Here is a 55409-nt window from a genome sequence, read left to right on the forward strand (position 1 = left end):
ATCAACATCTCGTCGGTTGCGGCAACCTATCCGTATACGGGTGGTAATGTGTACGGCGGCACCAAGGCGTTCGTCGAACAATTCTCGCTCGGGCTCCGATCCGATCTCCATGGCAAGGGCGTGCGCGTCACATCGATCGAGCCAGGCATGATCGAAACCGAATTCACGCTCGTCCGCACCGCCGGCGACCAGGCCGCCTCGGACACGCTGTATGGCGGTGCCGATCCGATGACCGGAGGCGACCTTGCCGCAACGCTGTTGTGGATCGCCGAACTGCCGCCGCATCTGAACATCAACCGGCTCGAGATCATGCCGGTGAGCCAGTCGTTTGCAGGGTTTCAGGTGGCGCGAAATAGCTGAGGGACAGCGCCCCTCGTCGAACGCCGCGAGCTATGAGCTTTTTACAATCGCTGGCGTGCAGCGCTGAGAGATCGCCGCCCATCGCGTTGGGATCATTGGGCTTTTGAGGTAGGTGTCGATCACGATACGCGATCGATCGACGACGCGAACTATCACTTAACCATGCCGCCCGTATGCAGCGTCATGACCCACCGCCCTACCTCCGCGACAGATAGACCTCAAAATGGATCTATTCCGACCGGGCCTGAGCGATCGTCGGACGGCGTGCCATCCGCACTCGCGATCCTGGACATGCTGCCGGGGCTGGTCGCGTATTTCGATCGGGACCTGACCTATCGCTACGCCAACGCGACCTACGCAGCGTGGCGCGGGATCGCGCCCGACCAGATCGTTGGACGGCATTGTCGCGAGATCGTCGGCGAGGGTAACTTTCCGACCGTGCTGCCGCGGTTGACCGAAGCATTGGCCGGCACACCCGTGACGTACGAATATACGCTGTTCGATGGGGGCGACGCGCGCCGCGTCCAGGGAAGTTACGTCCCCGATGTCGATGCCGATGGGGTCATCCGTGGTGTCGTCGTGCTGGTGACCGATATCAGCGTCCGGCGCGATCTCGAGGCCCGCATCGCCGAGAAGGAGATCATGTTCAACGATGCGTTCGAGCATGCCCCTGTCGGCATGGCGGTCACCAATGCCGATGGGCGGATGGAACGCGTAAACGCTGCGTTCGCCGCCATGCTCGGGCTAACGGTCGTCCAGCTTGCGGGTCTCGATTTCCGGACGATCACGCATCCCGACGATCAGGAGGCCGACGCGCGGCTGTTCGCCGAGGTCGTGGCAGGCGGGCGGGACGACTACACGCTCGAAAAGCGCTATATTCACAAGAACGGCGAACCGGTCCATGCGTCGCTCGCGGTATCGGCCGTCCGCGCGCCCGACGGCGCGCTGATCCGGGTAATCGCGCATATCCAGGACGTCACCGAGCGACGGCGCGCCGATCGCGCGCTCCAAGAGATCAACGCGCGGATGACGCTGGCCATGGAGGCGGTACGCGGCGGCTTCTGGCACATCGATGTGGAAACCAAACGGTTCGAAACCTCCCCGAGTTTCTCGCGCTTCGTGCGTGGACCGGAAAGGTCAGGGCCGATCGATCTCGATACGTATGGCGACTATATCGCGCCTGCCAACCGCGATGCGGCGTCGGTCCAGACCTTGCTCGACGGTGAGATCGACAACGCCTCCGTCGAATATGAATTGTCGACGATCAATGGCCCGCGCTGGATGCGGTGCGATCGCAAGCTGCTTCGGGCCGCCGATGGCAGTCCGTTGCGGATCGTCGGCGTGACGATCGACATCTCCGAAGATCGGGAACGCCAGTTGCGCGCGGTCGTCGCCGCGGAAACGGACCCGTTGACGGGATTGCTCAATCGCCGCGGTCTCGATCAGCGCCTCGCGCAGACCAGTCCCGGCGTGGCGGTCGGCATCATCGCGATCGACCTGGACCGGTTCAAGGCGATCAACGATCGCTTTGGGCATAGTGTCGGCGATACGGTTCTGGTCGAGGTTGCGAGGCGTCTGCGCAGGGCCGTCCGCGCCAGCGACCATCTCGCGCGTCTGGGGGGCGACGAGTTTGCCGTCCTGTTGCCCGACGCCGACGACGCCCGGCTGTCCGTCGTCGCCAATCGTATCGAACGCGCATTGTGCGAGCGGATGACCAGCGACGGCATCACGCTTCCGGTCGGAGGCAGTGTCGGGGCGGTGCTTATGGATGGCTCGACGACAAGCTCCGCCGTGCAGAACTTCGCTGCAGCCTGGGGACGCGCCGATGCGGCGCTATACGCAGCAAAACGTGATCGCACCGCGCGCAGTATTCGTCTGGTCTAACTTATGTTATGCGCATGGTGACTAATATTCACATTCACTTAAGTCATATTTGACAGAGTGTTGCCATGACTAAACCGGTAAACGAAGCGGCGCGGCTCGATGCTCTCAGGCAGCTCGATATCCTCGACAGCCCTCCCAGCGAGAGTTTCGACCGTATCACGCGGATGGCGAGTCAGATTTTCGGGCTGCCCGTCTCCGCGATCTCGTTGACCGACGACGATCGCCAGTGGTTCAAATCCCGGGTCGGCGTCGAGCACACCGAACTCAGTCGCGACCGTGCACCGTGCGCAGAGGTCGCCGAGACCACCAAGCCTCTCGTCATCCCCGATTTACTCGATCATCCTTTCTATGCCTCGAGCCAGCTCGCTAGCTCGGGCACCCGGTTCTACGCCGGGGCGCCCCTCACGACTCGCGATGGCTATGGTTTGGGCTCGTTGTGCGTGCTCGGCTCGGAACCGCGGACCGCAACCACCGCCGAGATGGGAGCGCTGCGCGATCTTGCGGCGATGGCGATGGCGCAGATCGAGCTGCAACATGCATTTGGCCGGATCGATCCGATCAGCGGGTTGCCGAACCGCCAGCAGTTTCTCGACGATCTCGCCGACCTGACGCGCGATCACTGCGGCGAGCGCCGCCTGCTGGTGATGCTCGATCTGGCGAGGACCGATCAGATCGACAACATGACCCGCGTGCTCGGCTCCGAGCATGTCGTTGAAATGGTCAAGACCGCCGCGCTGCAACTCCGCGACGCATTGTCTGCAAATCGTCGCGCGTACCATGTCGCCGCGACGCAGTTCGTGTTCTTCGCCGAACCCGATGTCGATGATGCCGCCTATGTCACGCTGCTGACGGACAAGGTCGCGGAGTGCAGCGTGAAATCGTCGCTGCGTTTTGCCACCACCGCCGCGGTGGGCGTTGCGCCGATCACGCTCGGCATGGTCGAACCGACCGACGTCCTGCGGTTCGCGCACGGTGCCGCGCAGGATGCGCGGGCACAGGAAGCCACCGTGTGCTTCTTCTCGTCGGCGAACGACACCGCGCATCGCCGTCGCTACGAACTGCTGCGCGATTTCGAGGCGGCGTTGGCGAGCGAGGATCAGCTGAGCCTGGTCTATCAACCGCGGGTCGACCTGCTGTCCCGCCAATGCCTTGGTGCCGAAGTGCTGTTGCGCTGGACGCATCCGGTACTGGGCGACGTGTCGCCCGCCGAGTTCATCCCGTTGATCGAACAGACCTGGAACGCCAAACCGCTGACTCACTGGGTCGTCGATCGGGCGCTGGAACAACTCGGTCGCTGGATTGCCGAAGGCTTTACCGGTAATTTGTCGATCAATCTGTCGGCGAACAATCTCGAGGAACCCGATTTCGCTGCGCGGGTCCAGCTGCTGCTGCTCAAGCACCGGATCCGTGCCGAGCGGATCGAACTCGAGGTTACCGAAAGCGCGATCATGCGGAACGTCGCGCAGGCCCGCGAACAGCTCGCCGCCCTCCGGGACGCCGGGGTGCGCCTGGCGATCGACGATTTCGGCACCGGCTACAGCAGTCTCGCCTATCTTCAGCGATTGCCCGTCGACGTCGTCAAGATCGACCAGAGCTTCATGCGCGATCTCGATGCGACCATCAGCGGCGGCGACGAACAGACGCTCGTCCGAACGATGATCCGGTTATCGCACGAACTCGGCTACCGCGTGGTTGCCGAAGGCGTCGAGACCGAGGGCGTCGCGGCCTGCCTCTCGACGATGGAGTGCGACGAGGCGCAAGGGTTCCTGTTCGCGCGACCGATGCCGGCAGCGCCGTTCCGCGCATGGTGCATCGCGCATCCGGGGGATCCGGCGACAACGCCCCGCGCCGCAGCCTGAGTCTCGCAGCCGGCCGATACCCTGGTCAAGCGCCGCTGACGTCGGCGATGAACAGATAGCCCTTCCCGCGGACCGTACGGATGATCTCGGTCCGGTCGAAGGCCGCCAATTTGCGGCGGAGGCGGCTGATGTTGACGTCAATCGTGCGATCCTTCGACGACGTATCGGCACGCCCCGACAGCGCGATCATGTCTTCGCGCGTGTGGACCGCATGGGGATGCGTGACAAAGGCATCCATCATCTGGAACTCGCCCTCGGTCAGCGACACGATCTCGCCGCCAGGCGCCTGCAACGACCGCATCCGGCAATTGAGCGTCCAGCCTGCAAACCGATAGGTCGTGTGGAATCGCGGTGCGTCACCCGCCTCGACCATGCCACCGATGTCCGCACCGAGAGGCACCGTCCGATTGCGCCGCCGCAGCACCGATCGGATCCGCGCGAGAATTTCGCGCGGGGTCGATGGCTTCGTCACGTAATCGTCCGCGCCCATCTCCAGGGCGACCACGCGGTCGACCTCGCTCGACAAGGCCGACAGCATGATGACCCCGGGCGGATCGTCGGACTGGGCAAGCCCGCGCAGGACGGACAGGCCATCCTCGCCAGGCATCATCATGTCGAGGATAACGAGATCGCAGGGCCGCTGAACGAGACGGGCGCGCAACGCCGCCCCGCTCGACACCGCCTCGACGCCCAACCCATTATCGACGAGGAACTCGGTGAGAAGCTCGCGAAGACCGGGGTCGTCGTCAACGATGATCACCCGGGCCGACTGGTAGCCGGCATCGTCCGCGGGCTCGTGGATCGCGTCGTCCTGCCACGCGGCGATGTGCGGCGGGCGGGCGGATACGGGTTCGTAATGTTGGGAAACGTTCATCGCCGGCGACTTTCGGGGAGAGGGAGACGGTGAGCCATGCGTCCTGCCCTGCACCCGGTGTTTGTCCGGGATGTTTCCCGATGTGACACCGCCCGCCCCGCTTTGAAACACTGGAGGGCTGGCGTTATCCTAACCTATGTTGCTGCAACGAAAAGATGCGGGACGACGCGCTTTGGCGCATGCAGAAATATCGCGAACACACGCGCTCGCTAGGATCGCCGCATGATGCCGAACCCTGCCCCCGAATCGCTCGCCCCGGCCCCTGGCGGCGTGGTGCCGAAGCCGACGCTGCTGGTGGTCGACGACGATCACATGATCCGCACGCTGCTGGCGCAAAGCCTCGGCATGCATGGCTATAACGTCGAGACCGCGACGAGCGCGCAGGAGATGGACAGCGTGCTGGCGCGCCAGTCGGTATCGCTGATCCTGCTCGACGTGATGATGCCCGGCGAGGACGGCCTGTCGGTCTGCCGTCGCCTGGCGCGTGCGGCCGGGCCGCCGGTGGTGATGCTGAGCGCGCTGGGCGCGGAGCCCGACCGTATCCTGGGGCTCGAGATCGGCGCCAGCCACTATCTCACCAAGCCGTGCAGCCCGCGCGAAATCCTCGCGACGGTCCGCGCGGCGTTGCGCGCGCGCGAAATCCAGGACGCCAGCGAGGGGCGTTCCTATGGTTTCCTCGGGTGGCGCGTCGATTTCGCCGCACACGAACTGTTCGATGCGGAAAATACGCTGATCGATCTTACGGATGGTGAGTTTGCGGTGCTGCGTGCGTTTGTCGAGCGGCCCCGCCGCGTTCTGGCGCGCGACGCACTGCTGGAGGCGGCGCGCGGGCCCGATACCGATGCCTTCGACCGCGCGATCGACGTCCAGGTCAGCCGCCTGCGCCGCAAGCTCCGCTCCCGCGGTGACGACATCATCCGGACGATCCGCAACGAAGGGTATTTCTTCGTGCCACGCGTGGTCCGGCTGTGAACCAAGCCGTGGACGCTCCCCGAAAGCCGATCGGCAACGATACCGGCAGGGACGCCGTGCCCGCGCGCAATCTGCAACGATCCTGGCCGCTGTTCCTGCGTATCTTCGCGCTCATGCTGATCACCGTGCTGCTGGTCCAGGTGCTGAACTTCGCCACGCTGCTGTTGATGCCGCCGCCGACGCCGATCATCTTCACCACTACCCGGATCGCGGCGTTCGCCCGCACCGGCGTCGACCCCGCCAAGCTGCTGAAGACCGAGATCGCGACCCGCGCGCCCAACCCGACCGACAGTCCGCGCGACCGACGGCTGGGCGCGATCATCGCCACCGATCTCGGCCTGCCCGCGACCGCGGTCGTCGTCGAGGCGGAGCGGTCCGGACGCCCGATGTTCGCGGATGCGCTGCGCCCGCCGATACCGATGGGACCGCCGATCGGACCCCGTCGGCATCATAACTTCGCCGCGCTGGAGAATGCCCTGTTCGGTCCGTTCGTCGTCTCGATCGACGTCGGCGGTGGCAGATGGCGCGTAATCCGCCCGACCAGCGCGATCATGGGCCCGTGGCGAATCCGCATCATCCTGTGGTTTCTGGTCGCGCTGGCCGTCGTTGCACCGATCGCCTGGGCGCTTGCCCGACGCGTGGTCAAGCCGATCGGCCAATTCACGGCAGCGGTCGAACGCCTCGGCCGCGATCCGCGCGCGGAACCGCTGACTTTGATCGGCCCGCCCGAGATCGCCGAGGCGGCAATCGCCTTCAACGTGATGCAGGAGCGGCTCAATCGCTACGTCGAGGATCGCACGACGCTGATCGCCGCGGTCGCGCATGACTTGCGAACGCCGTTGATGCGGCTCTCGTTGCGGCTCGAAAAGGCGCCGGAGGACATCCGCATCGCCACCGAGGACGACATTCAGGAAATGAGCCACCGGATCGGTGCGGCGATGGCGTTCGTCCGGGACATGACACGGCATGTTCGTCGGCAACGCCTGGATCTGCGATCGCTGGCGGAAAGCGTCACCGACGAGTTCGCGGACCGCGGCGACGACGTCGTGCTCCAGATCGGCGATCCCCTGACGATCGAAGGCGATGCCCCCTCGCTGAAGGCGTTGATCGGCAACCTGGTCGGCAATGCGATCAAATACGCCGGTCATGCCGAGGTGCTGCTGTACCGCGACCGCGACACGGTGGTCATCGAAGTGCAGGACCGCGGCCCCGGCATGCAGCCCGACGACTTGATCCGTGCATTCGAACCGTTCTTCCGCGCCGAACAATCGCGCAACCGCGATACCGGCGGGATCGGACTGGGTCTCGCCAGCGTCCGCGCGGTGGCACGTGCGCATGGCGGCGATGCGACACTCGATATGCGCCCCGAAGGCGGGTTGCGAGCCCGCATCACGCTACCAGGCTAACCGTTTTTGTCCGGCGACATGCAAGGAGTTCCTATGCGACGCGTAATCCTCATCGGGCTGGCGGGCGCGCTGGCAGGCGCGCTGGCAGGCTGTGCCGCCGACCTCCCGCGCCCCGGCGATCCGTCCGAGCGTGGCCGCGGCCAATTGTTCGTCAGCCCGATGGGCGAGCCATTTCGCACGATCCTTCGCCCCGGCGCCGCGCAAACCCTTTGGTTCGCTGGGGCGGATGCGGATGGCGACGGACGCCTTACGCTGACGGAGTTCCAGCACGACGCGATGCGCTTTTTCGCGGTGCTCGATCGCGGCAAGGACGGGGAAATCGACCCGGACGACATCGCATTTTACGAAAACGTCCTCGTCCCCGAGATCCGCGTCGTCGGCGGCCGCCGCATGGCCGAAGGAGGCGGGCGGCGTGGCGATGACGGGGGCGGTCGAAACGGCGGCGGTCAAAACGGGGGCGGCGGCGGCGGTGACGGCATGCGCTTTGGCAATGGTGGTTCCAGCAAGACTGCCGTGCCCCGCGAACGCCAGGGTGCGGCGCGGTTCGGGTTCTTCGACTTTCCCGAGCCGGTCATCACCGCCGACCGCGACGGCAACCGCGGGGTCGACGCCAGCGAATTCACGAGTACCGCGACGGTTCGTTTCGCGGCATTGGACCGCAACCACGATGGCGCGATAACGCGCGGGGAATTGCCGCGCGCCGGGGCCGAGACATGGCGCAACGGATCCGATGCGCCGGTCGAACCCGACCGCGACAGGGACCCCGAAAAACCCTGATAACGAAGGTTCATCGAGGTCCCGTCAGTTGAGCATCGTCCTACTGGTCGCTGCCCGGGCCCTTTGGCAGTTGCTGTGACGAACCTGCGTGCGACGGCACGCCGCCAGCCGCTGGGCCGTCGAGGAATGGGCCACCGTCGGGATCGCGCATCGGGCCACCCGGCATGGCCCTCATCATCGGCGGTCCCATCGTGGAGGGGCCCATCATCGGGGGTCTCATCATGGGAGGGCCCATCATCGCGGGGCCGTGACGTAGACGCATCAACGCCTCGAACGCGGCGCGCTGTTTCGTATCCAGGCCATCATAGAAGCTTCGCGCCGCGGCGATGCGCCGGGTGTCATCGGCCGCGCGCTGTGCCGTCATCTCCGTCATGCGTTGCAAATGCTGCTCGAAACCGTCCGACGGCATCGCCTCACGCATCTTGTCCCCGTGCGGCATTGCCGGCGGCGGTGCGAATGACTGCAGAAATGCGTCGAGTGCCGGACGTTGCGCCGCCCGCAGCTGCAGCAGAAGCGCCATGTCGTCCGCCTCGCGCCGTTGCAGCGTCACGACGTCGATCCTTGGTGGCCCTGCCCGCTGCGTCTGCGCACTGGCAATACCCGGCATTCCCATCAGCAGTGCAAGCATCGGCACTATCCTTGGCGTCATGTCTTTCCCCTTTTGATAATGAATTCGGGCATCTCACCCGAGCAGTCCGGAGATGACCCAGCGTCGGCTGACCGCCGATTTGACGATCGTCGCACCGCACCGGCGACAGGCGGATCGCTGGATCGGTTCGCTCAGGACATCCCGATGACGCGAACGCGGCGCATGACGCCCGATCGCGCATTCGGGCGACGATATTGACTGGTGCTGCATGAAACTGCCCTCCGAGATCCCCAGATGCAGTTTTGCGCGCCAATCTTGTCCGCAGTATTTCGAGCACATACCGACGCTACGCCGGTCGAGGGCACCATTCGAAACGCGGGACAATTGATCGCGCGTGAAGGATCGTAGCCTGCGCCGCGCGCGCACGAACGCGTGGCGTCAGGCTGGTTCGGCCGAAATCTCCAGGCGCTTGCCGACGAAATCTTGTGCTGCGACCGTGTCGATCTGGCGCTCGATTCCCCGCGTCAATGCGGCCGGAACGCGTACCGCAAAACCGCGATCGACCAGACCTTCGACAGCCCACCGGACGCAATAGTCCGCAGCGACGCCGATGACCGTGACGTCAGTAATCCGTTGCGCGGCAAGGCGATCGAAGAACTCTTCGCGGGGAATCGTCCGGCTCGCATCGCGTGCGTCTTCGATCGCGAGCCCCGGTTCGGCCCACATGTCGAACACCCCCTTCTCGATCCGCCATGCCGGGATCGCCGGATCGAGCAACGCCACATCGAGCATGTTCTCCCACCCTCGCGTCCCCCGGACGCAGTGGATCGGGAACATCGCCGCCTCGGGCGACGCGGCGTAAGTTTCGCGGAAATGCGTGTCGAAGGTGAAGAGGACGCCTGAGGTTTCACCGGGCTGCAAAGCCGACAGCCAAACCTGCATCGGCCCGACCAACGCCGCCGCGCCCGCGACGCTCAGCGCGCCGCCCTCCGCCATGAAATCCCACTGCGTATCCACCACGACCACAAACCGCGCCATCGCCCGTCTCCTTCGCCCGCTGCTTGACACACTCGCGTCATCTCGGACACCCGCAACCCCCAAGCAACGCAGGAGCCCGCGCGCATGGCCGTGACCGATATCGCCACCCGGACGTACAATCACAATTTCCGGCTCGATCCGATCGTGCGCAGCCTGCTCGACACCGATTTCTACAAGCTGCTGATGTTGCAGATGATCCGGCAGGTCTATCCGGACGTGCATGCCACCTTCGCACTGATCAACCGGACCAAGACGGTGCGGCTGGCGGAGATCGTTGATGAGGCCGAACTGCGCGCGCAGCTCGATCACGCGCGGACGCTGCGGTTCGCGAAGAAGGAGCTGATCTGGCTCGCGGGCAACAGCTTCTACGGCAAGCAGAAGATGTTCGGACCCGAGTTCCTCGCCTGGCTCGCCGAGTTCCAGCTGCCCGCCTATGATCTGCGGAAGGTCGATGGCCAGTACGAGCTCCATTTCGACGGCCCGTGGACGCACACGACGATGTGGGAGATTCCCGCGCTGACGATCATCAACGAGTTGAAATCGCGTGCGGCCCTGCGCGATCGCGGCCGGTTCGCACTCGATATCGTTTACGCGCGTGCGAAGGCAAAGCTGTGGGAGAAGGTCGAGCGGTTGCGCGAGCTGCCCGACCTCGTCCTGTCGGATTTCGGCACGCGTCGGAGGCATGGATTCCTGTGGCAGCGCTGGTGCGTCGAGGCGCTCAAGGAAGGGCTTGGCGACCGGTTCATCGGCACCTCGAACGTGCTGCTGGCGATGGATGCGGATCTGGATGCGATCGGTACCAACGCGCACGAACTACCGATGGTGACCGCCGCACTGGCCGAGAGCGATGCCGAGCTGGCCGACGCGCCGTACCGCGTGCTCGAGCATTGGCGGCAGCATTATAACGGCAACCTCCTGATCGCGCTGCCCGATGCGTTCGGGACGACCACGTTCCTGCGCAACGCGCCGCACTGGCTGGCGGAGTGGACCGGGTTCCGCCCCGACAGCGCGCCGCCGATCGCGGGTGGCGAGCAGATCATCCGCTGGTGGGAGCAACAGGGCGTCGATCCGAAGACCAAGCTGCTGATCTTCTCCGACGGGATGGACATCGACACGATCGAGCAGGTGTATGGCCATTTCCATGGGCGCGTGCGGATGAGCTTTGGCTGGGGGACCAACCTGACCAACGACTTCCGCGGCTGCGATCCCGATGGCGCGGCGGCGCTGGAGCCGATCTCGCTGGTCTGCAAGGTGATCGAGGCGAACGGGCGCCCTGCGGTGAAGCTGTCGGATAATCCCGCCAAGGCGACCGGCGAACCCTCCGAAATCGCCCGTTATTTGCGCGTATTCGGCGAAGCCGACCGGGCGAGCGCACCGGTGCTCGTCTAACTCGCCAAACGTGGCATCTGCGCAACACACCAGCCACATTTCGCAACAAAATTGTTACACACGGCGATATTACCTTGCTTCGTTACGCCCCTGAGCCATCATTCGTATACAAAATATAAGAGCGGATGCGGTGCGGAAACACGAACAGGGGGATGGTTCATGCGTGCAGTGAAGACGTTCAGATATCCGGGCAGACATTCGGGCAAATATGCCAGCGTCGGTAGTTTGGCCCTGGCGACGATGCTAGCGGCGGCGCCGGTCCAGGCGCAAACCGTCACGACACCCGCGGCGGAGGCCACAGCACCCGTCGATCAGACCAGCGGGGAAGAGATCGTCGTCACCGGATCGCGTATCCGTCGCGATCCGCTGTCGCAGCCTTCGCCGGTCATCACGGTCGATGCGGAATCGATCCAGCGGACCGGGCTGTCGTCGGTTGCCGACGTGCTCCAGCGGCTGCCAAGCGCGGCCGGCGGGCTCAATTCGAAGGCCAATAATTCGGGGAACATCGGCAATCCGCCTGATGGCGGCGGCGTGGGCGCAGGGTCGGCCGAGATCGACCTGCGCTATCTCACCGCCAAGCGGACGCTGGTGCTGGTCGACGGCCTGCGCTTCGTCAACGGCGCGTCGGCGAGCGGGATTCCCTCGACGGTCGATCTCAACACGATCCAGGTCGGCTCGATCGAGCGGATCGAGATCCTCCAGTCGGGCCAGTCGCCACTCTATGGCTCGGACGCGCTGGCCGGCGTCGTCAACATCATCACCAAGTCGCAGCAGAAAGGGCTCAAGGCCTCCGCGCAGTTCGGTACGTTCCGTCAGGGCGACGGGCATACGCAGGACTATAACGTCAGCTACGGGATCCAGGCGCCGCGGACGAGCGTGGTGTTCGGCGGGAGTTACGTGAAGCAGGAAGCGGTCCGCACCGGCGACCGCGCGATCTCGCAATTCCCCAACCCTGGCCAGACGAGCTGCACCGATCCGATCGGCGGTTGTTCGAGCGCGACGGTGAACGGCTATGTCCAGCTCACCGGCGCGGCGCTTACGCTAAAGTCGGCACCGATCCTCGGCCGGCCGCGCTACGACGCGGCGAACCCCACAGGCGCGAACAGCGACTACCGTCTGCTCACGACCTCGGACCGCTTCAACTTCGCACCCTTCAACTATTTCCTGACGCCATCGGAGCGCTACGGCTTCTTCGTCAGCGCCAAGCAGGAGTTGACCGACAGCGTGAACCTGCGCGTGAAGATGAACTACACGCGGCGCAATTCGCAGAATCAGGCGGCGTTCCTGCCGCTGTTCGTCGGGCCCGATGCGGGCAACGGCAATCTGCTCGATACCATCTCGATCGATGCGACCAACCCGTACAACCCGTTCGGCTATACGCTGTCGGCGGGCGGCGCGGGCAATGCGCCGGCGAATTACTCGACGGTGCGTCGTCGTCTCGTCGAAGCGGGGCAGCGCACCTATACGCAGACCGTCGACACGATGTCGGCGACCGCGACGCTCGATGGCTCGTTCATGGTCGGCAGCCGTAAATTCTACTGGGATGCCAACGCTGTCCTGGGCTTCAACGATGCCAAGCAGCTGTTCACCGGCAACATCAATGCGGCGTTGCTGCAACAGGCGCTCGGCCCGGTCGCGAATTGCACCGGCGCATGCGTCCCGTTCAACATCTTCGGCGGGGCCGGCTCGGTGACGCCGGCGATGCTCGCCTATATCGCATTCGACGAGCGCGCGCGCAGTTCGCAGAGCCTGGAGGATTATACTGCCAACATCTCCGGCGACCTGTTCAACCTGCCCGCCGGCCCGGTCGGTATCGCCGCAGGGTATGAGCACCGCGTTCAATATGGCAGCTTCACGCCCGACCCGCTGATCACCGCAGGGCTTGGCGCGGACATTCCGGCGCAGCCCGCGCGCGGCCATTTCAACTCGGACGAGGTCTATGCCGAGCTGCGCGTGCCGCTGATCCACGACACCCCGTTGATCCACTCGCTCGAAGTCGGCGGCGCGGTGCGGCATTCGAACTATTCGACGAGTGGCAGCAACACGACCTATACCGGCAGCGGCCTGTGGAAGCCGGTCAGCGACCTGCTGTTCCGTGCCTCCTATGCGCAGGGGTTCCGCGCCCCGAGCATCGGCGAGTTGTTCGGGGCGGAATCGCGGTCGGATGCGCCGATCGACGATCCCTGCACCAACGTCGCCGGGTCGCCGTATCAGAGCTCGGCCACGGTGCGGGCGAACTGCACCGCGAACGGCGTACCCGCGAACGGCAGTTACCAGGAGCCCAATGGCGGCCAGCTGGGCGTGCTGACCGGCGGCAACAGCGCGTTGAAGCCGGAAACCTCGCGGACCTGGCTGTTCGGCGGCGTCTATGCGCCGAACTGGGCTCGAACCAGCGGCTTTGCGAGCCAGCTGAGCCTCGAGGGCAATTACTACGACATCAAGGTGAGCGACGCGATCGCACCGGTCGCGGCACAGCTAACGCTGAGCCGGTGCGCGGAAACCGGCGATGCGCTGAGTTGCGCGGCGATCACCCGGACCTCGAACGGATTGATCTCGCGGATCAATGCGCAGTTGCAGAATATCGGCGGGATCCGCACGCGCGGTGTCGACGTGACCGCGATCTATCGCTCGCCACGCACCTCGGCGGGGACGTTCGGGCTGTCGCTCAACGGCAACATCCTGTTGAAATACACCGAGACGTTCCCGGCGGCGACGGGCTTCACCACCACCGACTACCGCGGCACGACGCGCGGCTTCCCCGACCAGTCCTACCCGAAGTTCAAGGGCAATGCGGTAGTCGACTGGGATATCGGCGCGGCGCGCGCGTCGTTCACCGGGCGCTACATCAACAGCGTGAAGGAAGCCGATGGTAAAAAGCTCGACAGCACCTTCTACGGCGACGTCCAGCTAACGTTGGCGCCGGGCTGGCTGGAGAACCGGTTGGGCCTGACGATCGGCGTCAACAACGTGTTCAACCAAGACCCGCCGGCCTGCTTCAGCTGCACCGGGCCGAACTATGATCCAACCACGTATGATGTGCCGGGGCAGTTCGGGTATATCCGTCTGTCGTGGGGGCTTTGATCCCGCGGGCGTGATCTAGTGGGGAAGGCAGTCCGCCGATGGCGGGCGGACCGCCTCCCGTCATCCTGATGAAAATCACATTCAGAGTAACGCGCGACGTCCTTTGTAACTCTGGATCCTGACTTTCGTCAGGATGACGGGAACTCAGTCCTCGACGAGCTTCATGAAGCGGCGTTCTACCGGGGCCAGCACCGGGCCAAGCTCATGGCCGCGCTTCACTACCGCGCCGCCCTCGCCGATCAGAGCCCACATGCCCTGTTTGTTGCGCAACGACGGGCGTTTCTCGATCCTGAATTCAGGCCGCTCGGCGGCGCGACGGAAGGCGGCGAAAACGGCGGCGTCCTTGCCGAGATCGATCGCGTAATCTCGCCAATGCCCCGCTGCGACCATCCGGCCGTAGAGGTCGAGGATCCGGTTGAGTTCGAGGCGTTCGAAGCCGACCTGCGTCGCTTTGGACGGTATCGGAAAGGGTACGACGCCCATCAATTATCCACCATCATGCGCGGTCGCGTCGATCCTCGGGAAGACCATCGGCGAGCAACGCGTCGAGCCGCTTGCGCATCGTCTCGAGCTCGCAACGCATGATCTCCATCTTCTGCGTCGCGGGATCGAACGACTCGCTGCACGGCGTACCATAGGGCACGAACCGCGGCATCTCGGGTGCGTTGCCACCCTCGATCGTGGTCGCGCGGGCGGGGATGCCGACGACCGTCGTCCCCGCCGGCACGTCGCGCGTAACGACCGCGTTGGCGCCGACGCGCGAGCGCTTGCCGAGCGTGATCGGCCCCAGCACCTGCGCGCCCGAGCCGATGATTGCGCCGTCGGAAATGGTCGGATGGCGCTTGCCCTGCACGCCGTTGTCGGGGCTGGTACCGCCAAGCGTGACGCATTGGTAGATCGTGACGTCGTCGCCGATTTCCGCGGTCTCGCCGATCACGACGAAGCCGTGGTCGATAAAGAAATTGCGGCCGATCGTCGCGCCGGGATGAATGTCGATCGCGGTCGTGAAGCGCGACCAGTGATTGACGCAGCGCGCGAGGAAATAGAGTTTCGCCTTGTACAGACGGTGCGCGATACGATGATAACCAAGCGCCCAGACGCCGGGGTACAGCATGATTTCAGCGCGCGAATGCGGGGCGGGATCGCGGGCGCGGATCGAATCCAGATAGGCCAGTAATCCGCTCGACATCCGCAGTCCCCTTCGCGATTTCCGTATCTAGGGTATCGAACCGCCGATTTCCAGAACCGGGCGCAAGGGCCGCCTCAGGCCGCCACATCGGACTGCCGGGATCGGGGTAAAGCCTATCTTTGTTGTGGGATAAGCCCGCGCTGTGCAGTTTAGGCGCCATATTGAGGGGATGCCGATGTTCGACCTGACGACCTTGAGTTTCGAGACGCTCCTGCCCTTCATCCTGGTCGGGTTCGCCGCGCAGATCGTCGATGGCGCGCTGGGGATGGCGTTCGGGGTGATTTCGAACACGCTGCTGCTGTGGGTCGGCGTGCCGCCGGCAGCGGCCTCGGCGGGCGTCCATACCGTCGAGACCTTCACCACCGCGGTGTCGGGGATCAGCCATGTGCTGCACAAGAACGTCAACTGGACGCTGTTCCTGCGGTTGATGATCCCGGGCGTGATCGGCGGCGTGCTGGGGGCGTACGTGCTGTCGAACATCGATGCGAGCACGGCGAAACCGTTCATCCTCGCCTATCTGACGTCGATCGGCGTGTACCTGCTGTACCGCGGGCTTCGCTATCCGCCGAAGCAGAAGGAGCCGAAGATCGTCGAGCCGCTCGGGCTGGTCGGCGGGTTTCTCGATGCGGCGGGCGGTGGTGGCTGGGGACCGGTGGTGACCTCGAACCTGCTGGTGCAGGGCGCATCGCCGCGGACCACGATCGGCACGGTGAATACGGCCGAGTTCTTCCTGACCGCGACGATCTCGGCGACGTTCATTACGCAGCTGGGTTGGGCGGCGTTCACGCAGGCGACGGTGGGGTTGCTGATCGGGGGCGTGCTGGCGGCGCCGTTCGGGGCGATGCTGGCGAAGCGCGTGCCGGCCAAGACGTTGATGGTGCTGGTGGGGGTGATTCTGACGATCACGAGCTTGTTCGGGCTCTACCGCGCGATCTGGCACTGACCCAACTCCCCTCCCGCTCGCGGGAGGGGTCGGGGGAGGGGCTGGCCTCGATACGCCGGCGCGGTTGGAAGAGAAGCCCCTCCCCTAACCCCTCCCGCAAGCGGGAGGGGGACAGAAGTCAAAGCGTTGCGTGGACCGTGGCGACCGCGGCCATCACCGCGCCGATCCGGACCGAGGTCTGGATCGCTTCCGCGGTCACGCCAGCCTTCTTCAGGATCTGCTCGTGGCTGTCGATGCACATGCCGCAGCCGTTCATCGCCGACACGGCCAGGCTGAACAGCTCGAAGTCGACATTGTCGATGCCGGGCTGCCCGATCACGTTCATGCGCAGCTTGGCCGGCATGTTGCGGTATTCCTGGTTCCCGGCGAGGTGCGTGAACCGGTAATAGACGTTGTTCATCGCCATCACCGCGGCGGCCGCACGCGCTGCGTTCGCGGCCTCGGGCGAGAGCTTTGGCGCGCATTCGGCTTCGGCGGCCTCGACCAGCGGCTTGTAGCCCGAGCCGTGCGCGCAGGTGAGCAGCAGGCCGTATTTGCGCTGGTCGGTGAGGTGCGTCTCGTTCAGCAGCGAGCCGACGTTGAGGCGGATGTCCTTGGCGTAATCGGGCAGCGTGCCCGCGAATTCCTTGAGTGACATGAATGGGTTCCAGTCCAGAAAAGCGTCACCCCAGCGAAAGCTGGGGTCTCCCCGTTACGAAGAGACCCCAGCTTTCGCTGGGGTGACGGAAGAAATGGGAGCGGGCGTTCAAGCCCGCTCCCGATAGATCAGGCAGCGAGCTGGAGGACGTCGTCGCCCTTGTTCCAGTTGCACGGGCAGAGTTCGTCGGTCTGCAGCGCGTCGAGCACGCGGAGCGTCTCGGCGGGGTTGCGGCCGACGTTCAGGCCGTTGACCTGGACCGCCTGGATGACGTTGTCCGGATCGATGATGAAGGTCGCACGGAACGCGACATGCTCGTTCTTGTCGACGATGCCGAGCGCGTCGGCGAGCTTCGCGCCGTTATCCGCAAGCCACGGGAAGTCCGCTGCGGCAAGGTCCGCGTCCGACTTGCGCCAGGCGAGGTGGACGTGCGCGGTGTCGGTCGACGCGCCGATCAGCACGGCGTCGCGGTCTTCGAAATCGCCGCGAATGTCGCTGTAGCCGACGATCTCGGTCGGGCAGACGAAGGTGAAATCCTTCGGCCAGTAAAACAGCACCTTCCACTTGCCGGGATAGGCGGTCGTCAGGTCGAGCGTCTCGCCGGCGGGCAGTGCGGCAACGCCCTGCTGGACGGGAATGGTCATCGATGGGAACTGGTCGCCGATGGTCAACATGATGGAAGCCTCCTGGAAATAATTGGCTCCAGGCATCCTCAAGCGCGGCGGTTGTCCCGCTCGGTCGTTGTGCAATGCGGTATAGGGGACTGGTGTAATCGATCCAACGCTCTATTTATCACCTGATGATCGATAGAGGCGATTAATGGCTGCGACCTACCTACCCACGTTGAAACAGTTGCAATATCTGGTTGCGCTGAAGGACCACGGCCATTTCGGACGTGCTGCGGAGGCGTGTTTCGTGACGCAATCGACGCTGTCGGCGGGGCTGCGCGAGCTCGAAACGCTGATCGGCGTGGTGCTTGTCGAGCGCACCCGGCGAGTCGTGCGGTTCACGCCGCTAGGCGACGGGATCGCCGACAAGGCACGGCGCGTGCTGCGCGAGGCGGAGGAACTGGGTGACATGGCGCGCGCCGCCGGCCAGCCGCTGTCGGGCGACATGCGGATGAGCGTCATCCCGACGATCGCGCCGTTCATGCTCCCGAGGATCCTGCCGCGGTTGCGGAAGGACTATCCCGACCTCAAGCTGTTCCTGCGCGAGGAGCCTAGTGGTCCGGCGTGCGAGGGGTTGCACAATGGCCGGACCGACTGCGTGCTGCTCGCGCTTCCCTATGCGTGCGGCGAAGTGACGTCCGAGACGCTGTTCGAGGATCGTCTGTTCGTCGCCTATCCGTCGGGCGAGGAGCCGACCGCGCTGCCCGCGATCCCGGCGTCGGCGATCGACGAGACGCGGTTGCTGCTGCTCGAGGATGGGCATTGCCTCAAGGATCACGCGCTTGGTGCATGCAACCGGCCGGAATTGCGCGCGGAGGCGACAATGCTGGGCACGTCGCTGCACACGATCGTGCAGATGGTCGACAACGGGCTTGGCATCACGATGCTGCCTGAGATGGCGCTGAAGGCCGGCATCCTCGACAACACCAATATTACGGCCAGGCCGCTCGACGAGATCAACGCGGTGCGGAAAATCGCCTTGGTCTGGCGGCGGGCGAGCCCGCGGGAAAAGGACTTTCGATTGATGGCGAAGGCGCTGGCCGACGTTCAGTAACCGGCTCGGCTCGCCGTGAGATTGGCACGGATGCGCAACCAACTCGGCGTTCGATCGTATGTTTCGCGAGTTCCCGCTGGAGACCCGATGATGTCGAAGACGCTTCCGCTACTGCTGATGACGAGCGCACTGGCGCTCGCGGCGTGCAGTGGCAAATCGAAGGACGACGTGGCCAGTCCGTCGACCAATCCCGCGCTGGCGGTGCCGAACGGCCCGCCTGCGGTCGCCAATCCCACGGTCGGCGGCGTGCCGATGATGGCCACGCGGACGATCGTCGACAACGCGTCCGCCGCCCCCAACCTGTCGACGCTGGTCGCTGCGGTGAAGGCCGCCGATCTGGTCGGCACGCTCTCGGGTCCGGGGCCGTTCACGGTGTTCGCGCCGACCAACGACGCGTTCGGCCGGCTCGCACCGGGCATGGTCGATACGTTGCTGAAGCCGGAGAACAAGGCTTCGCTGACGAAGGTCCTGACGTATCACGTCGTGTCGGGGGCGATCACCGCGGACGATCTTCGCCAGCGCATCGCGGCCGGCGGCGGTACGGCGACGTTGACGACGGTCGAGGGCGACCCGATCACCGCGACGCTGGTCGGCGCAGTCATCGCGCTGACCGACGTCAACGGTAACAAGAGCTATATCGAGACCGCCGACGTGCGTCAGTCGAACGGCGTCGTGCACGTCGTCAATGGCGTAATCGTGCCGAAACTGAGCTGATCCGCAAGGCTTAAGGCTCGGTTCGTCGCATAGATGCCGCGGCTGGTCCGCGAAAACATTGCAGACGAACCGGACGCGTCCCTAGATTTTCTTTTGAGCTTATAACCGTCCCATCAATGATATTTGGAGTCGCAGATGACTGTTAAGACGAACCTTCTGATTGCAGCCGCATCGAGCCTTATCTTTGCCGCTGGTGCGACTGCACAGACGACCACGCCAGTTGCACCTGCAACGCCGCAGACCGCGCCTGCTGGCGCAGTGCCGGCCGCGCCGACCGCCGCGGCGACGACCACGATCGCCGCTGCGCTGCCGACGTTGCCGAACCGCGCGACGCTGACCAAGCTGGTGACCGCGGCAAAGTTGCAGACGACGCTCGCAGGCCCCGGCCCGTTCACCGTGTTCGCCCCGAGCGACGAGGCGTTCACCCGTCTGCCCGCCGGTGCGCTCGACACGCTGTTGAAGCCTGAATCCGCACCGACGCTCGCGACGATCATCAAGTATCACGTCGTCGCCGGTGCGATCACGTCGGACCAGCTTAAGGCGCAGATCACTGCTGGTGGTGGCAAGGCCACGCTGACGACGCTCGCCGGGCAACCGCTTATCGCCTCGCTTGGCCCGAACGGCAACATCGAGCTGACCGACACCGCCGGGATCAAGGCGTATGTCGATACGGCCGACATCAAGGAGACGAATGGCGTCGTCCACTTGACCAATGGCATGAGCGTTCCGAAGCTCGGCTGATCTGAGGGGGCTGCAACTCCATTAGGGAGTGCAGCCCCCTTTGTTTCCCCGCGAAGGCGGGGACCCAGTCTGGGCTCCCGCCTTCGCGGGAGAACAACCTTTGGTTTAGGCCTCCGGCTTATCCCACCGAACAGCAGCGGCATGATCGCCATCGCGAGCTTCGACCCAGCTAGCCGTCGCACCACGCGTCTCACGCTTCCAGAATGGCGCATCGGTCTTCAGCCGATCGATCAAATACGCGCAGGCCTCCAGCGCCGCGCCGCGGTGCGCCGCCGTCGCCGCGACGAACACGATGCGCTCCCCCGGATGCATCGGCCCGACCCGGTGCACGATGATCGCGCCGCTTAGCTGCCAGCGTTCGATCGCGCCCTCGGCAACCTTCAGCAACGCCGCTTCGGTCGCACCGGGATAATGTTCGAGTTCGAGCGTACCGACGCCATCGTCCGCACGTACGAGGCCGGTGAACGTCGCCACCGCGCCGGCCCCTGCCGCCTCGGCGCGCGTCATTTCAGCCGCGATATCGATCGGCGACTGCTGGACCGAAATATGGATCATCCGCCGGTCACCGGTGGGAAGATCGCAATCTCCTGCGCCCGACCGATCGGCGTATCGAGCGAGACGAAGTCCTGATCGATCGCTGCGCGCAACCGCGAGCGGTTCTCGAACGCGCCCGCGTGTGCCTCGCTCGTTTCCGCCAGCCAGTCGACCAGATCGGCCACCGTCACTACGCTCGCAGGCGGCTCGACCGATTCTTCGCCCGTGCCGATGCGCTCGCGCACCCAGGCGAAATACACCATCCGTACCGTCATTTTCAGTCCATGTGCTTCAGGCCGACGCGGAGGTAATCCCATCCGGTCAGCAACGTTAGGACGGCCGCGCCCCACAGCGCGACGATGCCGACGGTATGGACCCAGATCATATCAGGCACCGCGCCACCAAGGATGATGCCGCCCAGCGACACGAGCTGTAGCGTCGTCTTCCACTTGGCGAGCTGCGACACGGGCACGGACACCTGCACCTGCGCCAGGAACTCGCGCAGCCCCGACACGGCGATCTCGCGCAGCAGGATGACCAGCGCGGCGATCACATGGATGCCGGCGATATCGCGCGTGCCGACCAGGATCAGGATCACCGCCGCGACCATGATCTTGTCGGCGATCGGATCGAGGAAAATCCCCAGCCGCGACACCGCGCCGCTCGACCGCGCGAGGTAGCCGTCGAAATAATCGGTGATGCCCATCAGGCAATACAGCACGAAGGCGATGCCGTACCCTGCCTCCCAGTCGGGCCACCACAGGAACCAGACCAGCAGGGGCACCGCGACGATCCGCGACAATGTCAGGAGGTTAGGCAAGCTCAGCACCCACTACCTCTATACCGGTCGGTCGCGCGGCGAAACCGGTTTAAGCGTTGGCGTGCGCATGGCGCTGGGCTAAGGGTTTGGCGTATTTTCGCAACGATCTGGGCGATTTCTCGCATGCTCAATGCCCTCGGGTTGCTGAAGCAACGTCGCTTCCTGCCCCTGTTCACCACGCAGTTTCTCGGCGCGTTCAACGACAACCTGTTCAAGACTTCGATGGTCCTGTTCGCCACCTATGCGGTCTTCAACGACCCGAAGATGGAGGCGAACTTCAACGCGTTGGCGACGGGACTCGGCATCCTGCCGTTCTTCCTGCTGTCCGCGCTCGCCGGGCAATTGGCGGATAGTCGCGACAAGGCGCGGATCATCCGGATCGTCAAGACGGTCGAGATCGGCATCATGCTGCTCGGCGCGACCGGACTGATGGTCGCGCGCTTCGGGCATCCGTCGCTGGGAATCGGGCTCATGCTCGGCGCCGTGCTGTGCCTCGGCGTGCATTCGACGTTCTTCGGACCGATCAAATACGCGATCCTGCCGCAGCATCTGAAACCGTGCGACGTGCTTGGCGGCACGGGCCTCGTCGAGGCCGGGACGTATCTCGCAATCCTGCTTGGCACCGTCACCGCAGGCTGGATCCCGATCGAGGGCGCCGCCGCCAGCGTGTTGATCGTCGCGCTGGTCGGCTGGTTCGCGGGCCGGCAGGTGCCCCCCGCACCCCGCGAAGGGCCGCCGCTGAAGCTCGACTACAACCCGTTCACGGCATCGTGGCGATTGATCAGCGCGACGCTGCACATCCCGCGGCTGTTTCTCGCGATCGTCGCGATCAGCTTCTTCTGGACGATCGGCGCGGTTCTGATCATCGTCTTCCCGCCCTTGGTGAAGAACGTGCTGACCGCCGACGAGCGAGTCGCCAGCTTCGTGATCGCGGTGTTCTCGGTCGGAGTCGCGATCGGGTCGGTCGTGATCAACTCGATGCTGCGAGGGCGGATCTCGGCGAAGTTCTCGCCGGCATCGGTGATCGCGATGGGCGGCTTCGTCGTGCTGTTCTCGTTCCTGGCGCGGAACTGGACGCCTGCACCGGCGGGGCAATATTACGACTGGGCGGGCTTCATTCATCAGCCGGGCGCGATCCCCGTGCTCGCGACGCTGCTAGCAATCGCGATCACCGGCGGAATGTTCGTCGTGCCGCTCTATGCGTTCCTGACGACGACCGTCGAGAAGGACCAGACTGCGCGGACCGTCGCGGCGAACAATGTCGTCAATTCGGGCGCGATGACGATCGGTTCGATTCTGGTGATCGGCATTACCGCGATGGGCGTGACGCCGGAGGACATGCTGTTCCTGGTCGCGGCGATGTGCCTGGTCTCGGCTTGGCTGGCGCAGAAGCTGCACCGCGCGTGTAACGACGATGCCGTCGGATGCTTGCCGACGTTGAGGGGATAACCTCACACCCAAATCCGTTCGCCCTGAGCGAAGTCGAAGCACCTTCACCCGGGACGTGCCCTTCGACTTCGCTCAGGGCGAACGGCATGTTGTCAGAAAATGAAGCTGTAGAAGCAGGTGAAGAACGCCGCGAAGCTTAGGAAAAACAGTTTCACGTCGTGATCGTCGTTCTTCGCAGTCGCGACTACCGGCGGCGGCAAAGACCGACGCAGCGGATGGCGGGCGGCTTCGTTGGTGAGGACTAGGCGTCTGGTCATGATGCAAACGTTAACGCGGCGTTTACCAATTCGACCAGTCGCAAAAATGGTTAAACCAGACCCGTCCGGGAATGGGACGGAATTGCGCCGCCGTAAGCGCGTCGAGCCTGACGCAGCAGCCCCCTGTCCTTGCCCTATCGCGCCGTATAAGCTGCTGCCATTCGCCGCGACTCCGCGCCCATAAGGACCCGAATTATCCAGCAGATTGCGGCACTTCCCTATGTGATCGACGCCGACGGCCACGCTCGGGTGATGTTGATCACTTCCCGCGATACCGGGCGCTGGGTGATCCCCAAGGGCAATCCGATCGTCGGTCTGGCCAGCCACGAGGCGGCCGCGCAGGAAGCGTATGAGGAAGCCGGCATCCGCGGCATCCCCTGCCCCACCGCGGTCGGCGAGTTCGGCTACCGCAAACGCCGCCGCACCGGCCGCTACCGCGACATGATCGTGACGGTGTTTCCGCTCGCGTTCGTCGAGCAGGTCGACGACTGGCCCGAGCGTCATCAGCGTGACACACGCTGGTTTACGCTTGATCGTGCGGCAGACGCTGTCAATGAGCCCGGCCTGAAGGCGCTGATCGCTGCTTTCCGCGAACCGCCGATCCCGGCGTCGTTCGCGCAACGTATCTTACCCGTCGTGCGCACGAGTGCGAAAAGGAGAATTCCGATGCTGGGCTGGTTCCAGTCGCTGATGCCGAAGCAGGGACGGTTCTTCGAACTGTTCGACGCGCATGCCGCGACCCTGGTCGCCGGCGCCGATGCGCTTGCACGGCTGCTCCACGGCGAAGGCTCGATCGAGGGTCAGATCGCCGAGATCGTCAAGCGCGAGCACGAGGCCGACGATATTACGCGCGAGGTCCTCCAGGACGTCCGCCGCGTGTTCGTGACGCCGTTCGACCGCAGCGCGATCACGGACCTGATCGGCGTGATGGACGACGCGATCGACCAGATGAACGGCACGGCGAACGCGATCGCGCTGTACGAGGTGACCGAGTTCTCGCCGCAGATGCGCGACATGGCGGGTATCATCGTCGAGGCCGCGCGGATCACCGCGGAGGCTATTCCGCTGCTGCGGTCGCTCGGCACCAATGCGGGGCGGTTGCACGATTTGACTGCGCGGCTGATCCAGATCGAGGGGCATGCCGACGATATCCACGACACGGGCCTGCGCGCGCTGTTCCAGGCGTCGAAGATCAGTGCGGACCCGATGACCTTCATCATCAACCGCGAGATCTACAGCAGCCTGGAAAAGATCGTCGACCGCTTCGAGGATGTGGCCAACGAGATCCAGGGGCTGGTCATCGACCATGCTTGATAGTCAGTCATCGATAGGTGCCCCACCCCGGCGAAGGCCGGGGCCCAGTTGGGGGACGGCAATAACCGAGGACGTTGCGCTGTTACTGCGACTTCTCCAACTGGGCCCCGGCCTTCGCCGGGGTGGTAACGTGGTCGGGCGAGCGGCGGTGGGCATCATGACCGCGCCGCAGAGCGCAGCCGCATGATCCTCTCGCTCCCACTCCTCATCGGCCTCATCGGCATAGCGCTGCTGTTCGACTTCCTGAACGGCCTGCACGACGCGGCGAACTCGATCGCCACCGTCGTCTCGACGCGCGTGCTGAAGCCGCAATACGCCGTCCTCTGGGCAGCGTTTTTCAACTTCATCGCGTTCGCCGTCTTCGGGCTTCACGTCGCGCAGACCGTCGGCACCGGGATCGTCCAGGCACACGTCATCGACGCGCAGGTGATCTTCGCTGCGCTGATTGGCGCGATCGCGTGGAACGTCATCACTTGGGTGCTCGGCATCCCGTCGAGCAGCAGCCACGCGCTGATCGGCGGGCTCCTGGGGGCCGGCATCGCCAAGATCGGTTTCGGTGCGATCGTTTGGAGCGGCGTGATCAAGACCGTCGTTGCGATCTTCGCGTCGCCCGCGATCGGCCTGATGCTCGCGCTGGTGCTCGTGCTGATCGTCGCCTGGACGAGCCTCAAGCTCACCCCGCTCGGCGTCGACAAGCGCTTCCGCAAGCTCCAGCTGATCTCGGCCGCACTCTATTCGCTCGGCCATGGCGGCAATGACGCGCAGAAGACGATGGGGATCATCGCGGTGCTGCTCTACTCGCAGGGCCTGCTCGGCGGCGAATTCCACGTGCCGCTCTGGGTCGTGCTGTCCTGCCAGGCCGCGATGGCGCTCGGCACGCTGTCGGGTGGCTGGCGGATCGTCCACACGATGGGCTCCAAGATCACGCGGCTTACCCCGGCGCAGGGCTTCTGCGCGGAGACCGGCGGCGCGATCACGCTGTTCGCCGCGACCTTCTGGGGCATCCCGGTATCGTCGACGCACACTATCACTGGCTCGATCGTCGGCGTGGGTGCGGCGCGGCGCCTGTCCGCGGTCCGCTGGAACGTGGCCAGCAACATCGTCGTCGCCTGGACGCTGACGCTGCCAGCCGCGGGATTGATCGGCGCAGGCACCTATCTGCTGGTCGGGCTGTTCGTCTGAACGGTCCGCCACCCCTAAGCGACAGTCTATTGACGCAGCCGTAACCGGCTCCGACACTCCCGGTCGAGCGAAGGACAATGATCCCTCGCCGCCGGGGAGAGGACATCATGAAGACGACCTATACGGCGTTGCTGGTCGGGACCGCGCTGAGTTTCGCGAGTCCGGGCCAGGCACAGACTGCCGGCTCGACCAGCGTCGCGGCGAGCGAGACCTATAACCGCATGATAGTGTTCGGCGACAGTCTCGCCGACGGCGGCTATTATCTGACGCTCGATCCAACCCTGCCGCGCGATGCGGGCAGCTTCACGACCAACCCGGACCCGGTCTCGCCCGAAGTCCTCGCAGCGCGACTCGGCCTCCCGCTCGATCCGGTCTACGGCAAGGGCGGGACCAATTACGCGGTCGGCGGCGCGCGCGTGACGGCGGCCAATGGATTTTCCATCCCGGTCACGACCCAGATCAGCAACTTCCTCGCCGCTGGCGGCACGTTCGGTCCGCGCGATCTCGTCTACATCCAGGGCGGCGGGAACGACTATTTCGCGTTCCAGGCGGCGGGCAGCACCAACACCGCGATCCTGACGACGGCGGCGACCCAGCTCGCCGCGCAGGTCAGCCGGCTCCAGACGGCGGGCGCCACGCGCATCGTCACGCTCGCGGTCCAGACCGGCGGGGCGGCGGGGCTCCAGCTGTTCAACCGGACCTATGCCGCGGCCTTGGCGGCGGCGAACGTCAACGCGCTGTATTTCGATACCGACCGGCTGTTCGGCGAACTCGTCGCGAATCCAGCGACCTATGGCTACACCAACATCACCGGCGTCGCCTGTACCGTGCCGTCGTCGCTCGCCTGCACGCGCGCGACGCTCGTCTCGCCCAACGCCAACGAGACCTATATCTTGGCCGATAGCGTCCACCCGTCGGGCAAGACCCAGCGCATCCAGGGGCAGGCAGTGGCCAGCCTCGTCCAGGCCCCCGACCAGATCGCCGGGCTCGGTTATGCGGCGCAGGCGATGTTCCGCGGACAACGCGACCTGTTCGAGGCCGCCGAGCGCGGCGGCGCGCAGCGTAGCGGGCACGCGCTGTCGCTGTTCGGCAGTGCGGGCTATCATTATTATACGAGCGGCACTTCCGCCCAGCGCGTCGGGATCACCGAGCGCGGCTTTAGCGGTACCGCGGGTGCCGACCTCGCGATCGGCGACGCGTCGGGGGTGGGTCTCGCCGGCGGCTATTCGGACGGCACCGGCGACTTCAAGGCCGGTGCGGGCAACTACAAGCCACGCGCCTGGTCGGTCAGCGGCTACGCGCGCGGCGAACTCGGCCCGGTCCGCCTGCTCGCGGACGGAACGTACGGCGAGATCGACTATCGCCACATTCGCCGCACCGTCCAGCTCGGCCCGGCGATCCGCTCGCACGAGGGCGAAACCGACGGCACCTATGTCGCCGGCCGCGCCACCGCCGCGTTCGATCTGATCACGCTCGGCGGCGTGGCGTTCGGTCCCGACCTTGCGGCGCAATACGACCGGGTCCGGATCGCCGGCTATGCGGAAACCGGTGGGCTCTCGACCGCGGCGGCATTCGGCAAGCAGGAGATAAAAAGCCTGACCGGCCGCTTCGGCGCGGTGGTCCGGACCGTCCCGGGCGAGCCGGTGCGGTTCTTCGCCCGCGCCGGCTACGAGCGCGAGTTCGACGGCGATCCGCGGACACTGACGCTGACCCCGACGGGTGCGCCGATCAGCTTCACGAGCACGGTGGAGCGCGCCGATCGCAGTTATATGAGCTACGCGATGGGCGTGGACGGCAACGTCGCGGGCCAGCTGTCGCTGCGCGCTGGTGTCGCCGGCTACGCGTTGCGCGACGACCGCGACAGCGTCTCGGCATTCGCAGGGCTATCCGCCGCGTTCTAGCTGCGTGGCGACGGTGTTCGGGATGTGGAGGCGCCGCGTCCCGAACACCGTTCGAGGCGGGCTAAGGCAACAGGCCACCGACGTTGCCGTCAGACCCGATCGCGCTATCTGGGACAAAGGTCCAATCGACCGGTCATCAACGGAAATGGTGGAGCCGAGGGGGATCGAACCCCTGACCTTTCGCATGCCATGCGAACGCTCTCCCAGCTGAGCTACGGCCCCATTCCCGTTGGGAGGCGGGTCACTAACCGGACCCGCCCGGGTTGGCAAGCGGCGTAAACACCGCCTGCCAAATTTATTGCACTTAACGCTCGTGCTCGTCCTGCGGCGTCTCGACGCCGAGGTCGTCGTCGCCGCCGAGATCGACTTCGTCGTCCGCCGACGGCTCTTCGTCCTCGCCGGTGATCGAGGCGATGTCCTCTTCCTCGTCACCCTCGAGATCCGCGTCGGGCTTTTTGGTGTCGGGCTTGGCGACCTCGAACGGCAGCGGCTGCTTCGACTTCAGGATGGGCTCGGGCTCCCACGCATACCCGCATTCGATGCAGGTCACGGGGTCGGCTTTTTCGAGGTCGTAGAAACGCGTCGCGCATTTCGGGCACGAACGCTTCGTGCCCCATTCCGGCTTGATCATGCCGATAGAACCTTTCGGATGAATGGATTGCGGGGGGATACCCTCGCAAAGTGGGCGCGCCTTGCCATAGCGCAAGGCCACTGTCAAAAGCCCGGCCCCATGGCACACCCCCTCCCCACTTCGATGGACGTCATCGCGCGCGGTCCTTTGACCGGTTCGATCGCGGTCCCCGGCGACAAGTCTATCAGCCACCGCGCACTGATGTTCGCGAGCTTAGCTGTCGGCACCAGCCGGATCGAGGGGCTGCTGGAGGGCGAGGACGTGCTCGCCACCGCGGCGGCGATGCGCGCGATGGGCGCGACGATCGAGCGCGGCGAGGACGGCATCTGGGTCGTCGACGGTGTCGGTGTCGGCGGACTGCTCCAGCCCGAGACCGCGCTGGAGATGGGCAATTCGGGGACGTCGACGCGATTGCTGATGGGGCTGGTGTCGAGCCATCCGATCACATGTACCTTCACCGGCGACGCTTCGCTGTCGGGGCGTCCGATGGGGCGCGTGATCGAGCCGCTGTCGCAGATGGGGGCGGACATCACGTCGTCGCCGGGCGGGCGGTTGCCGCTGATGGTGCGCGGGATGTGCCCGGCGGTGCCGATCGAATACACGCTGCCGGTCGCATCGGCACAGGTGAAGTCGGCGATCCTGCTCGCGGGGCTCAACACGCCGGGGATTACGCGCGTGATCGAGCCGGTCGCGACGCGCGATCATAGCGAGCGGATGCTGACCGGGTTCGGTGCGAAGCTGACCGTCGAGGAAACGAACCAGGGACGCATCATCTCGATCACCGGCGAAGCGGACCTCAAGCCCCAGGATATCGTCGTGCCGGGCGATCCGTCGTCGTCGGCGTTCTGGCTGGTCGCGGCGTCGATCGTGCCGGGGTCGGATATCGTCGTCCGCAACGTCGGGCTGAACCCGACGCGGATCGGGATCGTCACGGCTTTGCGGATGATGGGCGCGGATATTACCGAGCTCGACCCGCGCACCGTCGGCGGCGAGCCGGTCGCGGATCTGCGTGTGCGGCATGCTCCGCTGACAGCGATCGAGGTGCCGGCCGATCTCGCGCCGAGCATGATCGACGAATATCCGGTGCTGTTCGTCGCCGCAGCGTTCGCAACCGGGACGACCGTCGCGCGCGGTGCGCATGAGTTGCGGGTCAAGGAGTCGGACCGGATCACGACGATGCGGATCGCGCTCGAAGCGTGCGGGGTTGTTTGCGAGGAGTTCGAAGACGGCATGGCGATCACCGGGTCGGGCGGCGCGGCGATTCGTGGTGGCGCTCGGATCGCCTCGAAACTCGACCACCGCATCGCAATGAGCATGGTGGTGGCTGGACTTGGCGCGCTTGAGCCCGTCACGATTGACGATGTATCGCCGGTGGCGACGAGCTATCCCGTGTTCTTCCGGTCGCTCGATGTGCTGACCGGCCGGGGGAATTAAGATGATCATCGCAGTCGACGGTCCGGCGGCATCGGGCAAGGGCACCATCGCGCGCGCCTTGGCCAAGCATTACAAGCTGCCGTATCTCGATACCGGGCTGTTGTACCGCGCGGTCGCATTGAGCGTGGCGCGGATGGGGCTCGATCCGGAGACCGAGGCCGACGCGGTCGCGGCATGCGATTTCAGCGATGCGCTGCTGAGCGATCCGGCGTTGCGCGACGACGATATCGGCGCGCTGGCGTCGGTGGTGTCGGCGCATCCGCTGGTGCGCGCGGCGTTGCTGCACCGGCAGAAGCGGTTCGCGGCGCAGGAGGGTGGCGCGATTCTCGACGGGCGCGATATCGGCACGGTGATCGCGCCGGATGCGGATGCGAAACTGTTCGTGAAGGCTACGCCGAATATTCGGGCGCAGCGGCGGCATGCGGAGTTGCAGGCTCGGGGGGGGACGGCGAGCAAGGATCGGGTGCTGGCGGATATTCGGGCTCGGGATGCTCGGGATAGTGGGCGGTCTACTGCGCCGTTGGTGATGGCGGCGGATGCTGCTTTGCTGGATACTAGTTTTTTGTCGATCGAGGCTTCGGTGCAGCGGGCTGTTGCGCTGGTTGAGGCGCAGCGGGCGAAGAAGGTTTCGGTTTAAATCTCTCCAGACTGTTCAGAAATGCACCACCCCGGCGGAGGCCGGGGCCCAGTTGGGGGACGTTGCTAACTGAGGGCAGCGTTAAGTTACTGCGACCTTTCCAACTGGGCCCCGGCCTTCGCCGGGGTGGTTGCCCTAGCGGTGAAGTAAACTTGTTTCCCCGCGAAGGCGGGGACCCAGACTGGGCTCCCGCCTTCGCGGGAGAACAAGGAAGCAGGCGCTATCGCCAGTTGTGACCCCCGCCGCGTACAGCGCCGCTTCCCCCTCCCCTAAAGCGCAGTAGCCAGCGCCACCGCCCCGAACACCACCCCCGGCGCATTCGCCACGACGATCGGCCAATCCCGCTTGTCCTTCAGAAACCCGTACCCGACCCACAGCGCGCAGTTCACCATCGTCGCGAACGGCTGGACCACCGATCCCTTCTGACCCGCAAGGTTCAGCATGATCTGGTCGATGTACGACAGGTACATCACGATCGCCGTCACGGTGGCGACCCAGCCCAGCACGAGAATGCCGCGTTCGTTCAAATCTTCGCTCCTGTTGTGAGCGGCCCCTAACGAAGCAGCGGCGAACTTGCTCCGAGACGGGGTTTCGGCTATACGGAACCGTCCGGCGAGCGATGCTCGTGGAGGAAGGCGCGGAGACCCTCGAGTCTCACGCGCCGTTTTCGCATTCAGCGTCTACGTCCTCCGCAGCCTTCGTGCCGTCCGGATGCTGCGCCGGCGTTCGGTCGTCGCGGCAACGAAGGCCAAGACCAGCGGACCCAACCGCTTGGCCGGAAACAGACTAGGATTACTGAATTCTATGGCAACCCAGGTAATGCCGACCCGCGACGATTTCGCGGCGATGCTGAACGAAACGCTCGGCGACGCCGACAGCTTCGAGGGCCGCGTGGTGCATGGCACCGTGACCGGCATCGAGAACGACATGGCCGTCATCGACGTCGGTCTGAAGTCGGAAGGCCGCGTGCCGCTTCGCGAATTCGCAGCGCCGGGCCAGAAGGCTGACCTCAAGGTCGGCGACGAAGTCGAAGTCTATGTCGACCGCGTCGAGAACGTCCACGGCGAAGCGATGCTCAGCCGCGATCGCGCCCGTCGCGAAGCCGCATGGGACAAGCTGGAAACCGAATTCTCCAAGACGACCCGCGTCGAAGGCGTGATCTTCGGCCGCGTGAAGGGTGGCTTCACCGTCGACCTGAACGGCGCCGTTGCGTTCCTGCCCGGCTCGCAGGTCGATATCCGCCCCGTGCGCGATGTCACCCCGCTGATGGATATCCCCCAGCCGTTCCAGATCCTGAAGATGGACCGCAAGCGCGGCAACATCGTCGTGTCGCGTCGCGCCGTTCTCGAAGAGACGCGCGCAGAGCAGCGTTCGGGCCTGATCCTCAGCCTGGCCGAGGGCCAGATCATCGACGGCGTCGTCAAGAACATCACCGATTACGGTGCGTTCGTTGATCTCGGCGGCATCGATGGCCTGCTGCACGTCACCGATCTCAGCTACAAGCGCGTCGGTCACCCGAGCGAAGTCCTGAACATCGGCGACACCGTCAAGGTGCAGATCATCCGCATCAACAAGGACACCCAGCGCATCAGCCTCGGCATGAAGCAGCTGGAAAGCGATCCCTGGGATGGCGCGATGGTCAAGTACCCGGTCGGCGCGAAGCTCACCGGCCGCGTCACGAACATCACCGAATATGGTGCGTTCGTCGAGCTGGAAGCGGGCATCGAAGGCCTGGTTCACGTGTCGGAAATGTCCTGGACCAAGAAGAACGTCCATCCGGGCAAGATCGTGTCGACCTCGCAGGAAGTCGACGTCATGGTCCTCGAAGTCGATTCCGAGAAGCGTCGCATCTCGCTCGGCCTCAAGCAGGCTCAGGCCAATCCTTGGGAGGCCTTCGCTGCCGCTCATCCGATCGGTTCGACCGTCGAAGGCGAAGTCAAGAACGCGACCGAGTTTGGTCTGTTCATCGGCCTCGACAACGACGTCGACGGCATGGTCCACATGTCCGACATCGCATGGGGTGTTTCGGGCGAGGACGCGCTCAACCTGCATCGCAAGGGTGAGACCGTCGAGGCCGTCGTGCTCGATATCGACGCCGAGAAGGAGCGTATCTCGCTCGGCATGAAGCAGCTCGAGCGCGGCGGGCCATCGGCCGGCGGCATCGCAGCAGCAGGCGACAAGCTGAACAAGAACGCGATCGTCACCGTGACCGTTCTCGAAGTCCGCGACGCGGGTCTCGAAGTGCAGCAGGGCGACGATGGCGCGACCGGCTTCATCAAGCGCACGGATCTGGGTCGCGATCGCGACGAGCAGCGTCCGGAGCGTTTCCAGGTCGGCCAGAAGTTCGACGCGATGGTCACCGGCTTCGATCGTTCGAAGAAGCCGACCTTCTCGATCAAGGCTATGCAGATCTCGGAAGAGAAGCAGGCTGTTGCGCAGTACGGTTCGTCGGATTCCGGCGCGACCCTCGGCAACATCCTGGGCGAGGCTCTCAAGGCTCGCACGGACGCCGAGAAGAAGTAAGTCTCACGACTTAACGATAAATTGGCCCGGCATGTCTCGTACATGCCGGGCTTTTTATTGACTATCTCACTTTGGTTTTGACTACGCTCAGATTAGTGCTAACGCTTCGCAAGTTGACTTACATCAATTAGCGGAACTGCCATATGAGCGGGAAAACGAATGATTCGATCTGAACTGGTCCTCAAGATCGCCGAGGCGCATCCGGACCTGCAACCGAACGAAGTCGAGCTTATCGTCAGCACGTTTTTTGACGAGATTTCGAAACGCCTTGCAGCGGACGGACGGGTCGAGCTGCGCGGTTTCGGTGCGTTTTCAACGCGCGCCCGCGATGCCCGAACCGGCCGAAATCCGCGTACCGGCGAAGTCGTCGAGGTCGATGCGAAACGCGTTCCGTATTTCAAGCCGGGCAAGGAAATGCGCGCACGCCTGAACGTGTGACCCCGCATAAATTTCAGGATCTGGCGCCGATCGGCCGTGTTTGTCCCTGCGATGGGTTGACCCGGCGGACGGCGTCGTCTTGTTGGGGGCGTGTGCGGACGTGGCGAAACCGGTAGACGCAGGAGACTTAAAATCTCCCTCCCTAGGAATGCGGGTTCGAGTCCCGCCGTCCGCACCAGCGCGGCCTTTCTTTTAACGACCTGCGTCGTGCTTGCCACGACGCTGACGGGGTGCGAACGACGTCGCCCCGATACCGGCGCGGTGATCGTCAGCGCGATCGGCCCCCCACCTCACATCGTCGATGCCCGCCGTGCACCGGTCGACACGCCAAGTCGGTTGCTGATCGACTCGACCGCACAGGGCCTTGTCCGGTTCGACGCCGCCGGACAGATCGAGCCTGGCCTCGCCGAACGCTGGATCGTGATCGACGGTGGCATGAGCTACATCTTTCGCCTGCGGGAGGGCGATTGGGGCGATGGCACGCCGGTGACGGCGGATCAGGTCGTAACCATTCTGAACCGTCAGATCGCACCCGGTTCGCGCAATCCGCTGGCACCCTTTCTGACCGCGATCGACGAGATCGTCGCGATGACGCCGCAGGTGATCGAAGTGCGGCTCGGCCGCCCGCGTCCCGATCTGCTGAAGCTGTTCGCGCAACCCGAGCTTGGTTTGCTGCGGCTGACGCCGTCCGGCGGGAGCGGACCGTTTCGTGTCGCGCCGCACGGACGCGGGCGCGCGCCGTTGCTGCGCCCGGCCTTCGATCCCAACCAGGCCGATCCCGAAGACCAGCGGGTGACCAAGCCCGAAGAAGATGTCCGGCTGATCGGCGAACGGGCGGCACGGGCGATTGCGCGCTTCGCTCATCGGGATTCGGACCTCGTCAGCGGTGGCAGCTTCGTCGACTGGCCCCTGCTCGCGACCACCGAGATATCGCCCGCCACCATCCGCGTCGACCCTGCCGCCGGACTCTTCGGACTGGCCATCATCCGCCGCGATGGGTTTCTTGCAGATGCCGCGAACCGCGAGGCCGTGGCGGAAGCGATCGATCGCACCGCGCTGACGGCGGCGATCGCACCAGCCTGGGACGCGGCCGATCGCATTCTGCCCGATATTCTTGATTCGGCAGCGCTACCCCAGGTGCCCGCCTGGACGCTGCTGACGCAGGACGAGCGTCGTGTTGCCGCGCGGCAGCGGGTTGCTGGATGGGGGGGCGGACCAGTGGCGCTGCGAATCGCCCTCCCGAACGGGCCTGGCGCGACATTATTGTATGCGCAGGTGGCGGCATCGCTGATCGCCGTCGGGATCACGCCGTACCGTGTCGCGCTGGGTGGCGACGCCGATTTGATGCTGGTCGATGCGGTCGCGCCCTATGATAGCGCGCGCTGGTATCTGGCAACGGCCTGCGTCGTATGTGGCGAGACCGCGCAGGCGGCAATCACCGCAGCGCGCGAGGCACCGACGCTCGCGGAGCGGGCGCAGCGGATCGCCGCCGCGGATGTCGCGATGAACGCCGATGTCGCCTTCATTCCGCTCGCGCGGCCGCTGCGATGGTCGCTCGTATCGACCCGGTTACGGCAATGGCAGCCCAATACGCGAGCCTGGCACCCGTTGAACCGATTGCGCGCCGACACCAACTGACACCCATGACCCAACGCCCGACGCGCATAGCTCCTGGATCGATCCTCGATACGCTCCCGATGGGACGCGACGCCTTGTCGGTTCGCCGTCGTGTCGAGGCCATGGAGCGCGTGATGGAGGGGCTGGTTACCATTCCCGGCACCAACCGCAAGGTCGGCATGGACGTGATCCTCGACATTATCCCGTTCGCGGGCAGCACGATCGCCGCCGCGGTCGGCGCGTGGATGGCATGGGAGGCCCGCAACATCGGCATGTCGAAGATCCAGATGGCGCGGATGTTCGGCAATGTCGGAGTCGACTGGGCGCTAGGCATGATCCCGTTCGTCGGCGCGATCCCCGATTTCTTCTTCCGCTCGAACACGCGCAACCTGCGGATCATAAAGAAGCATCTCGACAAGCATTATCCATCGACGGCGACACTCGAAATCTGACGGCGCCGTCGATCGCGGTGCGGCGGCGGCTAGCGAGAGCCTCGCCAGATCTCGAGCGGGGCACCTGGCGCCAGACCACCCTGATGCACCGGGCAGCGGCGGTAGCGAAAACGCCGATCAAGGCAGATCCAGACCTCGTCCAACCACCCCTGCTTTGTCGCGGTTACACGCATCATGTCGGCCTTCAGACCTGGATTGGCACTTGCCATCGCAGCCGCGAACCGCCCCGCCGTCAGTGACGTTCGCGACAAGGCGTCCATGTTGGGGAATTTCAGCTTGCCATAGAGTGCAGCCGATTGGGCGAAGTACCTGGCAGGACGGTACCCCGGCATACAGGTACCGTGCTTGGCCCATTCGTGCTGAAGCAGTTGCGCGGACGGTGTCGTACAGAGATGCGCCTTGATCACCGGGGGCGGTACGAATTCCGCGTCATGACAATATTGCGGCCAGTCCTTGCCGACGCCATCGGGCCACAGCCCGTGCAGCGTAAAGCCGAACCGATTTCCCGCCGCGCATTGAAATGTCGAGCCCGCGCGACTGCCGTTGTCGCGACAATATTGCGGTGCCCATGTGATAGCCAGCGTGTAGCTGCCGATCGGAATATCGCGCTTCGGCTGGCTGTCCGACGGTAGATCGGGACGGACACGCTCGACCGATGACGGCGCCGAGCATTGATACGTCTGGGCTTGCGCCGCGACCGGCAATGCAAGCACCGCGGCTACGAGGCTCGTTCCAGCCAATCCTCGCCTTACACCGGACACAGGCATCGATGCCCGCGAGGTCGAATCGGCACTGATAGTTACGGCCCGACCCGACCGACCGATCGCGGACATGATCGGCGCCAGCACGCCCGCCGCGAAACGCCGCTGATCGGACCGCCGCTGATCGGGCCAGAATATCGATGGCGATCTGTTCATTGTCTCGGCCCCCTGCCCGGTGTCGCGTCACGCATGCGTCGTCACGCGGATGAAGCGGTCATGCTGTCGTGAAATCGAGCCCTATATCCGCCGCCGGTGCGGACTGCGTCAAGCGGCCGACCGAGACATAGGTGACGCCGCTTTCCGCGATTGCGCGGATCGTATCCAGGGCGACGCCGCCCGAGGCTTCGGTCGGCACCCGCCCGTCGACCAACGCCACCGCCGTGCGCAACATCGCTGGCGCCATATTGTCGAGCAACAGGTGCGTCGCACCCGCCGCGAGCGCGGGTTCGATCTGGTCGATCCGATCGACCTCGACGACGATATGCGCGATCCCTGCCGTCTTGGCGCGTCGCACCGCTTCGCCGACACCGCCGGCAACCGCGACATGGTTGTCCTTGATCATCGCCGCGTCCCACAGCCCCATGCGATGGTTTTGCGCGCCCCCCATCCGGGTCGCATATTTCTCCAGCACGCGCAGTCCCGGGATTGTTTTCCGCGTGTCGAGCAGGATAGCGCCCGTTCCTGCCATGGCGTCGACATAGCGACGCGTCATCGTCGCGATCCCCGACAGATGCTGGACGGTATTGAGTGCCGATCGCTCTGCCGTCAGCAAAGCTCGGCCTGCACCCTCGAGACGAAGCAGATCGGTGTCGGCCGCGACCGAATCGCCGTCCTGCACGAGACGTTCGATATGTACGCTGGGATCGAGCGCCCGGAAAAACGCTTCGGCGAGCGCCAAACCCGCGACGACGATGGGATCGCGACTATCCATCACGCCGGTAAAGCGGGCATCGGCAGGAATGACGGCGGCGGAGGTGATGTCCCCAATCTTGCCAAGGTCTTCCGCCAGGGTCGCGGCGACGAACCCGTCGATATCGAACGATTCGGGCAATGCTGCGTTCACCTAGATTCTCCCAAATATCACCGACCGGCGATGCCGGCTCGATTGCCAAAAAGCGATGGTGTGGACCAGCAGATACCGCCGACCGATGACTTGGAATAATTTTTGACGATGCTGGGAACAAACGGCTGATTGGCGAGTTGCAGGACTGTTACTCAAGGATCCAACAATGCCTACGAAAACGATGGCCGATGTCGCACGCTTGAACGCTTTGCTCGATGAGGCCCTCGCATTGGCGGATGCCCTGCAAATGCCGCTGGCGGCAATCCACATCGATCAGGCGCTGTCCCAGCTCAGCCTGGACGTCGTTCCGGCCTGAACACGAGGCACAGCCGGACGGGTCGAGACCCGCCCGGCTCGTTCATCCGGCGTGCACGGTCGTTATTTAGGATCCAGGTCGCCTTTCCCTACCGTGTTCGACGCCATTTCCAGCATCCGATCTAGGCTCTTCTTGGCCTGAAGGCGAAGCCCTTCTTCGATCTCGATCCGTGGACTCAGGTCGCGCAGCGCGACGTAGAGCTTTTCCAGCGTGTTGAGTGCCATGTACGGGCAGATGTTGCAGTTGCAGTTGCCGTCCGCACCCGGCGCGCCGATGAAGCGCTTGTTCGGGAGCGCCTTTTCCATCTGGTGGATGATGTGCGGCTCGGTCGCGACGATCAGCGTGTCGCCGGGCATCGCCAACGCGTAATCGAGAATACCACGGGTCGAGCCGACATAATCGGCATGATCTAGGATGATCGGCGGGCATTCGGGATGTGCGACGACGGGCGCGCCGGGGTGCTGCGCCTTGAGCTTCATCAGCTCGGTCTCGCTGAATGCCTCGTGGACGATGCACACGCCTGGCCAGAGCAGCATGTCGCGACCGGTCTTCCGCGCGAGATAGCCGCCGAGATTGCGGTCGGGGCCGAAGATGATCTTCTGCTCGGGCGGGATCTGCGCGAGGATCGTGTCCGCCGACGACGACGTCACGATGATGTCGGACAGCGCCTTCACCTCGGTCGAGCAGTTGATGTAGGTCAGCGCAATGTGATCGGGGTGCTTCGCGCGGAAGGCCGCGAACTGCTCGGGCGGGCAGCTGTCCTCCAGGCTGCAGCCGGCGTCCATGTCAGGCAGCACGACGATCTTGTCGGGCGACAGGATCTTGGCGGTCTCGGCCATGAACCGCACGCCACAGAACGCGATGACGTCGGCGTCGGTGGCCGCCGCCTTGCGCGACAGGTCGAGGCTGTCACCGACGAAATCGGCGAGATCCTGAAGCTCGGGCTTCTGGTAGTAATGCGCGAGGATGACCGCGTTCTTCTCCTTGCGGAGGCGCTCGATCTCGGCGCGAATGTCGATGCCGGCGAAGTTCTGGTTCAATTCCATGGTCGTATCCCGAGTTTAGCGCCCGTCTTCTAGCGACGATTCCCTAGCACGTCCTGCAACGAGCGCGAGGTGTCCCAGCGCTCGGTGCTCGCGATCGGTTCGTCGGCGAAGCGCACCGCGACGGTCGCGTCGATCCCTGCGGCCCGCAGCGGCATCGCGAAACTGCGTTCCACGGCACGGCGCGTGGCGTCGCGCGCAAGCTTGATCATCGCGGGTTCGCGGGCTTGCCGAATCAGTTCGATCTGGCCAGCGCGGCGATTAGCGGCATCGAGGTTCTTCTCGGCGTCGGTGAAGGTGGTCAGGACGCCGCCCGAGCCATATTCGCGGACCGCGTTGAGATCGACCTGCGGGCCATCCGCCTCGACCGCGGGCAGGCGCACGGACAGCGTCTTGCTGGTACCGTCCCACGCGACATCGGCCTGGGTCAGCTTGCCCATGTCGACCTCGTACCGGACCATGCCGGGCATGATCAGCGTCTTCTCGGTGGTGAAGCCGAGCTGCGACTGTTTCGAGGTCACGACCGCGACATAGCGCGCGGCGAACGCGGAGAGGCGGTTCTGCTCGCGCAGGCCTTCCAGACTGGCGCTGGCGATCGTCGTCGGATCGGGGGTCAGGCGGTCGCTGACATACCGCTGCACGCCCCACAGCGCGAGCAACCCGGCAAGCACGAGGATGACGACGAAGCCCGCCGCCTTGGCGAGGAAACCGCCAATCCCAGCGCCCTGCCGCGGTTCGGTCAATTTTTGATCTGCCATGTTTCGCCTTCCTCGATCACCAAGCCCCGGTTTTGCAAGTCGTAGAGATGCGCCAGCACCGAACGCTCGGCGGCGGGAACGAGCCGCGCGTCGAGCCCGACATACATTTGCGTGACGATCCGCCCGATCGGTTGCGGCGCGGCGCGCAACAGCCGCAGGATCTGCCCCTCGCGTTGCTTGCGGTGGCCAAGCATGCCGCGCACCAGCCGCTGCGGCTTGTCGATCGCTTCGCCGTGGCCGGGATAATAGACACGGTCGTCGCGACCCATCAGCTTTTCGAGGCTCGCCATGTACGCCGCCATATCGCCATCGGGCGGCGAGACGATCGTCGTCGACCAGCCCATGACGTGATCGCCTGAGAACAGTGCTTTGGTCTCGGGCAAAGCGAAGGCAAGATGGTTCGAGGTATGGCCGGGCGTCGCGATCGCCGCCAGCGTCCAGCCGTCGCCGGTGATCGTATCGCCTTCGACGAGCACGCGATCGGGCGCATAGTCCGCGTCGAACGATGCATCCGCCCGCGCACTCGCGTCATCAAGAGCGAACGGCGCCGCTCCGACGATCGGCGCGCGGGTGGTTGCCTGCAACGGCCGCGTCGCAGGACTGTGATCGCGGTGGTGGTGCGTGACGACGATCGCGGTGACCGGACGGCCATCGATCGCGCGGATCAGCGCGGCGATATGCGCGGGATCGTCAGGACCGGGATCGATCACCGCCAGATCGGTCGTGCCGACGACGTGCGTCTGCGTGCCGGTATAGGTGTAGGGTGACGGATTCGGCGCGAGCACGCGGATGACGAGAGGCTCGAGCTGGATCGGGATACCGATCGGATGCTCAGCCATGGGACCGAGATGGCCGTGATTATCGGCGATGACAAGATCCTCTGATCAGGCGGATGTGTCGCCGTTTTTTACAGCTCGGCAGCGGCGCGTCCGAGCATTAACTAACAAATGTCGCACAAATCCGCGATAAATCGTGTTTGGCATACGCACTGCATCGTTTACCCCGTCACCGAACGCCGCGGCGTTCAAGCAGGGTGGATCGACCGCTACCGTCCGGTCTCGCGTCGATCCACCCGCCCCGGTGACATTTCCAATCATGGCCGATCGAACATGGCGCTGGCGGCTGCTTGCGACGCCAGTCCGTCACCCCAGCGGAAGCTGGGGTCTCCATCGATGCCGATGTCGCCCGCCTCATGCTGATACCCCAGCTTTCGCTTGGGCGACGTTTGTCAGTGTAGGCTGAAGGATGCGCAAAGCGGCGCGCGTCTCAGCCAGCCTTCTGCTTCACGAACAGTTCTGCCAGTTCGCCGCTCTCGTACATTTCCATCATGATGTCCGAGCCGCCGACGAACTCGCCATCGACGTACAGCTGCGGAATCGTCGGCCAATCCGAATAGGCCTTGATGCCTTGGCGGATGCCCTGGTCCTGCAACACGTCGACGCTCTCGAACTCGACTTCGAGATGGTTGAGGATCGCGATCGCGCGGCTGGAGAAGCCGCACTGCGGGAACAGCGGGCTGCCCTTCATGAACAAGACGACGGGGCTGGCTTTGACCACTGCGTCGATGCGGGCGTTGGTGTCGTCGGTCATATCTTGGGTCATCTCTGGGTCCTCAGGAAATTGCGGTGGTAAGCTGAAGCGCGTGCAGCACGCCGCCCATGCGGCCACCGAGTGCGGCATAGACCGCCTGGTGCTGCTTCACGCGGCTCATGCCAGCGAAACTCGGCGCGACGACCTTTGCGGCATAATGATCGCCGTCACCGGCGAGATCGGTGATCTCGACCTGCGCATCGGGGATCGCGTCGCGGATCATCGTCGCGATATCGTCGGCAGCCATCGGCATGTTATTGCGCCTCCAGCAGCTGGCGACGGGCCTCGATCATCTGCTGCGCGAGAGCGCGGCGGACGGTCGCCTCGTCATGGTCGAGCCCGGCCGCGGTCAGATCGCCGACCAGTTTGCGGACGACGTCGTCATCGCCGCCGCCCTCCATGTCGGCATGGACCAGCGCGGTCGCATACGCATCGGTTTCTTCGGGGGTCAGCTTCATCTCGTTCGCAGCCCAACCGCCAAGCAGGCGATTGCGACGCGCGGTGATGCGGAACGCCATTTCCTCTTCGCGCGCGAAATTCGCCTCGCTGGCGCGTTCGCGATCGTCGAATGTGGTCATTGCGCAGGTCCCCGTTCAGTCTCGTACTCCGGCCTGAGATAGGTCGGCGACCGCCCGCGCGCAATAATCACCGCTGCTTCGGCGGGTTGCGGTCAGCCGACCTCGACCACCAGCTTGCCGATCGCGCCGCGCGCAGCCATCTTCGCGATCGCCTTGCCGCCATCCTCGAACGCGAATGTTTCGGTCACGCGCGGCGCGATCTTGCCTTCCGCCCACAAGGCGAAAAGCGTTTCGATGTGCGCTTGGTTGGCCTTCGGATCGCGCGCGGCAAACGCGCCCCAGAAGACGCCGCAGACGTCGCAGCTTTTGAGCAAAGTCAGATTGAGCGGCAGACGCGGAATCCCTGCAGGGAAGCCGACGACGAGATACTTGCCCTCCCACGCGATCGATCGGAGCGCGGGCTCGGCATAGTCGCCGCCGACCGGATCGTAGATCACGTGCGCGCCATCGCGACCGACCGCGGCCTTGAACTGCTCGGCGAGCGCCTTCGACTGGTCCTTGTCGAACGGGGCACGGGCGTAGATCAGCGTTTCGTCGGCACCCGCGGACTTTGCGGCAGCGGCCTTCTCCTCGGACGAGACCGCGGCGACGACCTTGGCGCCGAACGCCTTGCCGAGTTCGATCGCGGCCAGCCCTACCCCACCGGCCGCCCCGAGCACGAGCAGCGTCTGCCCAGCCTCGATATGGCCGCGGTCGAGCAAAGCGTGGATGGTCGTGCCGTAGGTGAGGATCAGCGAGGCACCCTCGGCGAAGCTGCGGCCTTCAGGGAGGCGGTACAGCTTGGCGGGGTCGGCGATGACCTTTTCGCAGAGGCCGCCGTGGCCGAGCATCGCGATCACGCGGTCGCCGATTTCCCAACCGCTGACGCCTTCGCCGATCGAGTCGATCGTGCCGGAGATCTCGCCGCCCGGTGCGAACGGGCGCTGTGGCTTGAACTGGTATTTGTCCTCGATGATCAGGACGTCGGGAAAGTTGATCGCGCAGGCCTTAACCGCGACGACGACCTGCCCTGGGCCGGCCACCAGATCGGGCAGCTCGACCATTTCCAGAGTTTCAGGTCCGCCGACTGCCTTCGACACCAATGCTCGCATACCCGCTCTCCACCGTCGTCCAGGGGCGATTCGATGCGACCGCCCTCTCGAATTTCGAAATCTGGGTATCCCTTGCCAGCGTCAGGCCGACTTCGTCCAGCCCTTCCATGAGACACTGGCGGCGGAATGCGTCGAGTTCGAAGGCGAAGCGGTCCTGGAACGGGGTGGTGACGGTCATCGTCTCGAGATCGACGGTGACGGTCTGGTCCTTGGCGACTTCGATAAGCCGGTCGATCGCCTCCTGGGGCAGCACGACGGGGACGATGCCGTTCTTGAACGCGTTGCCCGAGAATATGTCGGAGAAGCTCGGCGCGATCACCGCGGTGATGCCCATGTCGGCGAGCGCCCAGGCGGCATGCTCGCGACTGGAGCCGCAGCCGAAATTATCGCCGGCAATGAGGATCGGCGACCCGGCATAGCGCGGGTCGTCGAAGACGTTGCCGGGTTGCGCGCGGACCGTCTCGAACGCGCCGCGGCCGAGGCCGGTGCGCGTGATCGTCTTCAGCCAGTGCGCCGGGATGATGACGTCGGTGTCGATGTTCTTCGCGCCCCACGGATAGGCGCGGCCCGAGACGGTCGTGACGGGAGTCATCGCTGTTCCGTGCGCTCCGGAACCACACGCGCCGATGCGACATAGGCCGCAACGCCGCTGATCATTGCGCCAGCCGCCAGCAATACGAAAACCTTCTTCACGCTATTTCCCCCATCAACTCTCTGACGTCGCTCAGCTTACCGGTCACCGCCGCCGCCGCCGCCATCGCGGGTGATACCAGATGCGTGCGCGATCCGGGACCCTGTCTGCCGACGAAATTACGGTTCGACGTGGAAGCGCAACGCTCCCCCGCAGGGACTTTGTCCGGGTTCATCGCGAGGCACATCGAACACCCCGGTTCGCGCCATTCGAAACCGGCGGCGATGAAGATCCGGTCGAGCCCTTCGGCTTCGGCCTGGCGCTTCACGAGACCGGATCCGGGGACGACGAGCGCACGGACGCCGGTGGCGACATGGCGACCGTCGGCGATCGCCGCGGCAGCGCGCAGGTCTTCGATGCGGCTGTTGGTGCAACTGCCGATGAAGACGTGCTGGATCGTCACGTCGCGCATCGCGGTGCCCGCCGTCAGCCCCATGTAGTCGAGCGATTTCTGTGCGGCAGCCTGCTTGGCGGGATCGGCGAAGCTCGACGGTTCGGGGACTACGCCGGTGATCGGCACGACGTCCTCGGGGCTCGTGCCCCAGGTCAGGCCGGGGGCGATGTCGGCGGCATCGAGCGTGACGGACTTGTCGTAACGCGCGCCAGGGTCCGTTGCGAGACTGCGCCACCAAGTGACGGCCTTGTCCCAATTCTCGCCGGTCGGGGCCATCGGGCGGCCCTTCAGATACGCGAAGGTGGTCTCGTCGGGTGCGATCAGGCCGGCGCGCGCGCCCGCTTCGATCGACATGTTGGCGATTGTCAGGCGACCTTCGATCGACATGTTACGGATCACGCTGCCGGTGAACTCGATGACATGCCCGGTGCCGCCCGCCGCGCCGATCTTGCCGATGATCGCGAGGATGACGTCCTTGGGGCTGACGCCGAAACCGAGTTCGCCATCGACGCGCACTTCCATCGTCTTGGCCTGCGACAAGAGCAAGGTCTGCGTGGCGAGGACGTGCTCGACCTCGCTGGTGCCGATCCCGAACGCCAAAGCGCCGAGCGCACCGTGCGCCGAGGTGTGGCTGTCGCCGCAGACCAGCGTGGTGCCGGGGAGCGTAAAGCCCTGCTCGGGGCCGACGACGTGGACGATGCCCTGCTCGATCGCGGTCGCATCGATATAGTCGATACCGAACTCGGACGTGTTGCGGCGGAGTGCGTCGAGCTGCTGTGCGCTTTCGGGATCGGCGATCGGCAGGACGCGACCGGCGGCATCTTTCCGCGCGGTGGTCGGGAGGTTGTGATCGGGGACGGCGAGCGTCAGGTCGGGGCGGCGCACCTTGCGGCCTGCCACGCGGAGGCCTTCGAACGCCTGCGGGCTGGTGACTTCGTGGACGAGGTGGCGGTCGATATAGATCAGGCAGGTGCCATCGTCGCGGCGTTCGACGACATGCGCCGCCCAGATCTTTTCGTACAGCGTTTGGGGAGTGGCCATGATGGAGCGCGCGGTAACCGAAAAGGGGTGCGAGGCCAAGGTTCGATGTAATTTTCGGTCGTTGAGGCGGACGTGTGGTGCGATCGGGAGAAGATCGTTCGCCCGCTGCCCCCCCCTATCCGTCATGCCAGCGAAAGCTGGTATCTCGCGGTTTGGGTCGCGGTATCCGCCAACTGGGATACCCCAGCTTTCGCTGGGGTGACGGATTACCGGGGGACAGACTTCGGGGGTGACGGACTTCGGGGTGGGGAGGGTCTATCGCGCGGGCATCGCCGCGTTCAGGAACGCGACGCTGTCGGCCAGCACCGGCGCCTTGCCGCGGAACGGTTTCGAGAGTGCCATCGCGACGTTCTCGTGGCTCAATCCGGGGTAATCGATGTGCGTCACTGGCGCGCCGAGTGCCTTCAGCCGCGCGGTTAGATTGATCGCGTTGTGCGGCTTGACCTGCGTGTCGTCGCCGGCGGTTATCAACAACATCGGCGGAGCGTCGCGCCGCGCGAAGTGGATCGGCTGGGTCATCACCGGGTCGGCGGCGCCCTGCATCGCGTCGATCGCGCGCTTGGCGGTGAAGGGGTAGAAGTCGTACGGCCCGCACAGGCCGACCGCGGCCTTGATGATGTGCGGGTCGACGCCCTCCGCCCCTAGCCAGCGCTCGTCGAGCGTCAGCATCGCGACGGTGTAGGCGCCCGCGGAATGGCCGGCGACGGCGATCCGGTCGGGGTCGCCGCCGGACTGTGCGATGTGGTCGCGGGTCCATTTCACCGCTTCGGCGCCGTCCTGGAGAAAGGCGGGGAAGCGCACGTCGGGCACTTTGCGGTAGTCGGGCATGACGACGACGTAGCCTGCCTTCGCATAGGCACGCGCGGCGAACGCATAGGCACCGCGCGAGCCGTGGACCCAGCCGCCGCCGTACCAGAAGATCAGCACCGGCAGGCCGGTCTTGACGCCGCCGGACGGGCGCCAGACGTCGAGCTTCTGGCCGTGCGTGCCGAACGGGACGCCTTCGCGGATGCGTGCCGTACCGCGACCGCCGCCCATCACGCCGTCGAGAACGCTGAGCGTGCCGGGGCCCGCGGTGAACGCCGTGCCTGCGATCAGGATGACGATCAGCGCTATGACGATCGCGGCGCGGCGCATCAGCGGCGGAAGTCCGCGGTGGTCGATCCGCATGTCACGAGGTCGGCCTCGTGGCTCTCCTCGCGCCATGTCTCGGCGAGCGCGGTCGCTTCCCATTCGCGCATCGCCGGGTGGGCGATGATCCGCTCGACCCAGGCGAGACCTGCCGGGCCTACGTCGATCCCGTAGGTCCGCACGCGGAACGCGACCGGCGCATAGAAGGCGTCGACGGCGGTGAAATCGGTGCCGGCGAGCCAGGGGCCACCGAACCGTTCTAGTCCCTCGCTCCACAGTTCGGCGATCCGCGCGACGTCGCGGTCGAGCGCGTCGCTGCCGGCGGCGGCGTTGACGCGGACGCCGACGTTCATCGTCCGCTCGTTACGGAGCGCGGAGAACCCGCCATGCATCTCCGCCGTCGCGCAGATCGCCCAAGCGCGCGCCTCGGCGTCGACCGGCCAGACGCCGTCGTGACGCTCGGCGAGGTAGAGGACGATGCCGAGCGAATCCCATACCGTCCGCTCGCCGTCGATCAGCACTGGCACTTGTCCGGTCGGCGAGAAGGCGCGGAACGCCAAGTAATTCACCGGCGCCAGGAACGGCTCGATCCGGTCCTCGAAGTCGATGCCGAGCGCCTTCATCAGGACCCAGGGGCGCAGCGACCAGCTCGAGTAATTGCGGTTCGCGGTGACGAGAGTGTAGCGCATCAGGCGGTGTAGTTTGCCGTAGTCTTCGCGGCGATCTCGTCCGCGGTGACGCCCGGCGCCATCTCGACGAGTTTGAACGGGCTGTCGTGATCGGGGCGCTGGAACACGGCGAGGTCGGTGACGATCATGTCGACGACGTTCTTGCCGGTCAGCGGCAGCGTGCACGACGGGATGAACTTCGGCGTGCCGTCCTTGGCATTGTGGTCCATCACGACGATGATCTGCTTGACGCCCGCGACGAGATCCATCGCGCCGCCCATGCCCTTGATCATCTTGCCCGGTATCATCCAGTTGGCGATGTCGCCGCCTTCGCTGACCTCCATCGCGCCCAGCACCGTGAGGTCGATATGGCCGCCACGGATCATCGCGAAGCTGTCCGACGAGCTGAAATATGCCGACGAGGGGAGTTCGCTGATCGTCTGCTTGCCGGCGTTGATCAGGTCGGCGTCTTCCTCGCCCGCGTAGGGGAAGGGGCCGATCCCGAGCATGCCGTTCTCGGACTGGAGCGTGACGGTCATCCCGTCGGGGATGTTGTTCGCGACCAGCGTCGGGATGCCGATGCCGAGGTTGACGTAATAGCCGTCCTTCAGTTCCTGCGCCGCGCGCGCGGCCATTTGATTACGGTCCCAGGGCATCAGTGCATTCCTTCCTGGATGGTGGTGATGGTCGTGAATTGTTCGCGGAGCTCGGTGCCGACGCCGTCGACGATCGCCTGCAACGCGGCGTCCTCGTCGAGGCCCCAGGTGCCCGCATAGGCGCGCGCGGCGTGGCGGATCGTGTCGGCGAGGAGGTAGCCGAACACGGTCGGATCCTCGAGAATGCCCGCGTCGATCAGCACGTTGCTACCCGCGCCGTTGGTGATCCAGATGCGCGCGACCTCGACCGATTCACTGGTGAGTTGGGCGCCCTTGTCGAGCGCGATCGCATTGGGATGATCGGCCATTAGCGTACGCCTCCTGTCGGGGCCCAGCGGACTGCTGGCGGGAATACCTCGTCGCGGTTGCCCTTGAGCGCGGTGCCGTAGACGGGGTTGGGGAGGACGAACCACCCTGCTCCCCATTTCGCGGCAATCGCGGGGGACTGGACTGTGGCGCGGCGCGCGGCGGGGGTCTGGCCGGCGTTGAACAGGTCGCTGAAGTCGCCGAGCTGGTCGCCGCCCATCGCGACGACGCAGTATTTCGCGGCGATCGTCGCGCGGCGGCCGTCCTTCTTCGAGCCCATCGCGTCGTCGCCGGCGAGGAACAGCGTCTCGCCGTGGCGCGCGGCGCCGAGGCCGGCGGCTTCGATCGTGGCTTGCGTCTCGGCGGCGTTGGCGGCGGAGCGGTTGGTGTTGAAGATTACCGTGACGCCCATCGCGCGGAGTTGGGCGAGCGCGGCGAGCGCGCCGGGGACGGGGGCGACTTGCTTGACGCCGGTGCGCTCCCAGTCCTGCCAGCGGAGGTCGGACCAGGGTTGGTCGGAGGATGCGTCGTATTCGAAGCCGAGATTGAGGAGGACGGTTTCGTCCACGTCGAACACCGCGGCTTTGGGTCTGGTGCCGCAGGTGGTCCAGGCGGGGGCGGCTAGCGAGGCGCCTTGCGCGAGGACGACGGAGGTTGGTGTGCGTTGCGCGCGGACATAGCCGACGAGCGCGTTCCAGGCTTGGAGGCTGACCGCGGCGGCTTCGCCCGAGGCGTAGAGATATTGCATCCCGGCTGGGACGCCATCGACGGTTACGGGGGCGGAGACAGTCGGCGTCGCTGCGATCGAGGTCGGCGCCGAGACACTCACGCAACCCTGCAAAACGAGTGCCCCTGCGAACGCAGGGGCCCAGGATACCAATCGCAGCACCCGTGACCCTGGGCTCCTGCGTTCGCAGGAGAACGGGGAGCGCTTGCGATCAACCATTAGGTCTCGTGTCACGCCGTCACCCGCTCGCGGACGGTGCGGAATTCGATCTGCTTGTCGTAGGGCGCACCGACGATCATCCGTTTCACGTAGATCCCCGGCAGGTGGATCGTGTCGGGGTCGAGGCTGCCGACGGGGACGATCTCCTCGACTTCGGCAACGCAGATCTTCCCCGCAGTCGCCATCGGCTGGTTGAAGTTGCGCGCGGTCTTGCGGAAGATGAGGTTGCCGCTTTCGTCCGCCTTCCACCCCTTGATGATCGCGAGGTCGGCGCGGATGCCGCGTTCGAGGATGTATTCCTGGCCGTCGAAGACCTTCGTTTCCTTGCCTTCGGCGACCTGCGTGCCGACGCCGGTCTTGGTGTAGAAGCCGGGAATGCCCGCCCCCCCTGCCCGGCAACGTTCGGCGAGCGTGCCCTGCGGGCAGAACTCGACCTCCAGTTCGCCGCTTAGATATTGCCGCTCGAATTCCTTGTTCTCGCCGACATAGGACGAGATCATCTTCTTCACCTGGCGCGAGCGGAGCAGTTTGCCGAGGCCCTGCCCGTCGATCCCGGCATTGTTGCTGGCGATCGTGAGGTCCTTCACGCCCGACGCCTCGATCGCGTCGATCAGCCGCTCGGGGATGCCGCACAGCCCGAACCCGCCCGCGCAGATCGTCATGCCGTCGAACAGCACGCCTTCGAGTGCCGTTGCCGCATCGGTGTAGCGCTTGTTCGCCATGCATCCTCCTCAAATCCTGGTCACCGCATAAGGCGCCGCCAATCGCTCGGCAACGTCACTGCGCACGACAGTTCAGTATGCGAGCATCAGGCCGGAGCGATTCCACCGTGTCTCCACCAGCCGGCCGCTGCCCGAGCAGGTTATGTACGCGTCCATGCCGTCCGCGCCGCCCCAGCAGATGTTGGTCGTGAAGACGTCGTCGGTCGCGACGAACTCGACGAGCTCCCCCGCCGGCGAGATCACGCTGATCCCGCATTCGCCGATCGTCGCGACGCAGATGTTCCCGCACGCCTCGACGCCGAGCGAGTCGAAGAACTTGTAGCCGGCGGGGCGGTAGAGCGGCGTGCCAGAGGCGCTGGCGACCTTGCCGGGTGCGACGATGTCGAACGCCATCAGGCGGCAGGTGTAGGTTTCCGCTGCGTACAACGTCTTGCCGTCGGGGGAGAGGCCGATGCCGTTGGGGTTTTCGCTCGGGAAGATCACTTCTTCCAGGCGGCTGCCGTCGGCTTTGGCGTAGAAGATGCCGGTGACGTCGCGTTCGCGGTCGCGCGTCTTGCCGTGGTCGGTGAACCAGAAGCCGCCGTGCGAATCGAAGACGATGTCGTTGGGTCCTCGCAGCACGCAGCCGAAATCGCCGTCCTTGTAGAGGATCTCGACCGCGCCGGTGGCGATGTCGATCCGCTCGATGCGGCCGCCTGAATAGTCGTCCGGTTGGCCGTGCGGGGTGAGGAAGCCGTTCGCCTCGCGCCACGCGAAGCCGCCGTTGTTGCAGCAATAGAGCTTGCCGTCGGGGCCGAGCGCCAAGCCATTGGGGCCGCCGCCGGGTTCGGCCACCGTCATTTTCGTACCGTCCGGGGCGACGCGCGTGATCCGGCCGGCCTCGATCTCGACGAGGATGACGCTGCCGTCGGGCATCGCGACGGGGCCCTCGGGAAAGCGCAAGCCGTCGGCGACGGTGGTAAAGTCGGTCATAATCCTCTCCAGGCGAGTCGAGTTGGTCCCGGCTTTGGCGCCAGCGTAACCGCGTCTCGACTTCGCGCGCAACGGACGGCAGGATGCGCCGATGATCACACCACGCACCGGCGGCCGTATCCTGGTCGACCAACTCGTCGCACAGGGCTGCGACCGGATTTTCACCGTACCGGGGGAGAGTTTTCTCGCCGTGCTCGATGCACTGCACGATACGCCGGCGATCGACCTCGTGGTGTGTCGGCAGGAGGGCGGCGTCGGGTTCATGGCGTGCGCGGACGGGACGCTGACTCACCGGCCGGGGGTGGCGTTCGTGACCCGCGGGCCGGGTGCGACCAACGCGTCGATCGGCGTCCATGTGGCGATGCAGGATTCGCAGCCGATGATCCTGTTCGTGGGCGATATCGACCGCGGCACGCGCGACCGCGAGGCGTTCCAGGAAATCGATTTCCAGGCGATGTTCGCCCCCATCGCGAAATGGGCGGCGCGGATAGACGATGCGCGGCGGATCCCGGAATATGTCGCGCGCGCCTATGCGACCGCGATGTCGGGGCGGCCGGGGCCGGTGGTGCTCGCGCTGCCCGAGGACATGCTGCTCGATGTCGTCGATGCGGTCGATCGGCCGCGGGTCGAACGGGTGGCGCAAGGGTGTGATGCCGATACGATGGACTTGCTCGCGGATCTGCTGACCACCGCCGAGCGACCGGTGGCGATCGTTGGCGGTGCGGGCTGGGATGTGGCCGCGTCGGGGGCGTTCGCGACCTGGGCGGATCGTAACGGCATTCCGGTAGCGGCGGCGTTTCGGCGGCAGGATGCTGTTCCGAACGACTGTCCGGTATGGGCGGGGAACCTTGGGTATGGGCCCAATCCGAAGCTGGTCGAGCGGGTTAAGGCGGCGGATCTGCTGCTGGTCGTCGGACCGCGGCTGGGGGAGGCTACGACCGATGGCTATGCGCTGATCACGCCCGATCATCCGGGACAGCGGCTGATCCATGTGCATCCCGATCCTGACGAACTGCACCGGGCGTACCGCGCGGATGTCGCGGTGTGTGCGGGGATGGCGGAGTTTGCCGAGGCTTTGCTGGTGGTGGATTTGCCGCCGCGGACTGCTGGGTCGGAGGCGCATGCGGAGTGGCTGGAATGGTCTACGCCGGCGCCGCGCGATCTGGCGATGGACCTGGGGCCGTGCGTCGCGGCGATGCGCGAGCGGCTGCCGGCGGATGCGATCCTCTGCAACGGGGCAGGGAATTACTCGGGGTGGTGGCATCGGTACTGGGCGTATGCCGGGCCGGGGACGCAGCTTGCGCCGACCGCTGGGGCGATGGGGTACGGCGTGCCGGCGGCGGTTGCGGCTTCGTTGCGGCATCCGGAGCGGACGGTCGTGGCGCTCGCGGGGGACGGGTGTTTCCTGATGAACGGCCAAGAACTGGCAACCGCGGTGGCGCACGGCACTGACATTCTGGTGCTCGTTGTCGATAATGGTGGGTACGGGACGATCCGGATGCATCAGGAGCGCCAGTATCCGGGGCGGGTTTCGGGGACTGGGTTGCGCAATCCGGACTTTGCCGCGCTGGGGCGGGCTTATGGGTGTTGGGCGGAAACCGTCGAGCGGACCGAGGATTTTGCGGGGGCGCTGGACCGGGCGATGGCGCGCGGCGGGGTGCGGATGTTGCACTTGGTGACGGATATCGAGGCGATTACCGCTGGGACTACGCTGGCGAAGGTCCGCGGGGGCTGAGCCGTATCCAGAAGTGATGCCGAACGTTCGACACGAGCACCACCCCGGCGAAGGCCGGGGCCCAGTTGGGGCACGGCGATAACAAAGGACCGCGCTCCGTTATTGCCACCTTTCCAACTGGGCCCCGGCCTTCGCCGGGGTGGAGATAGTTGTAGCGGGCGACTTCATCAGCGCAGTCTGTTGCCCCGGCGAAAGCGGGGGCCAGGAGCTAAGGCAGCTAGCGGTACTTAGCTGGGCCCCCGCGTCCGCGGGGGAACATTGCTTGGGGTTAGCGTGCGATATCGGCGAATTTCAGGCGCCTGCCGCCTCCAGCTTTGCCCGCACTGCCGCGACTGCTTCCGCAGCCTTGTCGCCGTCAGGACCACCGCCCTGCGCCATGTCGGGACGGCCGCCGCCGCCCTGCCCGCCTAGCGTGGCGACCGCGATCTTGAGCAAGTCGACCGCGTTGTGGCTCGCCACCAGATCCGCCGTCACGCCGACCGCGACCGAGGCGCGACCGTCGTTGATCGCGACCATCACCGCGATGCCGGAGCCGAGGCGCTGCTTGGCCTCGTCGACTGCGCCGCGCAAGCCCTTGGCCTCGAAGTCGTTGAGTACCTGGCCGATGAACGCGACGCCGCCGACCTGTTCGGGGCCAGCTGCTTCGCCCGATCCACCACCGCCGAGCGCCAGCGCCTTCTTCGCGTCGGCGAGTTCGCGTTCGAGGCGGCGGCGGTCTTCGAGCAGCGATGCAACACGTGCCGGGACCTCGTCGGGGGTCGACTTCAGTACCGAAGCCGCCTCGCGCAGGCGGTCGTCACGGCCGGTCAGGTAGGCGCGCGCTGCTTCGCCGGTGAGCGCTTCGACACGGCGGATGCCGCTGGAGACCGCACCTTCGCCGACGACCTTGAACAGGCCGATGTCGCCGAGTGCGTTGACGTGCGTGCCCCCGCAAAGCTCGATCGAATAGGTGCCCTCGTCGGTCGAGCCCATCGACACGACGCGGACCTCGTCGCCGTATTTTTCGCCGAACAGCGCCATCGCGCCCATCGCGATCGCGTCGTCGGGGGTCATGAGCAGCGTCGTCACCGCGCCGTTGCCGCGGACCTGCGCGTTCACGTCGGCCTCGACCTGCGCGATGTCGGCGGGGGTCATCGCGACCGGCTGCGAGAAGTCGAACCGCAGGCGATCGGGCGCGACGAGGCTCCCCTTTTGCGCGACGTGCGTGCCGAGGCGTTCGCGCAAGGCCTCGTGCAGGAGGTGCGTCGCGGAGTGGTTGGCGCGGATCTGGGCGCGGCGGGCGACGTCGATCTGGAGCTTGACCGGGTCACCGACCTTGATCTCGCCGGCGTCGACGATCGCGTGGTGGACGAACACGCGGCCGAGTTGCTTCGACGTCTCGGTGACGTTCGCGTGCAGGCCGGCGTCGTTGGAGATGTCCCCCGCATCGCCGACCTGCCCACCGCTCTCGGCGTAGAAGGGCGTCTGGTTGACGACGATCGCGACCGTATCGCCGGTGGTGGCGTGGTCGACGCGCGCGCCGTCCTTAACCAGTGCGACGACCTCGCCCTCGCCGGTATCCGATGCGTAGCCGAGGAATTCCGTCCCGCCAGTCTGCTCGACGATGTCGAACCAGATGTCGTCCGAAGCCTTCGCGCCCGAGCCCTTCCAGGCGGCGCGGGCGGCGCGCTTCTGCTCGGCCATCGCGGTGTCGAAACCCTCGCGGTCGACCGCGATGTTGCGTTCGCGCAGCGCGTCCTCGGTCAGGTCGTACGGGAAGCCGTAGGTATCGTAGAGCTTGAATGCGACGTCGCCCGCCAGCGTGCCGTCGGTCATGCCCGTAGTCGCTTCGTCGAGCAGCTTCAGCCCCTTGTCGAGCGTCTGGCGGAAGCGCGTTTCCTCCTGCTGCAACGTCGCCTCGATCAGCGGTCGCGCGCGCGACAGTTCGGGATAGGCTGCGCCCATCTCGGTGACGAGCGCGGGAACCAGACGGTGCATCAGCGGCTGCTTGGCGCCGAGGATGTGCGCGTGACGCATCGCGCGGCGCATGATCCGGCGCAGCACGTAGCCGCGGCCCTCGCTCGCGGGCAGCACGCCGTCGGCGATCAGGAAGCCCGCGGTGCGCAGGTGATCGGCGATCACGCGGTGGCTGGCGGTGTTGGCGCCGTCGGTCGCGGTGTGCGTCAGCGCGCCCGACGCCGCGATCAGCGCCTTGAACGTGTCGGTGTCGTAATTGTCGGTAACGCCCTGCATGACGGCGGCGATGCGCTCGAGCCCCATGCCGGTGTCGATCGACGGCTTCGGCAGGTTGCCGACGATCTCGGCATTCTCCTGCTCGTATTGCATGAACACTAGGTTCCAGATCTCGACGAAGCGATCGCCGTCCTCGTCGGGGCTGCCGGGAGGGCCGCCGAAGATGTGATCGCCGTGGTCGTAGAAGATCTCGGAGCACGGCCCGCACGGCCCGTTGTCGCCCATCGACCAGAAATTGTCCTTGGTCGGAATGCGGATGATGCGGTGATCGGGGAGGCCGGCGACCTTCTTCCAGAGATCGAACGCCTCGTCGTCGGTGTGGTAGACGGTGGCGGTCAATTTGTCCGGCGACAGGCCCCATTCGCGCGTGAGCAGCGTCCAGGCGTGGACGATCGCCTGTTCCTTGAAATAATCGCCGAACGAGAAATTGCCGAGCATTTCGAAGAAGGTGTGATGGCGCGCGGTGTAGCCGACATTGTCGAGATCGTTGTGCTTGCCGCCGGCGCGGACGCATTTCTGCGACGAGGTGGCGGTGGTGTAGGCACGCGATTCGAGGCCGGTGAAGACGTTCTTGAACGGCACCATGCCGGCGTTGACGAACATCAGCGTTGGGTCGTTCTGCGGCACGAGCGGTGCGCTGGGCACGATCTGGTGCCCCTGCGATCCGAAATAGTCGAGGAAGCCGCGGCGGATGTCGTTCGTCGATGTCATGCGCGGGGACTTAGGCGAGCGGGGCGGTTCGCTCAAGGGAGGTGTGTGAGGAGGCTCGGACGTATCCGATTGAAACGAAGCAAGCTTGTTTCCCCGCGAAGGCGCGGATCCAGACTGGGCTCCCGCCTTCGGGAGAACAAAGTAGCGGAGGCTGTGGTTCGGTAAAAGCCCACCACCCCGGCGAAGGCCGGGGCCCAGTTGGGGAACGTGGGTGACGAAGGACCGCGCTCGATTATTGCCACCTTTCCAACTGGGCCCCGGCCTCCGCCGGGGTGGTGGCGAGTGCGGAATGGCGCCTACCCTAACGGTACCTCAACCGACTTCTGCGGCTCGCCAATCCCGTTCGCGCCAATCAGGCACCACCACACATGTGCTCCGCATCGGGCAGCGTCCAAGACTCGTCGGTGCGCAGATTGGTGGTCGTGTACCACTTGCCGCGCTGGTCGCCCGGCGGGCAATGCGTCGGCAGCTTGGCGAGGCAGGTAATCACCCGGTCGCCGACGCGCGCATGCTGGACGGCCGCGACCTGATCATAGGAGACGCCGTAGACGCCGTTCTTCAGGGTGATGCTCGATCCGGAGTCGGGGACTGGACGACCGTTGTCTTCGAGTCGTTGCGTCACGACGCCAACCGTCGTGAA

Annotated in this window: 57 protein-coding genes and 2 tRNA genes (2 of these 59 only partly in view); 25 read left to right on the forward strand and 34 right to left on the reverse strand. The window is 65.3% G+C overall.

What is annotated here, in order from left to right:
* The 3 genes from C8J46_RS11270 to C8J46_RS11280 form a co-directional block, all read left to right on the forward strand.
* On the forward strand, positions 1-360 hold the end of the coding sequence (locus C8J46_RS11270; RefSeq protein ID WP_132738923.1) for an SDR family NAD(P)-dependent oxidoreductase. 393 nt of this gene lie to the left of the window's left edge; 360 of the gene's 753 nt are visible here — the last part of the coding sequence; its start codon lies off the left edge, out of view; it ends in the stop codon at positions 358-360.
* 264 nt (positions 361-624) lie between these two features.
* Positions 625-2244, forward strand: coding sequence for a GGDEF and EAL domain-containing protein (locus C8J46_RS11275; RefSeq protein WP_165886526.1), 1620 nt, complete (start codon positions 625-627; stop codon positions 2242-2244).
* Between the two features lie 65 nt (positions 2245-2309).
* Positions 2310-4103, forward strand: coding sequence for a sensor domain-containing phosphodiesterase (locus C8J46_RS11280; protein WP_132738929.1), 1794 nt, complete (start codon positions 2310-2312; stop codon positions 4101-4103).
* Positions 4104-4128: 25 nt separating this feature from the next.
* Here the strand turns inward: C8J46_RS11280 and C8J46_RS11285 are convergent, their stop codons facing one another.
* Positions 4129-4977: a response regulator gene (locus C8J46_RS11285; RefSeq protein WP_132738932.1), complete on the reverse strand. Its 849-nt coding sequence runs from the start codon at positions 4975-4977 to the stop codon at positions 4129-4131.
* Between the two features lie 225 nt (positions 4978-5202).
* Between C8J46_RS11285 and C8J46_RS11290 the strand changes: the two genes are divergently transcribed.
* Genes C8J46_RS11290 through C8J46_RS11300 form a run of 3 tightly spaced genes read left to right on the forward strand, consistent with a single transcriptional unit; the run spans position 5203 to position 8132 of the window.
* Positions 5203-5949, forward strand: coding sequence for a response regulator (locus tag C8J46_RS11290; protein ID WP_132739588.1), 747 nt, complete (start codon positions 5203-5205; stop codon positions 5947-5949).
* 8 nt (positions 5950-5957) lie between these two features.
* Positions 5958-7355 carry a HAMP domain-containing sensor histidine kinase gene (locus C8J46_RS11295; RefSeq protein WP_243643338.1) on the forward strand — a complete coding sequence of 466 codons (1398 nt, stop codon included), beginning with the start codon at positions 5958-5960 and terminating at the stop codon, positions 7353-7355.
* A gap of 33 nt (positions 7356-7388) precedes the next feature.
* The gene (locus C8J46_RS11300) at positions 7389-8132 is read left to right on the forward strand and encodes an EF-hand domain-containing protein (RefSeq protein WP_132738935.1); all 744 of its coding nucleotides are present in this window, start codon (positions 7389-7391) and stop codon (positions 8130-8132) included.
* Between the two features lie 40 nt (positions 8133-8172).
* Here the strand turns inward: C8J46_RS11300 and C8J46_RS11305 are convergent, their stop codons facing one another.
* Entirely contained in the window at positions 8173-8760 is a 588-nt protein-coding gene (locus C8J46_RS11305) for a Spy/CpxP family protein refolding chaperone (protein WP_165886527.1), read from the reverse strand.
* A 399-nt stretch (positions 8761-9159) separates the two neighbouring features.
* Complete coding sequence (locus C8J46_RS11310) at positions 9160-9759, reverse strand: isochorismatase family protein (protein WP_132738941.1); 600 nt, start codon at positions 9757-9759, stop codon at positions 9160-9162.
* A gap of 84 nt (positions 9760-9843) precedes the next feature.
* Between C8J46_RS11310 and pncB the strand changes: the two genes are divergently transcribed.
* Both pncB and C8J46_RS11320 read left to right on the forward strand, forming a co-directional pair.
* A complete protein-coding gene (gene pncB, locus C8J46_RS11315; RefSeq protein WP_132738944.1) occupies positions 9844-11148 on the forward strand; it encodes a nicotinate phosphoribosyltransferase in 1305 nt (434 codons plus the stop codon).
* A 159-nt stretch (positions 11149-11307) separates the two neighbouring features.
* Positions 11308-14229 carry a TonB-dependent receptor gene (locus C8J46_RS11320; RefSeq protein WP_132738947.1) on the forward strand — a complete coding sequence of 974 codons (2922 nt, stop codon included), beginning with the start codon at positions 11308-11310 and terminating at the stop codon, positions 14227-14229.
* 144 nt (positions 14230-14373) lie between these two features.
* Here C8J46_RS11320 and C8J46_RS11325 read toward each other — a convergent pair whose 3' ends face one another.
* Both C8J46_RS11325 and epsC read right to left on the reverse strand, forming a co-directional pair.
* Complete coding sequence (locus C8J46_RS11325; RefSeq protein ID WP_132738950.1) at positions 14374-14712, reverse strand: DUF2794 domain-containing protein; 339 nt, start codon at positions 14710-14712, stop codon at positions 14374-14376.
* A gap of 13 nt (positions 14713-14725) precedes the next feature.
* On the reverse strand, positions 14726-15418 hold the full coding sequence (epsC, locus tag C8J46_RS11330; protein WP_132738953.1) for a serine O-acetyltransferase EpsC: 693 nt from the start codon (positions 15416-15418) through the stop codon (positions 14726-14728).
* A 169-nt stretch (positions 15419-15587) separates the two neighbouring features.
* Between epsC and C8J46_RS11335 the strand changes: the two genes are divergently transcribed.
* Complete coding sequence (locus C8J46_RS11335) at positions 15588-16361, forward strand: sulfite exporter TauE/SafE family protein (protein ID WP_093400338.1); 774 nt, start codon at positions 15588-15590, stop codon at positions 16359-16361.
* 118 nt (positions 16362-16479) lie between these two features.
* Here C8J46_RS11335 and C8J46_RS11340 read toward each other — a convergent pair whose 3' ends face one another.
* Entirely contained in the window at positions 16480-16998 is a 519-nt protein-coding gene (locus C8J46_RS11340) for a carboxymuconolactone decarboxylase family protein (RefSeq protein ID WP_132738956.1), read from the reverse strand.
* Between the two features lie 128 nt (positions 16999-17126).
* The gene (locus C8J46_RS11345) at positions 17127-17672 is read right to left on the reverse strand and encodes a peroxiredoxin (protein WP_132738959.1); all 546 of its coding nucleotides are present in this window, start codon (positions 17670-17672) and stop codon (positions 17127-17129) included.
* A gap of 145 nt (positions 17673-17817) precedes the next feature.
* Here C8J46_RS11345 and C8J46_RS11350 point away from each other — a divergent pair, with 145 nt between their 5' ends.
* From C8J46_RS11350 to C8J46_RS11360, 3 genes are all read left to right on the forward strand, one after another.
* Positions 17818-18720 carry a hydrogen peroxide-inducible genes activator gene (locus C8J46_RS11350; RefSeq protein WP_060526661.1) on the forward strand — a complete coding sequence of 301 codons (903 nt, stop codon included), beginning with the start codon at positions 17818-17820 and terminating at the stop codon, positions 18718-18720.
* A gap of 90 nt (positions 18721-18810) precedes the next feature.
* Positions 18811-19434, forward strand: a complete 624-nt coding sequence (locus C8J46_RS11355) for a fasciclin domain-containing protein (RefSeq protein ID WP_243643339.1) — start codon at positions 18811-18813, stop codon at positions 19432-19434.
* A gap of 135 nt (positions 19435-19569) precedes the next feature.
* A complete protein-coding gene (locus C8J46_RS11360; RefSeq protein WP_132738962.1) occupies positions 19570-20175 on the forward strand; it encodes a fasciclin domain-containing protein in 606 nt (201 codons plus the stop codon).
* A 105-nt stretch (positions 20176-20280) separates the two neighbouring features.
* On the opposite strand, the gene C8J46_RS11365 is transcribed toward C8J46_RS11360, so the two are convergent.
* From C8J46_RS11365 to pgsA, 3 genes are read right to left on the reverse strand one after another with little or no spacing between them, the layout of a single operon-like run.
* A complete protein-coding gene (locus C8J46_RS11365) occupies positions 20281-20730 on the reverse strand; it encodes a molybdenum cofactor biosynthesis protein MoaE (RefSeq protein WP_132738965.1) in 450 nt (149 codons plus the stop codon).
* The gene (gene moaD / locus C8J46_RS11370; RefSeq protein WP_132738967.1) at positions 20727-20984 is read right to left on the reverse strand and encodes a molybdopterin converting factor subunit 1; all 258 of its coding nucleotides are present in this window, start codon (positions 20982-20984) and stop codon (positions 20727-20729) included. Before moaD ends, C8J46_RS11365 begins: the two co-directional genes overlap by 4 nt.
* A 2-nt stretch (positions 20985-20986) precedes the next feature.
* Positions 20987-21538, reverse strand: a complete 552-nt coding sequence (pgsA, locus tag C8J46_RS11375; protein ID WP_132738970.1) for a CDP-diacylglycerol--glycerol-3-phosphate 3-phosphatidyltransferase — start codon at positions 21536-21538, stop codon at positions 20987-20989.
* Between the two features lie 114 nt (positions 21539-21652).
* Here pgsA and C8J46_RS11380 point away from each other — a divergent pair, with 114 nt between their 5' ends.
* Positions 21653-22978: an MFS transporter gene (locus C8J46_RS11380; RefSeq protein ID WP_132738973.1), complete on the forward strand. Its 1326-nt coding sequence runs from the start codon at positions 21653-21655 to the stop codon at positions 22976-22978.
* Positions 22979-23070: 92 nt separating this feature from the next.
* Here C8J46_RS11380 and C8J46_RS20835 read toward each other — a convergent pair whose 3' ends face one another.
* Positions 23071-23235 carry a hypothetical protein gene (locus C8J46_RS20835; RefSeq protein WP_165886528.1) on the reverse strand — a complete coding sequence of 55 codons (165 nt, stop codon included), beginning with the start codon at positions 23233-23235 and terminating at the stop codon, positions 23071-23073.
* Between the two features lie 195 nt (positions 23236-23430).
* Between C8J46_RS20835 and C8J46_RS11385 the strand changes: the two genes are divergently transcribed.
* The 3 genes from C8J46_RS11385 to C8J46_RS11395 all read left to right on the forward strand — a co-directional run bounded on the left by C8J46_RS11385 (position 23431) and on the right by C8J46_RS11395 (position 27632).
* On the forward strand, positions 23431-24549 hold the full coding sequence (locus C8J46_RS11385; RefSeq protein ID WP_132738976.1) for a DUF47 family protein: 1119 nt from the start codon (positions 23431-23433) through the stop codon (positions 24547-24549).
* Positions 24550-24732: 183 nt separating this feature from the next.
* Positions 24733-25731, forward strand: a complete 999-nt coding sequence (locus tag C8J46_RS11390) for an inorganic phosphate transporter (protein WP_132738978.1) — start codon at positions 24733-24735, stop codon at positions 25729-25731.
* 107 nt (positions 25732-25838) lie between these two features.
* Positions 25839-27632 (forward strand): autotransporter domain-containing protein, encoded by a 1794-nt coding sequence (locus C8J46_RS11395; protein WP_165886529.1) that lies wholly within the window; start codon positions 25839-25841, stop codon positions 27630-27632.
* A gap of 146 nt (positions 27633-27778) precedes the next feature.
* On the opposite strand, the gene C8J46_RS11400 is transcribed toward C8J46_RS11395, so the two are convergent.
* Together C8J46_RS11400 and C8J46_RS11405 are read right to left on the reverse strand one after the other, a co-directional pair.
* Positions 27779-27854: transfer RNA gene (locus C8J46_RS11400), tRNA-Ala, on the reverse strand.
* Positions 27855-27936: 82 nt separating this feature from the next.
* Positions 27937-28263, reverse strand: coding sequence for a TIGR02300 family protein (locus C8J46_RS11405; protein WP_031395784.1), 327 nt, complete (start codon positions 28261-28263; stop codon positions 27937-27939).
* A 99-nt stretch (positions 28264-28362) separates the two neighbouring features.
* On the opposite strand from C8J46_RS11405, the gene aroA reads away from it, so the two are divergent.
* Positions 28363-29697: a 3-phosphoshikimate 1-carboxyvinyltransferase gene (gene aroA, locus C8J46_RS11410; protein ID WP_132738984.1), complete on the forward strand. Its 1335-nt coding sequence runs from the start codon at positions 28363-28365 to the stop codon at positions 29695-29697.
* A gap of 1 nt (position 29698) precedes the next feature.
* The gene (gene cmk / locus C8J46_RS11415) at positions 29699-30334 is read left to right on the forward strand and encodes a (d)CMP kinase (RefSeq protein ID WP_056486788.1); all 636 of its coding nucleotides are present in this window, start codon (positions 29699-29701) and stop codon (positions 30332-30334) included.
* Positions 30335-30603: 269 nt separating this feature from the next.
* Here the strand turns inward: cmk and C8J46_RS11420 are convergent, their stop codons facing one another.
* Positions 30604-30861: a SemiSWEET family transporter gene (locus C8J46_RS11420; protein ID WP_056051422.1), complete on the reverse strand. Its 258-nt coding sequence runs from the start codon at positions 30859-30861 to the stop codon at positions 30604-30606.
* Positions 30862-31138: 277 nt separating this feature from the next.
* Between C8J46_RS11420 and rpsA the strand changes: the two genes are divergently transcribed.
* The 5 genes from rpsA (at position 31139) to C8J46_RS11445 (ending at position 35364) form a co-directional block, all read left to right on the forward strand.
* Positions 31139-32857, forward strand: a complete 1719-nt coding sequence (gene rpsA, locus C8J46_RS11425) for a 30S ribosomal protein S1 (protein ID WP_056060414.1) — start codon at positions 31139-31141, stop codon at positions 32855-32857.
* Positions 32858-33016: 159 nt separating this feature from the next.
* Positions 33017-33295: an integration host factor subunit beta gene (gene ihfB, locus C8J46_RS11430; RefSeq protein ID WP_132738987.1), complete on the forward strand. Its 279-nt coding sequence runs from the start codon at positions 33017-33019 to the stop codon at positions 33293-33295.
* A gap of 94 nt (positions 33296-33389) precedes the next feature.
* A tRNA-Leu gene (locus tag C8J46_RS11435) sits at positions 33390-33473 on the forward strand.
* A 29-nt stretch (positions 33474-33502) separates the two neighbouring features.
* The gene (locus tag C8J46_RS11440) at positions 33503-34933 is read left to right on the forward strand and encodes an ABC transporter substrate-binding protein (RefSeq protein ID WP_243643340.1); all 1431 of its coding nucleotides are present in this window, start codon (positions 33503-33505) and stop codon (positions 34931-34933) included.
* Positions 34934-34938: 5 nt separating this feature from the next.
* Positions 34939-35364 (forward strand): DUF4112 domain-containing protein, encoded by a 426-nt coding sequence (locus C8J46_RS11445; RefSeq protein WP_132738990.1) that lies wholly within the window; start codon positions 34939-34941, stop codon positions 35362-35364.
* A 29-nt stretch (positions 35365-35393) separates the two neighbouring features.
* Here C8J46_RS11445 and C8J46_RS11450 read toward each other — a convergent pair whose 3' ends face one another.
* Both C8J46_RS11450 and nadC read right to left on the reverse strand, forming a co-directional pair.
* Positions 35394-36131, reverse strand: coding sequence for a ribonuclease T (locus tag C8J46_RS11450; protein ID WP_132739600.1), 738 nt, complete (start codon positions 36129-36131; stop codon positions 35394-35396).
* 208 nt (positions 36132-36339) lie between these two features.
* Positions 36340-37188, reverse strand: a complete 849-nt coding sequence (gene nadC, locus C8J46_RS11455; protein ID WP_132738993.1) for a carboxylating nicotinate-nucleotide diphosphorylase — start codon at positions 37186-37188, stop codon at positions 36340-36342.
* Between the two features lie 181 nt (positions 37189-37369).
* Here nadC and C8J46_RS21405 point away from each other — a divergent pair, with 181 nt between their 5' ends.
* Complete coding sequence (locus tag C8J46_RS21405; RefSeq protein ID WP_279388898.1) at positions 37370-37504, forward strand: hypothetical protein; 135 nt, start codon at positions 37370-37372, stop codon at positions 37502-37504.
* Between the two features lie 62 nt (positions 37505-37566).
* Here C8J46_RS21405 and nadA read toward each other — a convergent pair whose 3' ends face one another.
* The 16 genes from nadA to C8J46_RS11535 all read right to left on the reverse strand — a co-directional run bounded on the left by nadA (position 37567) and on the right by C8J46_RS11535 (position 50091).
* Entirely contained in the window at positions 37567-38550 is a 984-nt protein-coding gene (gene nadA / locus C8J46_RS11460; RefSeq protein WP_132738996.1) for a quinolinate synthase NadA, read from the reverse strand.
* Between the two features lie 29 nt (positions 38551-38579).
* Positions 38580-39305 carry a DUF4230 domain-containing protein gene (locus tag C8J46_RS11465; protein WP_132738999.1) on the reverse strand — a complete coding sequence of 242 codons (726 nt, stop codon included), beginning with the start codon at positions 39303-39305 and terminating at the stop codon, positions 38580-38582.
* Entirely contained in the window at positions 39287-40144 is an 858-nt protein-coding gene (locus C8J46_RS11470) for an MBL fold metallo-hydrolase (RefSeq protein WP_132739001.1), read from the reverse strand. The genes C8J46_RS11465 and C8J46_RS11470 overlap by 19 nt, the downstream gene beginning before the upstream one ends.
* A gap of 427 nt (positions 40145-40571) precedes the next feature.
* Entirely contained in the window at positions 40572-40895 is a 324-nt protein-coding gene (gene grxD, locus C8J46_RS11475; protein ID WP_132739603.1) for a Grx4 family monothiol glutaredoxin, read from the reverse strand.
* A gap of 22 nt (positions 40896-40917) precedes the next feature.
* A complete protein-coding gene (locus C8J46_RS11480; protein ID WP_056420018.1) occupies positions 40918-41148 on the reverse strand; it encodes a BolA family transcriptional regulator in 231 nt (76 codons plus the stop codon).
* 1 nt (position 41149) lies between these two features.
* Positions 41150-41473: a DUF1476 domain-containing protein gene (locus C8J46_RS11485; protein ID WP_132739004.1), complete on the reverse strand. Its 324-nt coding sequence runs from the start codon at positions 41471-41473 to the stop codon at positions 41150-41152.
* Positions 41474-41565: 92 nt separating this feature from the next.
* The gene (locus tag C8J46_RS11490; protein WP_207894158.1) at positions 41566-42564 is read right to left on the reverse strand and encodes an NADPH:quinone oxidoreductase family protein; all 999 of its coding nucleotides are present in this window, start codon (positions 42562-42564) and stop codon (positions 41566-41568) included.
* Positions 42527-43156 carry a 3-isopropylmalate dehydratase small subunit gene (gene leuD / locus C8J46_RS11495; RefSeq protein ID WP_132739007.1) on the reverse strand — a complete coding sequence of 210 codons (630 nt, stop codon included), beginning with the start codon at positions 43154-43156 and terminating at the stop codon, positions 42527-42529. Before leuD ends, C8J46_RS11490 begins: the two co-directional genes overlap by 38 nt.
* Positions 43157-43253: 97 nt before the next feature.
* On the reverse strand, positions 43254-44693 hold the full coding sequence (gene leuC, locus C8J46_RS11500) for a 3-isopropylmalate dehydratase large subunit (protein WP_132739609.1): 1440 nt from the start codon (positions 44691-44693) through the stop codon (positions 43254-43256).
* Between the two features lie 252 nt (positions 44694-44945).
* Positions 44946-45860, reverse strand: coding sequence for an alpha/beta hydrolase (locus C8J46_RS11505; protein WP_243643341.1), 915 nt, complete (start codon positions 45858-45860; stop codon positions 44946-44948).
* The gene (locus C8J46_RS11510; protein WP_132739010.1) at positions 45827-46510 is read right to left on the reverse strand and encodes a glutathione S-transferase family protein; all 684 of its coding nucleotides are present in this window, start codon (positions 46508-46510) and stop codon (positions 45827-45829) included. Before C8J46_RS11510 ends, C8J46_RS11505 begins: the two co-directional genes overlap by 34 nt.
* Entirely contained in the window at positions 46510-47145 is a 636-nt protein-coding gene (locus C8J46_RS11515; RefSeq protein ID WP_132739013.1) for a 3-oxoacid CoA-transferase subunit B, read from the reverse strand. The genes C8J46_RS11510 and C8J46_RS11515 overlap by 1 nt, the downstream gene beginning before the upstream one ends.
* Positions 47145-47453, reverse strand: coding sequence for a DUF5076 domain-containing protein (locus C8J46_RS11520; protein WP_056047204.1), 309 nt, complete (start codon positions 47451-47453; stop codon positions 47145-47147). Before C8J46_RS11520 ends, C8J46_RS11515 begins: the two co-directional genes overlap by 1 nt.
* Complete coding sequence (locus tag C8J46_RS11525) at positions 47453-48199, reverse strand: HAD family acid phosphatase (protein ID WP_243643360.1); 747 nt, start codon at positions 48197-48199, stop codon at positions 47453-47455. The genes C8J46_RS11520 and C8J46_RS11525 overlap by 1 nt, the downstream gene beginning before the upstream one ends.
* 209 nt (positions 48200-48408) lie before the next feature.
* Positions 48409-49119, reverse strand: a complete 711-nt coding sequence (locus C8J46_RS11530) for a CoA transferase subunit A (protein WP_132739021.1) — start codon at positions 49117-49119, stop codon at positions 48409-48411.
* 72 nt (positions 49120-49191) lie between these two features.
* On the reverse strand, positions 49192-50091 hold the full coding sequence (locus C8J46_RS11535; RefSeq protein WP_132739024.1) for an SMP-30/gluconolactonase/LRE family protein: 900 nt from the start codon (positions 50089-50091) through the stop codon (positions 49192-49194).
* Between the two features lie 91 nt (positions 50092-50182).
* Between C8J46_RS11535 and C8J46_RS11540 the strand changes: the two genes are divergently transcribed.
* Positions 50183-51826, forward strand: a complete 1644-nt coding sequence (locus C8J46_RS11540; RefSeq protein WP_132739027.1) for a thiamine pyrophosphate-binding protein — start codon at positions 50183-50185, stop codon at positions 51824-51826.
* A 291-nt stretch (positions 51827-52117) separates the two neighbouring features.
* Here the strand turns inward: C8J46_RS11540 and alaS are convergent, their stop codons facing one another.
* The gene (gene alaS / locus C8J46_RS11545; RefSeq protein WP_132739030.1) at positions 52118-54769 is read right to left on the reverse strand and encodes an alanine--tRNA ligase; all 2652 of its coding nucleotides are present in this window, start codon (positions 54767-54769) and stop codon (positions 52118-52120) included.
* Positions 54770-55121: 352 nt separating this feature from the next.
* On the reverse strand, positions 55122-55409 hold the 3' portion of the coding sequence (locus C8J46_RS11550) for a hypothetical protein (protein ID WP_132739033.1). The gene runs 108 nt beyond the window's last position; the window shows 288 of its 396 coding nt (coding positions 109-396); its start codon lies beyond the right edge, outside the window — the gene reads right to left on this strand; the stop codon is at positions 55122-55124.

This window comes from Sphingomonas sp. PP-F2F-A104-K0414 (genome assembly GCF_004340945.1).
Taxonomy (GTDB): Bacteria; Pseudomonadota; Alphaproteobacteria; order Sphingomonadales; family Sphingomonadaceae; genus Sphingomonas.

Excerpts from the sequence above, each read along its gene's own strand:
- C8J46_RS11285 (WP_132738932.1), bottom strand. The coding sequence starts at position 4,977 with ATGAACGTTTCCCAACATTACGAACCCGTATCCGCCCGCCCGCCGCAC.
- nadA (WP_132738996.1), bottom strand. The coding sequence starts at position 38,550 with ATGGAATTGAACCAGAACTTCGCCGGCATCGACATTCGCGCCGAGATC.
- C8J46_RS11525 (WP_243643360.1), bottom strand. The coding sequence starts at position 48,199 with ATGCAATATCTCTACGCCTCGGGCGAAGCCGCCGCGGTCAGCCTCCAA.
- C8J46_RS11485 (WP_132739004.1), bottom strand. The coding sequence starts at position 41,473 with ATGACCACATTCGACGATCGCGAACGCGCCAGCGAGGCGAATTTCGCG.
- C8J46_RS11365 (WP_132738965.1), bottom strand. The coding sequence starts at position 20,730 with ATGATCCATATTTCGGTCCAGCAGTCGCCGATCGATATCGCGGCTGAA.
- ihfB (WP_132738987.1), top strand. The coding sequence starts at position 33,017 with ATGATTCGATCTGAACTGGTCCTCAAGATCGCCGAGGCGCATCCGGAC.
- C8J46_RS11390 (WP_132738978.1), top strand. The coding sequence starts at position 24,733 with ATGATCCTCTCGCTCCCACTCCTCATCGGCCTCATCGGCATAGCGCTG.
- cmk (WP_056486788.1), top strand. The coding sequence starts at position 29,699 with ATGATCATCGCAGTCGACGGTCCGGCGGCATCGGGCAAGGGCACCATC.
- C8J46_RS11450 (WP_132739600.1), bottom strand. The coding sequence starts at position 36,131 with ATGCCTGTGTCCGGTGTAAGGCGAGGATTGGCTGGAACGAGCCTCGTA.
- C8J46_RS11515 (WP_132739013.1), bottom strand. The coding sequence starts at position 47,145 with ATGCCCTGGGACCGTAATCAAATGGCCGCGCGCGCGGCGCAGGAACTG.
- C8J46_RS11465 (WP_132738999.1), bottom strand. The coding sequence starts at position 39,305 with ATGGCAGATCAAAAATTGACCGAACCGCGGCAGGGCGCTGGGATTGGC.
- C8J46_RS20835 (WP_165886528.1), bottom strand. The coding sequence starts at position 23,235 with ATGACCAGACGCCTAGTCCTCACCAACGAAGCCGCCCGCCATCCGCTG.
- C8J46_RS11480 (WP_056420018.1), bottom strand. The coding sequence starts at position 41,148 with ATGCCGATGGCTGCCGACGATATCGCGACGATGATCCGCGACGCGATC.
- C8J46_RS11360 (WP_132738962.1), top strand. The coding sequence starts at position 19,570 with ATGACTGTTAAGACGAACCTTCTGATTGCAGCCGCATCGAGCCTTATC.
- epsC (WP_132738953.1), bottom strand. The coding sequence starts at position 15,418 with ATGTCGAGCGGATTACTGGCCTATCTGGATTCGATCCGCGCCCGCGAT.
- alaS (WP_132739030.1), bottom strand. The coding sequence starts at position 54,769 with ATGACATCGACGAACGACATCCGCCGCGGCTTCCTCGACTATTTCGGA.
- aroA (WP_132738984.1), top strand. The coding sequence starts at position 28,363 with ATGGCACACCCCCTCCCCACTTCGATGGACGTCATCGCGCGCGGTCCT.
- C8J46_RS11280 (WP_132738929.1), top strand. The coding sequence starts at position 2,310 with ATGACTAAACCGGTAAACGAAGCGGCGCGGCTCGATGCTCTCAGGCAG.
- C8J46_RS11320 (WP_132738947.1), top strand. The coding sequence starts at position 11,308 with ATGCGTGCAGTGAAGACGTTCAGATATCCGGGCAGACATTCGGGCAAA.
- rpsA (WP_056060414.1), top strand. The coding sequence starts at position 31,139 with ATGGCAACCCAGGTAATGCCGACCCGCGACGATTTCGCGGCGATGCTG.
- leuD (WP_132739007.1), bottom strand. The coding sequence starts at position 43,156 with ATGACTCCCGTCACGACCGTCTCGGGCCGCGCCTATCCGTGGGGCGCG.
- C8J46_RS11405 (WP_031395784.1), bottom strand. The coding sequence starts at position 28,263 with ATGATCAAGCCGGAATGGGGCACGAAGCGTTCGTGCCCGAAATGCGCG.
- C8J46_RS11345 (WP_132738959.1), bottom strand. The coding sequence starts at position 17,672 with ATGTTGACCATCGGCGACCAGTTCCCATCGATGACCATTCCCGTCCAG.
- C8J46_RS11530 (WP_132739021.1), bottom strand. The coding sequence starts at position 49,119 with ATGGCGAACAAGCGCTACACCGATGCGGCAACGGCACTCGAAGGCGTG.
- C8J46_RS11510 (WP_132739010.1), bottom strand. The coding sequence starts at position 46,510 with ATGCGCTACACTCTCGTCACCGCGAACCGCAATTACTCGAGCTGGTCG.
- C8J46_RS11335 (WP_093400338.1), top strand. The coding sequence starts at position 15,588 with ATGCCGATGTTCGACCTGACGACCTTGAGTTTCGAGACGCTCCTGCCC.
- C8J46_RS11395 (WP_165886529.1), top strand. The coding sequence starts at position 25,839 with ATGAAGACGACCTATACGGCGTTGCTGGTCGGGACCGCGCTGAGTTTC.
- C8J46_RS11310 (WP_132738941.1), bottom strand. The coding sequence starts at position 9,759 with ATGGCGCGGTTTGTGGTCGTGGTGGATACGCAGTGGGATTTCATGGCG.
- C8J46_RS11325 (WP_132738950.1), bottom strand. The coding sequence starts at position 14,712 with ATGGGCGTCGTACCCTTTCCGATACCGTCCAAAGCGACGCAGGTCGGC.
- pncB (WP_132738944.1), top strand. The coding sequence starts at position 9,844 with ATGGCCGTGACCGATATCGCCACCCGGACGTACAATCACAATTTCCGG.
- C8J46_RS11355 (WP_243643339.1), top strand. The coding sequence starts at position 18,811 with ATGTCGAAGACGCTTCCGCTACTGCTGATGACGAGCGCACTGGCGCTC.
- C8J46_RS11505 (WP_243643341.1), bottom strand. The coding sequence starts at position 45,860 with ATGCGGATCGACCACCGCGGACTTCCGCCGCTGATGCGCCGCGCCGCG.
- C8J46_RS11445 (WP_132738990.1), top strand. The coding sequence starts at position 34,939 with ATGACCCAACGCCCGACGCGCATAGCTCCTGGATCGATCCTCGATACG.
- C8J46_RS11535 (WP_132739024.1), bottom strand. The coding sequence starts at position 50,091 with ATGACCGACTTTACCACCGTCGCCGACGGCTTGCGCTTTCCCGAGGGC.
- C8J46_RS11520 (WP_056047204.1), bottom strand. The coding sequence starts at position 47,453 with ATGGCCGATCATCCCAATGCGATCGCGCTCGACAAGGGCGCCCAACTC.
- C8J46_RS21405 (WP_279388898.1), top strand. The coding sequence starts at position 37,370 with ATGGCCGATGTCGCACGCTTGAACGCTTTGCTCGATGAGGCCCTCGCA.
- C8J46_RS11350 (WP_060526661.1), top strand. The coding sequence starts at position 17,818 with ATGGCTGCGACCTACCTACCCACGTTGAAACAGTTGCAATATCTGGTT.
- C8J46_RS11540 (WP_132739027.1), top strand. The coding sequence starts at position 50,183 with ATGATCACACCACGCACCGGCGGCCGTATCCTGGTCGACCAACTCGTC.
- C8J46_RS11490 (WP_207894158.1), bottom strand. The coding sequence starts at position 42,564 with ATGCGAGCATTGGTGTCGAAGGCAGTCGGCGGACCTGAAACTCTGGAA.
- C8J46_RS11340 (WP_132738956.1), bottom strand. The coding sequence starts at position 16,998 with ATGTCACTCAAGGAATTCGCGGGCACGCTGCCCGATTACGCCAAGGAC.
- C8J46_RS11300 (WP_132738935.1), top strand. The coding sequence starts at position 7,389 with ATGCGACGCGTAATCCTCATCGGGCTGGCGGGCGCGCTGGCAGGCGCG.
- grxD (WP_132739603.1), bottom strand. The coding sequence starts at position 40,895 with ATGACCGACGACACCAACGCCCGCATCGACGCAGTGGTCAAAGCCAGC.
- C8J46_RS11305 (WP_165886527.1), bottom strand. The coding sequence starts at position 8,760 with ATGCTTGCACTGCTGATGGGAATGCCGGGTATTGCCAGTGCGCAGACG.
- C8J46_RS11290 (WP_132739588.1), top strand. The coding sequence starts at position 5,203 with ATGCCGAACCCTGCCCCCGAATCGCTCGCCCCGGCCCCTGGCGGCGTG.
- C8J46_RS11380 (WP_132738973.1), top strand. The coding sequence starts at position 21,653 with ATGCTCAATGCCCTCGGGTTGCTGAAGCAACGTCGCTTCCTGCCCCTG.
- C8J46_RS11470 (WP_132739001.1), bottom strand. The coding sequence starts at position 40,144 with ATGGCTGAGCATCCGATCGGTATCCCGATCCAGCTCGAGCCTCTCGTC.
- moaD (WP_132738967.1), bottom strand. The coding sequence starts at position 20,984 with ATGACGGTACGGATGGTGTATTTCGCCTGGGTGCGCGAGCGCATCGGC.